The following is a 53,895-nucleotide window of genomic DNA, read 5'->3' on the forward strand; positions in this document are numbered from 1 at the left end:
GGTCTGAATGGTTTGCACATAAGACAGTAAGATTTCATAATCCATGGCTACATAATCCTTATCGGATCCCTTGAATGTGAAAGGCAAGAAGTAATAGGTGCGATTCATTTGCCTGGATTCCCATTCAAGTTTATCGAGCCACTCCTTCTTGATCGTAATCTGCTTTTCCCCTCTGGCACTTACAGTTCCACGTTCCTTGAACTCCGCCAGGGAGGCTGTCAGAGCTTCTTCTGTAATCATATCGCCCAATGCATGAGAAAGGGCCCCTGAGGCAATCTGTCTTCTGGCAGCATCCTTCGCTGTCTTGACTGCGTGATTGTACTTCTTCGTGCCCCGGTTCTCGAAGTCCATGCCTTGTTTGGTTTCCTTTGTGGGAATAGCTTTCGCCCGAAGACCCTGCCTTACCTTGGGTGCTTTGTACATACTGTAGTTAAAACACTTGAAGCAGGACTTTCCGACATTGGCGCATTCTTGCTCATAGACGCATTCCATCAGCTGCTCATACTCAGGAGGGCTTTGACTTTCTGGAACGTGGCCAGCTCTTCTTTTAATCGTTTGATTTCTATATTGGCATCAGCAAGCTTATTTTTAAGATCATGATTTTCTGATATCAAGTCAAGTTGTTGCATGCGAAAGTTCTGAATCGATTGTATAGCACAATCGAACTCATCTGCAGCCTCTTCCCTTTCTGGATATATGAAAGACACTTCAGGATTAGTAGTGATTACTTGAACTGGTAGATCCTGAAGAAAGTCATCAAAGTTTAATTCCTGCTGCACTCCAGTCGTGACCGGAACATCCTCAGAAAAATCCTGGTCTTTGATTTTATTCCATCTTTGTCTGATGGCATTAGGTTCCCGTGTCGTAAGATTCAATGCCTGAAAGTAATCAGCAACACGTTCATATCTTTCACTCATGGGAATATCATCCTCAAAAGTAGTAATAACGTCATACATTAACTTGTCCTCATAAGGACTCCAATTGGCTGCTTCTGCAGTTCTAGCCATAATGTAATGCCCTCCTATATAAAAAGGGAGCTCTGGTGCTCCCTAGTTCGTTACAACATTGCTTTCAATATTCAGCAATGAATTATTCGTGATTTTTGCATCAGCTTTTGCTTGAAGTGATTTTATGGTTGCCTCGAGGGAATAGTAATATTCATTAAACTGATCCTCTAATGCAAAAAGATCAACTGTAGGAAGCGGATAATGAACAGGAGCCGGGAAAGCTCTGGCGAACTGTATGCCTGCTGCTTTCCGTGCCTGTTCGTTTGAGCCTTTATACAGATCTTCCAATGTGTTCTTCAGCAATCGCTGAATGGCGTCTCGGTTCCTTCTGGCACGCCCAAAGTCATATAGTGCTTTAGTGTATGTTTCTTCTACACTTACATTAAAATGATGAAGTGCGGTTTTTTCAACAGGTGGGACCTTAAGGCGTTTGTTGATTGACTCATATTGATCAATCACCCTTTTCCATTCGACTGGATCTTCTTGGAGCAATCGTTCCAATACGTTCATGTGTGTACCTCCGTATAAGAACTAATTTACCGTATCTTGGTGAATATCTTCGAGTGTGGATTCGTACTTATCACATAATTCATTCATGGATTGAGAGCAAGCCTTCAACATTTGTATCACCATTTCCTGAGGTGAAACCTTTTGTTTCCGTGTGACTTCCTGAAACTTTTGCATAATGTCCAATCCGGCTTCTGAATCCTGATCGAAACCTCGGTCAGAATTCAGTGCAGTTTGGATATCTTTGATTAAGGTCTCAGATGAATCAGGAGAATATGGTGAATTGGAATAAATGTTTCTCAAACTTGACAGCCCCTTTTAGTGTTGTTCTGGTTCTAAATCTCGAACGATATAGGCTGTTGTTCCATCATCTAAAGACTGGCTGGAAATAATGCGTTCCTGATCAAAAGGAGCACCTCTTCTGATTTCCATTTCTAATCGATCTATTTGCTCATACAGCAATTCCTTATCTCTCTTCAGCTTATCAATCGTGCGGTCTTTTGCTTCAAGTATTGTCTCGAAACGCTTTGCACTAGTGCTTAATTCCTGAATCATCGTAAAGATATCTCCCACTTGCTTATCGGGATCTGGAATGCCATAATACACAATCTCGTTAGGCTCTGCTTTTTCCATAGATGAAATAACACCTATAATGCCTTGCTTCCTCAGTTTTCTAACAGCTCTATGTACGGTGGCTTCACTCAAGTCCAATTCAGCACCTATATCTGCCATGGATTTCTTAAGTGAACCTCCATCTGTCTGACATTGTTGCTTTATATACTCGTACACAGAAACTTCGCCTTTACTCAGCATCTCTATAATAGTTTTCTCTGTCATCATTCCTGATACATCTCCCTTAAATTGCTACATCTCTTCGTTAGTATACAACAAAACATACCGAAAACATAATACCTAAAATGCGAAAATTATGAGAAAATTTTTACACACCTGTGGAAGGTACTATATTAATATACCCGATTGTAGCGTAATGAAACTTAATGCATTACATTTTTAAGGAAATTAAGGGAAAAATCTTTTAAATTCGTGGAATTTTAACAAATTGCTAGGATTTTTTGCTTATGCCTAGATGATTATAACTGAGCAATTTTGTATGTGTCAACGACAATCCTTCAATTTTGTTACAAATATTTAATTTTGTAACATATTTGACTTATTGTGTTTCTTCTGTAGCCGCTCCATTCGCTGTTTCTCCTTCTTACGCTCCACTGCCTCCAGATCAACGACACCTATACCACGTATTTTTGCAATTTCCAAAACTTCCTCTACTGTGTATATACGATAATTATTTTTGGAATTTCTTCGGGCTGGGGGGATCAATTGATTCTCCTCCCAATACATGATGGTGTCACGGTGCACACCTAGCATTAATGCTGCCTGATTCATTGTGTATTCTTGTTTATATTCTTTCATTGTTACGAACTCCCTTTACTGTTTGCTCTCCACATGCTGCTTCGCTCGTAACAAATGCTGGCAAAACTCCTGAAAGTAATTCTGGTCTGTCATGGCAATGAGCGTACGATAAGTCGTGATCATATCGTATTTGCCCATTAAGACGGATGTAAAGCCGGCTCTGTTGATGGACTGGTCAAAATGTTTGCCGACATCGTATCCTAATGCAACTATGATCGACGGCTGAACGCAGAGCAGTTCAGACAGAAGATGGTGCTGGCAACGTTCAGGGGAGGCCGATGATTCACATTTAACCAGGGATGTGAAATAGATATCGTTTAAATCATATTTCGCCCAGGCCAGTGAGTCAGCCAGCAGCTTTCCTTCTTTTGTTGTAAAGTCGATGTCACTCGGAACTTCTCCTATGACCATGACAGATGCATTGAAATTACTGAGCTCCAGTGGCTTTTTGAATGAGTTTTGGTCGCAAGCAAAGCAATTGTGGATGCTTGTCTTGATATAGAATGGCGTTACATCCTTGTACATGGTATCCGCAATGAAAATCTGGTCGTAGAATCCTGGCTCCAGCTTTTCCTTTGGCTTGTCCATGTCCGATGTATCAAAGGGCAGTTCTTTTTCCGTTACTGACATTTCGACTCCTCCTTGCATTGATGGAGGGCTTAAAGCCCTCCCCTGTAGGTTACACTAGCACTTCTTCCGCTGAAGTGTCTTCTTCAAGATGCCCGTCCTGTGCGTGGTCCTCTTCCACGAACTGAGCATCTTTTGGGATTCTTCCTTGTACAATCTCATTGGTGTAATGGAACAAAGCAGGACTCTGCTTCAAGACACCTTCAACCGTGTCTTTACCCATCCACTTTAATGCATTACCAGCACCATCCGTTAAAGGATTCTTAGAATCTTCACCGTAGTAATAGTACGCTCCGGCTCTCTTGATGATGTCCATATCCATGGCGACATTCATAATGTCTTTCACTACATCAATACCGGTATCATAATAGTAATCAAATTCACTTTTGGTAAACGGGCGGCTTACTTTATTTTTGATTACTTTGATGTTGATGGTTTGCCCAATCGTCACATCGGATTTCGTGATCATGCTGCGTCTGATTTCCATACGGACAGAACTGTAGAACTTCAGCGCTCGGCCTCCTGGAGTGGTTTCCGGGTTGCCGTACATGACTCCGACTTTCTCACGAATCTGGTTAATCATGATGAACAGTACATTGTTCTGATGGCATAAAGTAGCCATCTTCGGCAGGTTCTGTGAGTTCAGACGAGCCTGCAGGCCAATGTTTTGATCTTCCGCATTGCCTTCGATGACCTTTTTTGGCACGAAGGACGGCAAACTATCTCCCACAATCAGTCCAACCTGACCGGAAAGGATAGCTGTCTCTATTAAGTTATATGCCTCCTCACCGTGAGTCGGCTGAGAAATCAGCATGCCGGTTTCTTCTGAGATATCACATCCCAAAAACTCCGCATGTGTTGGATCCAATGCGTGTTCTGCATCGACAAACAACACTTTCTTTCCATAAAAAATATGTGGAATGATCTTTGAGTTCTTCTGGAACTCCGCAATAATCCTTAGACATACGGTAGTCTTACCGCTGGATTCAGGTCCATAGATTTCAACTAATCTTCCCCATGGAAGTCCGCCAATTCCTAGTGCATAATCAAGTGAAGGAATGCCTGTTGAGACAGGCTGCACCTTTGCGGTATTATCCCCATCAAAAGCGAAGATCGAGCCTTCGCCCATTCGCTTATTGATCATGTTGATAAAATCCGTATTGGACACTTGGCCTTCCACTGTCTGCTGTTTATCAACTTTCTTCTTTTGTGCCATCTAAATCACTCCACCCTTTGTAAGTCTCAATAAATACGTCAATTGCATCTTTGGCTGCTTTGATATCACGCAAGGGCTGCAGGATAGCCTCCGTATCATGACGGACTTCCATATCTGTTTCTCTGACAGCCTTGGTCATTTGGGCACCACGGTTATTCAGAGATTTAGACATCCACTGCGCCATGAGAACCAGCATGTGATCCGGAATCTCATCTTCCTTTTTCATGATATCACTGACGGCTTCCAAGGTATCGTCAATCATTCTTGCTTTAGCTGTCTTCTGGGGCATCCCACGGTCATGATAGTAATCATAGATTCCGAAGATGAAACGCCCCAGGGAGTCAGCCGGTGAAGCTTTCTTTCTTGCCATCAGTTCCATTCCTCCTCTGGAATGAACCCGCCACACTCAGAACAGCTATACCCTTCATAACCAGGTGCGCTGCTTCTTGCAAACAAAGCGCCACAGCAAGAAGATACATAACACCAGTGAGTTTTTTTCTTTTTCTTAGAAAAAATAGATAACAACTTCATTTATATCCTCCAATCGATCATCAAAGCCTCTGTATCAATAAAAGAGGAAAAGGGGAAGATCCCCTCTTCGGTGTTATTGAGCTCCAGGGAATCCTCCATTAGGCGCTCCAACGGGTGCTCCGACTGGCGCTCCGTATCCGCCGCCTGGAGGGTTTGGAGGAAATCCGCCCTGTGGTGCTCCTTGTGGAGGAGCTGGTGGGAATCCACCTTGTGGTGCTCCCTGTGGCGCTCCTTGTGGTGCCTGCTGGAACTGCTGCTGCTGTTGTTGTGGTGGAGCTTGATATTGGCCTTGTGGCTGCTGATAGTTATTCGGCTGCTGGAACTGTCCTTGTGGCGGTTGAGACTGTTGGCTTTGTCCACCCTGTCCATTTCCACCTTGTCCTTGTCCTCCGTCTAACCCAATAATTTCAGTTGCCTTGATGGTTGGATAATACGTGTACGTGCCATCGTTTTGCTTTTGCTGGCGAAGTTCAGGAACTCCAGTAATAAGAACTTTACGTCCTTTTGAAACGTGGTTTACTAAGAAATTGTGCTTGCTATCTGCACCTTCATTTCCCCACACTTCCACAAACCAGAAATCTGTTCCTGCTTTTTCACTTCTGTGGTTAACCGCTACCTTAGTAGAAGCTACCTTGGAGTTTCCAATCATCTTGGATTCAGGTTCTTTAGTTGTGCGGCCTACGATTGTGATTTGTGCAAGGTTGTCATAACCAGAGTTGCGGTTCTGACCGTTCCCGCCTTGACCTTGAGGCTGGCCGCCTTGATTATTGTATCCGCCTTGTGGCTGGTAGCCACCTTGATTGTATTGTTGATTATAAGGATTATTCATACCCATTGTCATGTTCCTCCTAAAGGTTTTTTGGATTTTTTATTTTCACTGACATGCCCTGGGAAGGGCTGGTTTTTCTTATACTTTCAGCAAGTAATGTATTTCACGATCATGCTGTTCAATGGCATGTATACGAGCAATTACAATGCTATCATCACTCATTTGGATCTGAAGCAGTTCTCCTACTTCAATATCACGATTAGATGGATACATAAAGTCCTGACGGGTTCCGTCGGGCAAGATTAATACATTTCTCAACGGTATCACCTATTTTGTAGTGTCCTTCAATCCAAAAGCGAAGACAGATGCATCTTTCTTGACCTTCCGCTTCTCCGTGTGAGTCACAAAGTTCACGTACCCTTCCACAAACACCATGTTGCCCGGCTGGAACTGCTCTGAATAAGCAGAGACCAACGTTTCTGGAGCAAACACATGAACGGTTCCCAAGACATCATCCATCATAGCAATGTACATCGGATGTTCGTCACTGACAGGTGGGACCAGGTGTGTGATTCGGCCGCCTACGGTGACTTCTTGTTCTTGAACTGTCTTGGTTCCCAGTTCAATAGAGAAATGCGTCACATGTTCTTTAATGTGGTTCAGATCCTGCTTCTTTGTCTCATTAAGCTCCATTCTCATCCGGCCCCTTCCGTTTCATTTTCATATATTCTATATGAAGTTCGGACACCAAGGCCTGGACTTCATGAGGATAAATGACGCCTTTGCGTATCAGAAGGTTCATGAGTGCATTCACCAGAAGGTAGGAGGTTTGCACCTCTTTGTCATACGTGAGCTTTTCGGGAGTGCCTGTCGGATCAATTGGATCTTTGAAGGGTGTGGGGTTCGACTCCGATTCAGATTCTTTTTTGCTTGGCCCAGTGAACATTTGATCACTAAAGTCAAATAGCTCATCGCTTTCGCCAATTGCCATGGGGGATCATCTCCTATTCTTTACCTAATATCTTGACTGCTACCATAGAGTCTCCCATGGAAAGGGAAGCTTTGGGCACATAGTAGTCAATATCATATCCTTTGATGGCGGATCCTGTATCGTCTGCTCGACGTTTCTCGATCTTGCCATCCGGCCACTTGATCAGCACCCAGGTGCCGAGCGGGATTACATTGGGATCCACTGCAATACTGACGCCTGCCGTTGTCTGGCGTCCGCTGGCTGTGATGCCATATCCTTTGTCTCCAGGACGCTTGCCTGTTGACTGATAGTTGTTATCGTAGTAGGTTAAGCGGAAGTTCTTCCACTCCCCTGCCTCTGATTCACCACGGGAAATTACCTGGGGCTGTTTAGTCTTTTTTTCAAGTTCAGCCACTTTGTTTCTGAAAGCGTCGATCTGACCGTCTTTCTTTTTAACTTCCGCTTGGAGGGTGTCAGTCTCCTTATTTAGTCTCTCGATTTCCAAACGAGATTGCTCTAATAGTCCTGATGACTTCTCCGCTTCATCCGTTAAGACTGCCACTTTGTCAGACAGCTGGATGGTAGTGTCACGAAGTTCTTCATTTTCTACAAGCACATCTGTGTACTTTGCGTTCAACTCAATATGAGACTGTTTAAAGTCCTCTGCAACTGAATTAAAATGAAGAGTTAGAGCAATGGAAGTTACGCTTGCTGCCCCTAACACCAAATTTGAAATGCTGGGTTTACGTGTAATCTTCATATGCTTTTACTCCTTTTGGTCTTCCCCTGTACCACTTTCTCCCCAAGTTTACCACTTAACTTAGGGAAATGCAAGGCATTACATGAAATAAAAAAGGCACTCTATTGAAGTGCTTCTTCTATCGCTTCGAAGTGTTGATGATCAATACAGTAAATAATAAAAGCCAACATGGCCTCTGCTACAGTGTCTGAATCATGTTCGCCTTTGGTTGATAACATGACTTCCCGGCACTTGGCGTCAAAATGGTGTCGTGTGATGCCACAATGTTTCTCGATGTAAGTTGCCATATCAGGGGTAGCCAATATTTTATTTTCTTTCCATAGTCTATATACATAAGACACCTGATAAGATCGTGAAGATCCCAGGTATACAGAAACTAGCTCCATTCGACTTGGACTTCTCCTAAGTCAGCCATGCTGATCTCTCCTGTTGATTTCTCGAATGTTATCGTTTTTCGGTGATAGGTGTGATCTACAAAGTCCATCTTATAAGTGGAGCTATCCTCTTGATCCGGATACCATGAAAATTCATCAATCTGGTCTTGAGTATATAGTTTAGCTAAATATGTGACAAGCTTCTTTTGATATGAAGTAATTGTAAGCATTTAGACCGCCTCCTTGAGTTGGGATGGAGTAATTTCAATGTAAGATAAATTGAGCCAGTCTTCCTTTCCTGGTTCACGGAAAGAAGCATAGGCAATTAACTCATCATCATCTATGTTCATGCGATATTCCGTTCCTTCCTGATCTTCCAGGTACGTGAAACTCATATCTGTCTGATATTCTTTGGCTTCCACGTCAAAGCCTTTCTTTAGCAGCTGCTCAAAGAACGTCATGATAACCTCTCCCCTCTGTATCCTATTACACGGTACTCAGCATGCAGCACTCCGTCACGCATAAGACCATATACATATTCACCAGGAACAAGAGGCTGCGTTAAGTCGAACTCCTCAACCAGGATCTCATTTCCTGCAGCATCCCGCCCTGTGATTTTTCTCCAATCTGAAGGCATGTTTTCAACACGTTTGGTTTCAATGATTTGAACAATTTTTTCTACCATTGGAATACTCCTTTCCAAGCCAGGCAAATAGAGGGGTTTTCAGTTAAACGGTCCAAGGTCGCTTTCAGGTGCAATAGTTTCCTTTCACTTGTTTGATACCTAAAACCTGCCTTGTACATAGCACGCAGTTCTGGCACGCTGTGAACTTGGTTCACCAAAGTGGCTGGCTTGTAAGTCTCAATAAACATCAATGTGATGTCTTTCATTCCTTCGATGGTGCCGCTGCACAAGGAAACACTGCAATGATTTCCCTTTTTAATCACAAAATCCATGCTTGCGGATGGATGTCTATATGAGATAACTCTGGCATCTTTCTCGCCAAAGTTATCCGAACGCTCTTCTGTAATTGTAACGTCTTTCATCATTAACCTCCTATATGACAAGAACTAGCTTTTCTGCGCTCCGGGTGATAGCAGTATAGAGCCACCGGTGATGTTCCTCACGGTTTAAGACTTCAGAGATAACCACGACATTATTCCACTGCGAACCCTGACTCTTGTGCGCCGTTATGCAATAGCCATAGTCAAATTCACTGTAAATGCCGTACTCATGAGGCAACAGCTTATATTCATTGTCTGTGAAATGGTCATTCACCAAATACAAATTATGAAACTTCTTCTCCGTAAAATCCGGCCGAAAGGCAATCTTCAATGCTTTTCGTTTGATATCATAATTATCCTGAATGTCATATTTTATATAATCGACATAGCCTGTCATGCCATTGACTAAATTAATATCTTCGATGTTCTTTCCCCAATCATTGCGTGTGCAAATCAACTTATCTCCTTTTTGAGGCAGAATGTTGGTGTAGCCGAGGTATTGACGAACATCCTGGTTCAATCCCTGGCGTGTTTTGTTCTTGCCGCAAATGATCTGGTCTGCTGTTGTATAGCAATGCTGCTTGACTTGGTGCCATTGCATTTGGTCAATGACCAGCACTTCTCTGTTGGACCCGTACCACCCATAAGGAATGGGCTGTCTGGTTCGTGCCAGCATGGATAAGTGGATGATCGGATTCCCCTCTGCCTGACGATGAATCTCTGTCAGTGTGTAATCAGGGTTGTTGAACATTTTAAGGAAATCTTCATTCCCTTTTTGATTGACCGGCGGGAGCTGGCCTGTGTCACCAATGAAAAGGATCTTTACGCCAAATGACTTCAGATCCTGCATGACCTGGCCATCCACCATGGAGCACTCATCGATAACAATCAGTTTTAAGTGCTCCAATTCGTGTTTTTGCCGAAGGATGAAAGTAGGTCCTCCCTTGGTGGCTTCATCGAGCTTGTAAATCAGACGGTGAATCGTCTTTACTTTAAACTTTCCATTCGCTTTCTGTGTTAAGACCAATGCTGCCTTGCCAGTATAACAGGCAAATTCGACTTTACTCTTTCTAACACCCAATATATCGATAGCATGATGCACAATGGTAGACTTACCTGTTCCGGCAAAGCCAGCCAGGAAGAACGTCTGGTTGGAACTATTCGTGTACCATTCTTTAATGGCATCAACGGCACCTTCCTGCATGGGAGTTAATGTAATATCTGTTGCTGCGGTTGTCATGTTATTTCCTCCTTCATATCACCTGCCTAATGCCCTGGCAAGGGCGGGGGTTTTTATATAAATTTATGGATGTCAATAAGATCGGATAAATCAGATAGACGACTGTCCATCCCATCCTGGACCAGTTTTTCAAGCTCTTCCCAAGTCAGCCGAGCTTCCTTCATTAGAGCTTTCCTTATTTCCTTTCTGATCAGCTCCTGTGTCTTAAGGGGCAGCTGGGAAACAAATAACGTTTTTTTCATTTGAGCCCTCCTTACTCAGATTTAATGATAGAGCGGATCTCTCGCAGCTGATTAAGATTGAGCTTCATGAGAGAGTGCTCAATCTCACGTCGCAGCTGCTTCTTCTCTTCTAGGATCTTTACCTTGTCCCAATATGCATTTTCAGACAAGTATGCTAGATAGACTTCTCCGAAGGAATTATCATGCCGAAGGGTTCTGAGATCGAATCTTCTTTCAAAATCGAATCCCTTTTCAACAGCGTAGAAGCTCTTAGTATTGACTTTGGTCACTTCATATTCGCTCAAATTAGGTTGGGAGCTTCCAGTCCATCCGCCAGTGAAGCTGACATATACTGTTTGGCCAACAGTGATTGTTGGTCTTTTTGATTTGCCTTTCATGAGTCATCTCCTACACGTACGACTTCTTCTCCGCTTTCGCACTTCGGACAGGAACTGGAGCCCTCATCGGTCTTCTTGCTGACAGCGAAGTCTACCTCACACAGGCCACAATAATACAGATTCCAATCTGTCATCAAATCACCTCATTTTCTGTAATTATCTGAATGTGCGGTTATTAAATGATATCAATATCCTTTAAGTATTTAATAAAACTGTTAATTCCTTTGCCTCTTGTATCTGTGTTCGGATCAAACCATTTTTCCGATGTAGCCCAGAAATTAGCTCTATCAACCTGTAATTGGCCATTCACTAATTCCCTAAATACAATGCCTCGTTCAGAAAACACCTTTTTGGCAAGTTCTATCTTTTCAATGTTTTTAGGATTCATTTTTCTTCTCTCCCTTACCAAGCAATTTATGTAGCTCCATAGGATTACCATCCCATAAAGAGCAAGCTGTATTTATCCCAATCCGTTGATTTGTAAAGTCTCACTAATTCAAATATGGAATACTCGTACTTCCATGAGGTAGTAATTGCGGGTTTAGATTCATCCAAATTGATAGCCATGACCGTGTTGAAACCATTCTTCCATTCACTGTACATGCTTTTTAGATGCTGCTCGTACATCTTCTCTTTTGTACGTTCATCGAAATCCTCTTCTAAACGTTCTGAATCTGTACGTAATAACATGCCTTCATACATGTTAATGATTAACCCTTTTTGATGTTCGATTGCATTAAGGACAGCTTCCTTTCCTACAATGAAAGGCTCATACTCCTCATATCTTTCCGACAATTCCTTGTCAGCAAAAAGTGGCTTTCCATTTTGTTGAATCTCACTAGCATTTTCATAATACTTGCCGAATCCGAAAAATTCCTCACCGATTTTATACAATGGCACATAAGGCTCATCGTCGTCCGGATCCAATAAGCCAATTTCTATGCCCCATTTGTAGAATTCATCCTTTGTGAGGTGGTGGATATTATCTAAGAGCTCATTTTCGACCTTATAAAAATAATGTCTATAGCCCATATATTCTCCTCCTTTGTGTGTTGCATTACATGATCGTACTATTCATTACTTATCGTCTGAAAAAATCTCATTATTGTCTAAGGTAATGCTGATTTCAGATTTATTTACAGTGAGATTGACATTGCTCCAACCACCGTTTGTATCTCTAAAAACAAATACTTTTCGTCCATCTTTTTCTTTGTCAACTCTTTTGAGTAAGTCATCAAGATTCATCTTTATTCTCCTTTCTTTACTGAACTACATATGTCAAGAGTTCAGCAAATGTAAAATTCACCGGCAAGCAATTCATCAAATGTTAATACATCATTCGTTGAGAAGGCTTTCGCAGCAAAGAATGGATTGGCAATGGCAGTCAGAAGGTCAGAGATTTCTTCCGGAAGGTCCAGATCTTCCTTCTGAATAAAACGATGATGATCTGCAAGTACGACTTTTAATTTCTTGCCGTCCTTGTAAGCATCTAAGAACTCAGATAGAGTTACTTTCTTCTCTGTGCTTACTAAGCGGAATTTAGACTTTAAGAGTTCTTCAGTTAAAATAAGGCTTTCCCCTGTACGCTCGTTCACTAAAGAGCCAGCTTTCTTAACGACTGTCGTTCCATATAGTCCGTTATCTGTAGATACCTTTGCTTTAGTGCCTTCCGGAATGTTAATTCCTAATAATTCTAATACGTTATATGATTTAGTAACTGTTGTCATGGTTGATTCTCTCCCTATTTGTCAGTTTGATTTCACTAAAATGCCCTGGCAAGGGCGGGTGCTTAATAACTTGGAACTCTCTTCATCAATTCAATTTCTGAATAGAGCTTCCCTTTCTTGAAGTAAAGATCACGCAGCTGATCGTTTTCTTCTTTTTGACGGCCTTCGATAGCTGCGATGTCTTCCTTTACCTGCTGGAATTGCTTCTCCAGGTATTCTACCTGACTAAGTGCTGCTTTTGTTACTGGTGCTTCCATCTTAAAGTGCTCCTCCTTGTTCATTGAACCAACGCAGGAAGCCTTCAGGCGTGTTGCCATACTTAGCTCCTGCATTAATGTACGCAATCATGGAAGAGCTAACTTCCTCTATCTTCTCCTGTGGCATACCGCTTTCTTTAACAGCGATGTCAACCGCAATGTCCAGGAGATCATCAATCGGCTTTTTCATGGTTGTCTCCTTTGATGTAATACTTTGCATCTGCCATTTGTTCGAAAGGTATATCTCTCAATTGAGAAAGCGCATCATGCTTTTTGCTTATAAGTTGAGCAGCATACACAACACCTTCTTCATCTTCAAAGCACAGCAGCACATCATTGTCACCTTTGAAAGCATTGACTGCAGCTGCTAACGACACCTCAAGGTTGTATTCCGGGTTTCTTTTTATCATAACCATTCCTCCAATCCTCTTAGCCTTACTTCCCTTCTGAGAAGCATATAAATCCTATTTTTATCCCACAGAGCAAAATACTGAGTCATTGCAAAATTACCCTTGTGCTTCTTCCCTTTTTTGGTGCTCCAGGGAGCTAAGCCATAAAGAATATGATCATCCCCGTTTGATTCATCATACCAGCTTGCAAGAGCAGAGTTGCTTCGATGCATGAGTCTGATCGTATTCACAAGGTGTCCATTATCCATATCTCTTGGATAAATACATTGCCCTTCCTGGGTGATCCAGAAATCATTCTTATGACGATTCGCTGGCATGAGGTATTCTGGGAATGGCAGGGGGTCTTTTCTTCCGATATACCGTACAAATAAATATTCCGAAATTAACTCCACATTCTCTCAGCTCCTTACTGAGGAAGGATGGTTCGTACTATGTTGATTATCTGATCTTCTGAAAGCTCGCTGCCTGCTGTGGCTTGTCTGCCTCCTCCGCCAAAGTAGCGGGCAAACTTGCCTACATCGATATCTTCCCTAATCGTACGATAGCTGACTTTACGTGATTTCATGTTAATGATGGCAATCAAGTCCAAGCTAGGATGCATTTTGTGTAGTTCATTTCCGACTTCACTAATATGCTGCTCACCAAATACCACACCTACCTGGTATTTGCCAACGCAGAATGACATTAAATTGTCGGACATCTCACCAATATAGGCATCTACTTGTTCATCCAAGATATCAAGGATCATGCGATCATCTTGAGATAAAAAGAAGCTATCATGTGCATCAAGACAATTCATTACCTTAGTAATCCAACGATCACGACCTAAGAAGTAAAACAGGTTATTATATCGATTAGGCTCTTCGTCGTTTAAAATTTTCTTCCAATCGTATGTGTCATACTCCCTGACTCGTTCAGCATACTCAGATAGGCCGGCAACTTCTGTTTCATACATGAAAGCATCCATTAAACCTTCTTCATAGAGGTATTCAAAGAGCATCGTGGTGCCAGATGTTCCACGGCCGTCATTATGCTTTTGAGAAACATAACCAAAGGAGTATTCATTCAGCCATTCCACATCATGATGATCTAACAAGACAACTGGAAGACCTTCTGTATGAATATGTTCTAATTTTCGTGCGACTTCTTCATTAACCGAGATATCTGTAATAAAAACATCGCCATATTCTTCCAATGAACCTTCAAGAAAAGAGTTGACTTTCTCATTAACATCATGATAATCACAGTATGTAACTTCTACCCTTTTCTTGCCGAATACTTTGAACGCCACAATAGCACAGCTGACACCATCGAAATCCGTATGCGTGAACAGTTTAATTTTATTATTCATTTCCATCATCCTCCTAATGTAATGCATTTCAATTGTAATGCCTTCCCCAGGTTTAAGCAATCATTTTTTATTTAAACGTAATCTTTCCACCTGTGATATCTATCTCACTGTCCTTGCCTTTGTAGAAGAGCTTTTCCCCTTTTTTGACAATATACGCTTCATAAGTGGTCATCGTGTTTCCATTTGGAAGTTCAATGATGACCACTCGTCCCAGGGGTTCCTTTGGCTCGCTGGCGGGCGTATGTTTTGGAACTCCAAGATAATATATGCTGCCGGCCAAGAGAAGGAGCAGAAACGGCATCAGGATTTTTCTAAATAGGCTTACTCGCTTGTGTTGTTTTCTCATGCGGGTGCCTCCTTTATTTCTTTAACTTGCTACTGATACACCTATATAAATAATGCCTGCTGCAAGTGCCATACCTAAAAGAAACAAGATTATTACTATAAAATCAAGAAAGTCTAGCTTCATATATAATCAATCCTTTTTTTGTTTGTTTATTACTTCTTGTAGTAACAATCAAGGCAAACAGCAAAGCCATTGTCGTCAGTTTCGCTTTCACCAATGACGATATCACAAATTTTACAAATGATTGTGTATGTTTCTTTTTCCATTTCTGCCGCTCCCTTTGTGTCGGTTTTTGTTCGTATAGTTCAGTAATTCGTTTCTGGAATATCGTTCATTTCTTCCTCGATATTTTCCAATTGTTCGTCTGTTAAATATCTTGTTGCAATCTCTTTGAATTGCACTAAATCAGCGTGTTCGTGAATCATTTTTTCATACAAGTTAGCCACATATTTCAATTCGTCTATTGAAAGAGTTTCAGAAAACTGGTACTTTCCCAATTGTTTTTCCTCCTTCGCTATATATGTCTACTAGACACGTTCGTGCTTTTCACCAGTGATCTTCTCTAATTCATCATAAGCAAATTCCTTATGTGACTTGTGTAGTCTCCTTGCAGACCAAAGATTAAGACTAACGAGTTCTTTGTTCATAACTTCCAGTTCACATATATAACAGCTACGCTTCAGTACTCCATGCACTTCGCATACTTCACCTTTTTTCAAAGTAATCACCTCATAATTAGATTTCCAATACACATGCCACGGCAGTGGCCAAAAAAAGAAGCCGAAGGCTATCAACCAACGGCTATGGTAAGGATAATAGTTCAACGTCAACACTAGGATGCCAAGGAGAATTGCCCTTTTCAATTCTTAGGCGTTTCCATTCATTAATCTTATTATATTTTCTTTCAAGATACGGACCTTTGTTGTAATACATCCAGTCAATGATTGCGGTGATATGATTAAACTTTGTAAATCGCAATTTAAATAAACTGCCCTCAGCTTCAATTTTACCTGTGATATATAAATATTTGTACAAAATTTCATTGATTTCAGTCATAAGTCTATAACTTCCTAGAAAAGATAGTTCTTGCTGTAGATCTCCATTTTGAAACCAATATGAAAAGCAACCATCGCCATCAAATTCTCCTCTCACAAAATCAGAAAGGAAATCATCAGGAACTCCTGAGGGTAATTGTTCTTTTCCTGACTTATTAGGATAGACACCCAAGGATATCAAATCTTCTACAATCTTTCTTGAATTAAGTGAAAGGCATGCGTTAGAGAAAAACTTACCATTAAGCATAGTTTGACCATACTTTATCTTTGCAGTATTGCAAATTTCATTCGAAAAGTTAGTCAAATGTGGACCATCAATAGAAGAAAGCAAGAAACGCAACCTATAAGTTGATCGCTCCTTGCCTTTAGATACTTCTATCCCGCCATCAGCCACAATAAACCCAAGCCAGTATGCTTTGTCTGGAGTATCTATAGATTCAAAGTATGAATAATCATAATTATGTTTTCGATATATCCTTGTTTCAATGCCGAATTTTTGCATATATTTTGTAATAGTATCACTATTACAATGAGCAGTTTCAGCCATTTTTCTTACAGTTAGCTTATTTATATGATGCTGTTCAAATAACCACTCTTTATCAAGATATGCTCTTTTTAAACCTAATTTTTGTATCCTTTTCATTACAGTATGTCTATTGACACCCAAACAAGAAGCTATTTCACTCTGCTTCTTGTTTTCAAAGCAATACATTTGAGTTAGGAGATCTTCATCAATTTTACAAGCTGGTGGCATTAGCTCATCCCCTATCTTCAAGCAAATTGTGTTGTTTTCATATTCTGTTCACGTTTCTTCATCATTCGCTCAACAGCTAACTTAGCGACATTTTGTCCCCTTACCTTTGTTGCAGCATCAGTGCTACCAGAAAGAATTTCGTCTGCAAGATCGGATTTACGTTCAATGGTTGCAAGTAAATGTTCTTCAAATGAATCCGACATCGCATAGTAATATATAGAAATATTAGGGAATGGGTTGCCTGTCCGGTCAATCCGTCCATTTCTTTGTTCGATATCTGTCCAAGTCCAAGGCAAATCATAATGAATCATGTAGTTTGCTACTTGGAGATTGAGACCAACACTACCAGCTTTTGTGCTTATTATCACCCTTGTGTGAGGATCTTCTCTAAATCTTTGGACAACAGACTCTTTCTCACGGTCAGATATCTGGCCAGTGTATAAAACAGCGTGATCTACATGATCATAGATAATACGTGCCATACGTTCGTATTCAGTGAAGATAACAATCTTAGAATTAGGTTCATCATTCATGACCTGCTTCACAAAGTCCTTCAGCGCTTCCATTTTTGGAGACTTCTTAATCTCCTTCTCAGTCAGTCCAAGCTCCGTGATGATTTGCTTAGACATATTGGAAGCTTCCGGATGGGCTAAGAGCTCGGGGGTATCACAGTTTTCAATTAAGAAAGTCTGCAGTCCCTGGATGATACCATCATAATATTCTTTCAGCTGCTCTCCACTTAGAAGCTGGCCATTGATCACTTTGGAACCACTAAGCTTGCGGGAATCATCCTTAATCTCTTCCATCTTCATCATGAGATGGTCTTGGATTTTCTCCTGTGCATCTGTCATTTCTAAGAAGATGTGAGAATGTGCCACTTTCGGCAGCTGCTGTTGAATTTCTGGCATTTCCTTCGTGCGTCGAATGAAATGTGGAGAAATTCGGTAGTACAGCTCGCCCAGATTCTGAGCACCAGTGATGCCATAACGTGGATGATACTTACAATACCTTTCCCGGAAGATCTCCCAGGAGCCTAAGATATTAGGGTCCACAAAGTTAAAGAGACTCCATACTTCCTCTGCTTTCGATTGCACTGGGGTTGCTGTCGCAATGTAGCGATAAGGAATATGACTTAGATCATAGCAAGCAGCTGCATTCTGTGAAGGAGTGATGCCTAAGTAAGGATCACGTACACCGGACTTGATCTTCTGTGCTTCATCCAGTGCTACCACATCAAACTTGATCTTTTTGATTTCCTTCATATATTGAGCACTTCGAAGAGTCTCATAGTTCACCACTAGATAGCGCACATCGTTTCTGGAAGCAAACCCTTTAATAAGTTTCTTCCTTCTGGATGGAGCTCCATACACCGCAATAGCGGACTCACCAGCAAACTTCTCGATCTCTCTGGCCCATTGCCTTTTCAATGAATTCAATGTGACGATTAAGACACGTCGTGCCTTTCCTCTGTTCATCAGAATTTGGCAGGCTCCGATGATCTGGGGGGTCTTCCCTAAACCAACTCCATCGAAGATAGCTGCTCTTCCCCTATCAGCAAGATAGTGAGCACCGACTTTCTGATACGGATATGGCTTGGTGATCCATGTTTTAAAATCGTCATCATCTTCCCATGAAAGGTGTTTCAAGACAAGTTCGTCTTCTACCTCACATTTCTTGACTATCTCACGCAATGGCTGATTCCATATGATCTGGTTATCGAATTGGCGAAGCAAGTCTCCGATTGACTCTTTGCCAAACATCCACTCACCTGTCATTTGATTGAAGGAGCGGCCATTGATATTGCGAATCTTTTCTAATGTATAGTCAAATGTCTCTGCTGTATCAAGAATTCTAACATATAAATTTCCATACTGTTCACGAACCTGGATCATATAATCACTCCTTTCTAATCAAATCTGTGGAGTTACGAATGATTATACTTTATTATACTATATTTTACAGTCAATTATCAATGAAATGCTTGAAAATGCTTGGATTTTCTTGAGTTTTTGAGGGTATTTAGAGGGATTAATTTGGGGGGTATTCATTTTTCAAAAAAGAGAGGCACAACGGCCTCCCTTTTATTTCACAGTGTCATATATTATTTATTTATATTATTTATTTCCGTTTCCTTTGCCGTTGCCATTTCCATTGTTAGAAATGATTCCAGCTTCTTTAAGTTCAGAAGTGACCTTGTTGTCTACAGCTTTGTCTAATTCAGCTTCAATGGCATCCACTTTCTTATCAACTTCATTGTTGATCTTAGTGTTGGCATCATTGATGACTTCATTAGATAGGTTTGTCACTTGCTGCTTCAGCTGTTCTTTGTGAGCAGCTACACTGTCATTGCCCTCTTTGACTTTGCTGTTGTATTTAGAAAGGATCTCTCTCGCAATACGATCAGCTTCTGAATCAATGTGAGCAGACAATTCTGCCTCAGCATTTCCTTTTACAACTTTAGTGGCAGCATTTTCAGCAACTTGCGTGTTAACACCAAAAAGTGTTTGTTTGAATTTATTTAAGAAGCCAGCTTCAGCCGCAAATGCTCCTGCTCCGGATCCTACAAGTAAAGCTCCTGCTAATGCGAATGAAGTAACGAATTTCTTGTTAGATTTTTTAGTAGTTGTTTTTGTCATGGTAATTTTCCCCTCTCGGATATCAATAGTTTTTTTGTTGGTCCAGTGACATGTGAAATGAATATATTAAGTAATAACGAACATTACATCTTAATCAACTCCTTAAAGAAAAGACTGCTTCACAAAAGGAAGCAGTCATAAGTGAATTAGTTCATTCCCCAAGGAAGATCATCTGGGGAGATACCAGCTGGTAAATTCCCTTGTGGTGTTGGATTGCCAGCTGGTGCTGGTTGCTGCTGTTGTTCAGGAGCCGGCTGTTGAGACTGAGCAGGCGGAACCATTCCATTAGCAGGTGAAGGATTCGGATTACCGATTCCATTCAATGAGAATGCCGGTACAAAGTTCGACGGCTGTTGCTGTGGCTGCGCAGGAGCACTAGGGTTTGAATATTGAGCAACCGGCAAGCCTTGAGCAAGAGCCATTTCGAATGCCTTTTCCATAAGAGCCTGTTCATAAATGTAAGCCAATGCTTTGAATTCATTTGTGATGACCTGGATGTATTCAGGTGCAGCTGCATTCGTATCAATAGCAAAGGTGCCATCATGATTAATCGCATACTGACCATTATTCACAGCCAGTTTAGCTCTGAGCGTAGCAGGCTGATTCTGTTGCTGATAGACACGATAGAATCTGCCTTTACGTGGAGCAAAGCTGGCATTGAATTCTTTAAATGTATCTGTATTGCGATCCCATCTTTCATTATCTGTTCCCACTACATAGTAAGAGCCATCTCCTGAATTAGATGGAGTCACTGTGAATTTAATTGACATCATATGAAATGGTGATGCTTCATCTGTAATGGTTGTTACCACGGAAACAGAATTTTGCTGAGATGTGACAGTTAGTCGCAAAGCAGGTGTTGGTTCATAAATCGCACGCTTGCGGTTCTCAGCCAATTGTTCAACATTATTGCCTTGAAGGAAATAATAGTTGGCTGTCAGAATCAAATTATGAAGTTCCGAGAACCTTGCGATATGAAGCTCTGAGAATGTTTCGGAACCATCATATAAACGTGTGCCATTATCTTGAGCAACCGGATTGTATTGAACAAACCATCCTGATGTAAAAGATTGACCTACGTCAGTGACCAGGATAGGATATCTGGTTTTGTTGGATTTCGTAACAGGTGGTTTAACCTCCACTTTAATAGAAGAAGCAATAACAGATTTAATGGAATTTAGAATATTAGACATGTGAATGTCCCCTTTCGATTATAGTTATGATGTGGTGATGTCCCTTTCACCCAAATGCCCTGGCAAGGGCTTAACAAGTTAAGATACTTGTGAACACATTCCGAATCACTTGTTCACAGAAACTTATGAAAAAAATCCCGCACTGCCAGTAACAAGAACAGTAGCGGGATCATATATAACTGACCGGATAATATACAAAGAACAAATAGGATTACACAGAGATTGTAGGTCACAGTGTGACCACTGCTTTGAGCATAACACGCTCAATAATGTGTTTTTCGTCTTCAAGCATGACCACTTGTGACATTTTGAAGATAGCAAGATCCGTGTTGCCAACAATGATATCACGCTCGATTTCCTTGTTGATAGAATCGATAGCATTAGTGATGAGGATGTAGCGCATGTCTGGAGAGTGACCACTAAGTGAATCACGAACTTCCTCACGAGAATACGATTGTTTGATTAGATTGATTGTTGTCATAATAAATGACCTCCTAAATTAGTGTAAATGTTTCAACTAAATGCCCTGGTAAGGGCATATATATCAACACCTGAGTGCGATAAACCACAATAGTAATAAATAGATAATAGATTAAGTAAAAGTAAATAATATAATATATTTTCAATGAAAATATAAAATATATCCTATAATTTAGTGTAATAGAGAATTTTTAGGCACCCGAAGGTGCCCATACACTAAACTAAGGAGCGGACAGGTAATCAGGCTGCCCGGACCGCTACCAAACCCGAAGGTTGCGAATGGGCTTCGAAGCGGATAAGTGCCTGATTCGGAACATCCGAACAGTTCATGATATGTATTTCACCTACATGCCCTGGCAAGGGCCAGGCAGGTCAGAATCCTCCGAAAAGGGCAAAACTTGCAATTGTGACAGCACAAGAAAAGGCGATACCTCCAATGATATCGCCAGCTGTATAATGATGATTCATATGTCTATTTTCCTTTCGCAACGGGAATGTAAATCGTCTGACCAGCACGCAATTCTGCACCGCTGCTCATATTGTTTTTATCTAGCGCAAGAGCCACGAAGTCCCTGGCATCCCAGCCATAAGGTGTATAGTCATTCATGTCTTGAACTAGATTGATGATCGTGTCTTTATCTTGAACCTGATACTCTACATACTGGATCTCATAAGGAGCGAACACGCTTACTTTTAACATCCAGAAGACTAAGAGACCGGTAACAAAGCCAGCGATCAAGAATGAGATGTTGTCCCACTTTAATTTTGTGCGACGAACACTCATGGAAGAATCATGCTTTTCCAGTACCATTGACATATTCGTCAACTCCTTTCACCAACATGCCCTGGCAAGGGCTGGCCTTACGCCATAGCTACTTCATAGAACGTATCTTTCTTGCCTTTCAGCAGATTTTGAGCTGAATTATGAATGGCCACCAAACGATTCGGATGATCCGAATTCTCTTGATTCTGCAAGATGACACGATAAGCCAGGACTCGATTGCGATCCGTGAGGATATCATGAATCTGCTTCCAGAGATCTAGATGCTGTGGTGGCTCGTTCTTGGTAGTAAGCCAGTTATTCTTGTACCAGTTGTACATGTTCTTATTGATGCCAGTGCTAACCTGATAAACAGACGTATAAATGTTCACGAATACAGGCATCTCTTTCTTGAGCTGAAGAAGCCCATTCAAAACAGCAAGCAATGACATCCTGGTTGGAGTAGTGTTCTTTGCATATCCTCCAATGGTCTTGGTATAGTGTTGGCCATTGATGACACAATGAAGATGCGAACACCAGCCGCCATTGTTTTCTTGATCTGTGGTTCCGGAGATCCAGAGATTCACCATCATCTTGTCAAACTTTGATTTAGACATGAACTCAGCTCCTTATATACGAATATCAATCGTCGAGCCACGCACAGGAAGCATCCGTGGAGATGTGTACCAGTTGTATATCTTGATGCCTCGAATGTCGCATACTCTTTCGATTATGTTTAATAGTGCATCCGCACGTTTTTCCTGCCCTTGCTGCAGCATGACTCGTGCATTGAACAGCAATTTAAGTAGGTCTTCTGTTAAAGGCACATTGGACAAGTGTTCAATTCGTTTGTATGTGCTCATTCTCTCAACTCCAGGCATATGAAAATTTAGGCTGAAAAATAAAAATGCCACGCAGCTGGCACTCAGTTTCAATCTGAGATACCAATTGCGTGGCAGTGTAGTCTCTATCTTGTAAGTACGCTACATCAGCATCCACTAACTTGGCCCGAAGATCATCAGGCAAATCAGTCTGCTGAAGGCAATATATGCGATCATCTAACTCCATGTGATATCACTCCTAAAGGATTCATTTCACGTAAATGCCCTGGTAAGGGCAAGGAAGCCGAAGGCTCCCTCTTTTATTTGTTTAAGCGTGGATCCCCTGGTGGGACAAACTCCACTGGCTTATAATAAGAAAATTGATCAGGTCCATGTACATCAAACAAATGATAGCGGCCGGCATAATCAACAAACAATGCTTTTGTGCTGTCATAAGTGACATCAGCAACCTCTGTATATCGCTTATCTTGTGGGATGGAATACACACTAGAGAGTTCTGAATAAGAATAATGCTTCTTCTCTTCTTGAACTTCACTCTGAAGCTCCTCTTTACGGTGCATTTCATTCATCTCGGTATCCATCTTGATAATTAACTCACGAACATCACTAACCCACTCTTCAAAGGTTTTGCCAGCTACTTCAAGAGTGGCTGCAACCAGCTGGGAATTGCGGAAATGTTCTTGTGTCGCAGGATTATCCCAATGCTCCACACCATAAGCTGTTGACACATAGGCAAGCAATGCACCGTAAGGTTCAGCTCCTTTTGTGGCACATTCATAGCAGTAGGCAAATGAAATAGGTCCACAAGATGAAGCAAACACACCATGCATCTCATTTTCCTCACAGACATCGCACAAATGCATCGTCAATTCTGGAACTGGCTCGTCAGAGCCTGCTTGTACAGGCATAGCAACCCCCTGCTCTTCAGGTGGTGATGGTAAGATTTCTGCCTCTGGTTTAGATTCATCCCAGAACAATTCATCAAATGCGCCATCAGGTACACTCTTTGCCATTTCATAGCTTTCATATTTACTCATGATTATCACTACTCCTTAGTTATAATTTCATCAAAATGCCACGGTAGTGGCCGAAAAGCCGAAGGTTTTATGGATCTATACCCAAAAATGATGTCACTAATAGATATAAAAATGCCATCACGAATGAAAAGTGACTTCACCGGTAGCCCTTCCGAAACCATCACAAGTGACAGATGATATCATTCATGGAGGTTCTGAGAGCTTCACAAGTGAAATGTGACTTCATTAGTGGATATAATTCTATGATCACTTGTGAGGTATGAAATCACTAATAGATATTAAGATGATATCATACGTGATTAATGAACAGTGCAATAATGTATAAAAGGATGCACAATGTATATCACTAATGGATTAATAACTATAAAGAATGCATATGTAATTTCACTAGTGATGAAAGAAAAGTTGAGGAAAAACAAATAAAATTATATGATAGAGGAAAACACATATCACTTGTGGAAGATGAATACACAAGTGATGAAGGAGGGAGACGTGTAGTGGAGATATATGTAGACAAGGATTGGTGGCAAATTACCGAATTCTCAGTGGAAGTCTCCAGGGTAATGAAGGAGAAATTCAATGATGACACCTTTAGTGTTCACTACAATACAGTAGATAAATGGTTCAAAGCACTTGAAGACCATGGGATTCATTATGTGACACGTAAAAATGGAGAGAAAGTGTACACAACGCTAGATTTACATATTGCTTGTTTCATAGCTGAAGCCAGGAGAGATGGGAACTACCGGCTTGAAGTAATCTATAAGAATGTTCCGAGAAACTTAGAAGTTCGTGAGTTTCCAGAAGATAGCTTCAAAGGCAGGGCGATGTTCATCGATGAAGAGGGGCAGCCGATCACTAGGGAACAAATGAAAGCAGTGATGAAAGATGAAATCATGAGTGAAGTAGGGGAGGCTCTGATTGAAAAGCTTTCAAACATAGAATTGGAAATGAATAAGAAGATGGCTGACCAGCTGCAGGAAGCTGTGAAGAAGATGCTGCCACCACCAGTGAGCAAGGAAGAGGAGAGAGCGAAGCGAATGGATGATACCATTACACGCATGCGAATTGAAATGCAATTGGAAGAGATGGCCATCAAAGAATGGGAGATGCTGCCGGAAGGGGAGCGAACCAAGAAAGCAGGATTATTTAGAAGAGAAGAGGATCTATTAAAGAGGGACAAGTTCATCCGTGCATATAAAAAGGATAACTTGAATAAAGTATTAGAAGAAGCTTACACCATAGAGTAAACAGCAGAGCACCCAATCAACGGGTGCTCATTTTGTTTTGATACAATACAAGACTGTGATCATACCACTGATTCAACTTACTCATTAAGAATCGTCTCCGTTCACGATTATCAACACCGATGAACCTGGTCAGAACCATGTCTAAATAATCTTGTCTGCATTCATTGAAATATAAGAATTCATCCTGTTCCACCCATGTCACCTCAGTGATAGTATACATCATTTGAAGTCTACTAGCTCGTGCCAGCCGATGGAACAGCAGAGATAATACTTTATTGAATCTTCTCTTTGAATCATAATCACATCACCAGAAGACATAGAACGAGACGCATAATTCACGGGGTGATTGACATTGAATTGCTCAAAGAGTAGGTCACAAAGTTCAAGATCTTCCAGGGTACTATAAGGAAGATCAGCAGTATATACTGGAACATAATGAATTCGTTTCACCTGGGACTTATTATTAAATATGATGTTATTTGCATGCCATAAGGAGGCGGGCATTTGAAAGATGGTGTATTTCATTAGTGATATCACTCCTATAATAAAAATAGAGAACCCGAAGGCCCTCTTAATAAGTCAATACGTGATTCCACACAGCATTATCCGGCAAGCGGTCAAGCCATTCAGAATCAATCTTGCCTTGTTGCCATAAATCATTGCACATGACTTCTTTACCTGCATGAGGACCAGAAGTAAACTTGATATAGTGATTACGGCCGCCGCTGCCTTTCAACAGGTGCTTGCCTTCTCCAAGTACATAGTGATATCCACCGATACGAGCCACCATTTCATTGTCTTCCGTCATATCACCATTTTGTAGCCATATATGTTTTTCACTCCAGAAATCATTCATCCTAATCATCCTTCCAGATATAGTTTCACAAGAACGCCCTGGTAAGGGCAGGCCGAGACTAAAAGGGGAGACACTCGCAATCTGCATATAATTCATTGCAACTCGAACAAGTGTCAGAGATATCAATCGTGAACAGGTCATCTGCTAACTGAATCCAATCTTCCATATATAACATCCTTTCAAAGGAGAGTTTATTTCATCTAAACGCCACGGTAGTGGCAGGGTATATCTGGAAATAAAGTGTTCGCTTATCATTAAGAAGATACGAACACTTTGTGACAACTTTGTGAACGTTTTTGAACAAGGTAGAATTTCCCCACCTTTTGCCGGTATATAATGATAGTGAGCACACATTGAAAGCATCCCCAGTGAGAGCATTCATTGTCAGATAACGTTCACAATATTGGAAGTTCCTGTAAGTGAAAAAATAAGCCTGATACAAAACAGCGTCTACCTAGACCACTGGTCGCATCCACTTGACGAGCGGATAGCGAAGAAGACTAGCGTGGACGGTAGCACACCTCCTCGATAGGCAACCTAAGTGAAAGGTCTTAGTGTTGGGAGACTGCTACCACCTCGGGGAAGTCTGCCCTTTTCTAAAGGACCATCCTAACGGCAAACTCTCTCTAAAACCTTTCTATTCATTAGGGGAATATTAGGGGAGATAGGATACATACAACATGATAGATGCCGAAGGTGATAGAATCTTTCTTAATAGGCTTACATGATAAGCATCCTTCTTCTGCAGAATCCATGACCCACTGTGGCGTGGCAGGAAAGAGGGAGTGGCCCGCAGGAGAAACGACCGTACACGGTAGCCGTAGGCTCAACAGAATATGAAAACAAACAAAACAAGTGATCCATCATCATCCATCCTTTCATCATTAGTAATTGACACCAGCCCAGGCATGAGAGAATAATCCCTCATGCCCGTTAGCTGCCAACTAATAATGATTACATACGAGTTACTTTAACAAGGTTGAATGTGATGGACTTGCCTTTTACTTGAATATCTTTCACTTGTGCAAGGAAAGCATTAGAAGCAGTGAAACGTGTAATGTATTCAGGGAATACAGAAGCTACACGTTGTTTCTTCACGTACACATGATGCATCATATTGCCATCTTGATCTTGTTCAACTTTAACAGCGATATGATTGCTCCAGTTTTGAATCATAGATGCAATATTCAAACCGTCAAAGCCAGGAGTGAACAATCCGATATTAACTTTGTTAACTTCAAGATCATCAAATACTTTAACCTTTGGCGCCACAACTAAAGAATTTGTATTATTGGATGCAACACGGAAAGCCGCTAATAATTGATGCTTCGCAGCAGTCCAAGGGAAGCTTAAGCCACGAGCTGGGTTGTTAACATCTGCTCCACGGTTAGAAGGAGAGACAGTGTAAACCAATTGATAAGCTACTAGACCGATTTGAGCTGGATCATATTCATTAGAAAGCTCCATCAACTCAGCTTGCGCTTTATCAACAGCAAAAGTCAAAGCATCATTTAACATACGCTTTAATTCCATTTCTTTCTTTTCTTTCGCAGTCTCATTTTCAAATGAAACATACTCCATAGCAGATAGATCAGCATTGTGCTTTTCATATGCAGCTTTAAGTGCAAAGTTATAGTTATTCTTCACACGCTTAACAGATGATAGTAAACCATACTTCTCAATATCGCTTGCAGGCAATTCAATATTAGAAGAAAGGAAGCTTAATTGATTATTGCCAGCAACATCTGCACGCATAGCCTTCACTTCACCAACTAATACTTCTTCTTCCCATTTAACAATGTGCTGATGAACAAGGGAAAGAACAGAGTTAGTCTGCTGTACAGAGAATCCATTGACTGTCTTGCCTTTACGGTAAGCCATCCAATCTGGAGTAAACCATAGTTGTTTACCAGTCTTCTGATCAGTGTAAGACACTTCAACAGGAGGATTCTCGATGAAAGAAAGCTCTTCTTTTAATGCTTCTTCATAGGCACCACCATGCTTGGCACGGTCAATTTCCCATGACTGAACCCAAGCAAGAAGATCAATCATTTCTTCCAGTTGATTAGTACGATTCAGAATTTGCTTTGCAGCTGCTTCATTGCCAGCCTTATAGAAATCCATGAACTTATAGTTCAATACACGCACAGCATCTGCAATCTTTGTAGCAAAATCAGTAAGCTCGCCAATACGGTTAGGCTTAAGAGTCTCAGCCACATACTCAAGAGAAGTATGATACATGTTCAATTCAAACTGACGATCATATTGCTCTTTAGTGAATTTGAACGTATACTTAGACATGTCCGCTGTACCAGGGAATGGGCAACCGTCGCCAAACGTGAAAGACCCATCCTTGTTTTCAACATAGTGGATATCTAAGAATGCTGGAGCTGCTTTGCAAGCACGTTCAACTGCTTCAATCAGCTCTGGTTGTGTCATAACCATAGATGTATCACCATCGAAATCCAAACAGGGCATTGTTTTCACAACGCATGTGCAAAGCACACTCCCTGTCCCGACTATATCTTCATCTCACATATACGATATATGAGAGCCTCGCACTTCCACTAAAAGAATTTCACTTCTAGTGTACTCTACTCGCTTATTCACCAAGTCGTCTTTCATACCTGGCTATGCTTTCGATAGTCTGTGAACCTTCCAACAAGAGTTGGCTTGGCATAGAGATTAGCATGGATAATTGTCATAGATAATCATCTAAAATATTTGATATATCACGATATAAATTATGAATACGACGTTCATCAACATCAAAGAATGAAATACGAAGCAAGTTAATATTATTAAACTCGCAATAATCATCCTTTAATTTGTCATTAGCCTGGATCCTCTTAAATTTAGCAATATTCTCTTCTTTATTCTTGCTATGTCTAAGTGGCCTAAAGTGTTGTTCACCATCGTATTCAATTAAGCAATGCAGCATATCATTTCTAAATACAGCAAAATCAAAGGGGAGATAATGTACATCACCCTTTAGATCATCGAATGTATATTGGCGCTGGTATGAAATATGATTCTTTTTGAGATAGTATTCAATAGCCTTTTCTCCATGACTCATTTTACAGTCAGGGCACCATTTGCCCTTAAGTAGATTATGAGGAGCCATAGAAAAGAAATGACCTTTATCACAGAACATATCTATATGAACATTGGCTTTATAATAATCAGAAACCATTATGCCATTGTTCAAATCTTCAATGATATGCCTATATTTCTCTTTGAAATCACCATAACGACCAGCGCAAAAAGGACACCAATCACCACGACTAAACAACTTATCAGCTGTCATCTCGAAGATGTGTCCATTAGTACATTTGATAGAGTATTTATGCTTTGCATTGACATAAGATTCAGACAAAAGAAAACCATCTTTTGAAAGAACAAAGTCTTTTAATCGTTGATATAAGACTGTTTTATCCATTATTCGCTTTGCCATAAAATCACCTCAAAAGTAATTTATATGACAATTATCTTTAGCTTCCCCTATTAGCATAATCATTAATGAGTCATTTCCTACTCAATACTAAACGCTGATTACACACCATGTAAATACATGTTCACGAGGTATCCCTGATTTTACAAGTCAGGGCTGCATGTCACCATGCAGGGAGCCAATATTACTTAGCTCCACCTTGAGCAATCGCATTAAAATCATGACAGCTCAAGATCACCATTCCATCAAAGCATCCTTTAGCAGCAGCTTCAACATAATTCTGTGGAGCAACCGCTTTAACCACACGAGATTGACCTTTAGTCATCTGAGGATTACGAGCAAGTGCAAGCGGGCCAGTGTAGATAGAAGTGCTATCTTTATCTACCATGAACACAGTACCAGCCTTTAATCCTTTGTCTGGATTCACGTAAAGCTTCCCATCTTTACGGATTTCATGCTTAGTACCACGAGACTTGTACGCTTCAAGAATGGCATAAGGATCCATTACTAAGAAACGATAGTTAGCTTCTACAGGAATAGCGCCAGCCTTCCATTGCTTGATTAGTTCTTGAAGTAATACCAATGCTTTCTCCTTTAAGTAAATGTCATTGTATGACTGCGGAGAATAGTGCAAGAATGTAGTCAATGTCGAAACAAGAGTAGATTCTAAAGCCTCTTCTTGTTCCTCAACTGATAAATCCTCCATCATCATTAGCTTTTCAAGACCAAGATATTGCTTGATAAGTTCAGGATCTTTAAGCATATCCTTCACACGATCAAGGTGCGGCTGCACAAGTTTGATCATAGTCTCAGCAGATAGCTTCATACCATGTACAAACTGATAAGGAAGATTCACATATAGTTTCTTGTATTTAGAAGGTGTGCCGAAAAGAGCAACACGATATTGTAAGGTTAAGCTATCAAGAATCTCTTCTAATGTATCAGGAGATGACTTGAAAGCAGACATAGGTATCACAATATCTTCAGAGAAGTATTTGCCAAGATTATAAACGTGAACACCATCCCCTTTGATAGCACCATTGAATAGACGTCCAATGCCATTCTGTGTCGGACGACCTGATTCCTGGTTGATCATCTTATGAACACGAGTATTCATAAAGAACTCTCCATCACCAGCAACCTGAGTGACATGATGATCAGCAGCGTCAAAGATACAGCCTTTCTTAGTCTCTTTGCCAAATGCTTTAAACATTCCTTGCTTCACAACAGAGTAAGTGTCCTCAACAACACGAACAGTTACATTTCCACCGCTGATCGTGATATCACCATTCTCATGTCTAGTGACATCCGTACCGAAGCGGATGAAGTTGAACTTAACAGAGTTAGATAATGTTAATCCAAAACGTTTCATGGCTTTAACATAATCAATCTTGTAGATAGTTTTGCCTTCTTCATCGACACCAGCAACCTTGGCGAAACCAAATGGATTCATGCCAACAGCATTCAATGCATCAACTGGATGTACGATATGTGAAGCTGTACCAACAACTTGAACTTGTCTTTCTTGAGAAGGGGAGCGGAAAGCATAAAGAACAGTACGTTCCACACCTTCATGGTCAATATACTTCATACCTTGCTTGATGATAGCTTGCTTTTTCTCAAGATCGCCTTCAGCATCACCATTCAAGTCAATGAAGAACACATGAGGTAACACATATGCATATACTTCACGAGTGACAATCTGTCCATCGATCATCTTCTTAGTTGTTACCATCTGTGGTGTAGCATCATTGAAAGGTGCAAGCATTTCAAATGCATAAGAACCTGACACTTCTTTGTAACCAGAGATCTTATCTTCACCTACAAGACCGAAGTCAGAGTAATTACGTTTTGATACAAGGTCATCACCAATAGTCTCAAGATCTGCTTGTGCAACAATCACACGGATATTCTTAATACGACGAAGCTTCTTAGGGAGCGGGTAAGTCTCAAGGAATTTCTTGAATACGTGAACACGATTCTTAGCAACACCAGCAAGCTCAACAGGATTCTCAATAATCTCCACTACATTCTTACCAGAAACAACCGCTTCGATTACAAGATCAGTTGTCTTAGGACCGATACCAGGGAAAGTGAAAAGCTTTTCGATTACTTGAGATACAGATTGGATTGGGTTGATTACGTTGATTGATTTAGACATGTGAAATGTCCTCCTTAGTTTATATTAGTTTAGTTTGATATAGTGGCAGCATAGGTTTAACGTCATCACATACCATTCGGACAGACCAGTGACAGAAGATTCAGACATTTATAGATACTATTGAAGTGCAGAGATACGACGAGACAACTCTTTCTTGTTAACACCTTTCACTTGCATAAGGTGAGAAAGAGCATCGACCATGACAGCAGAGCCTACCTTATCAGCAGCATAGCGATCAGCTTCCAGTTCAATATCCTGGACACGACCGGTGGCGGAGATAAGGGAACGTTTGATAGAGTTCATGTGATTCATAGAATCCAAATGACCAAGAACCACATGACCTTCTTCATGAGCAAGGATCGCTTGCTGAACATGATCAGGGAATGATAAGAAGTGCTCATCAATCACTATCTTCTTACTGCCATCAGTGAAGACCATAGCTGCAGCAATCTTTACGCCCATACTCTTCATGACACCAGTGTCACGCATTACAGGATATCCGTGAAGAACTTCCATCTCTTGCTTAGATAAACGACGATTACTCACTACAACCTGAACTGTCTTAACAGCCACCAATGCGCCATACGTTAGCAAACCAAATTTAACAAACTTATTCATGATATATTCCTCCAATGTAATTAAAATAAGACCTCACACTAAGTGGGCCGGCCAAAAGAAAAAGAAACCTACAGAAACGGTTACTATATAAATGAATAGAAAGAGAGACTACTTCTTAATACAGATAGCATATAGACGAAGCATTAGATAATAGAGAACCATAAGCAATAACTTACCTACTTCCTCTGCTATCTGAACATGACCCCTTAACACCTTCATCTAAGAACACCTCCATTACGCATATATAACAAACAGTAATTAATCACTTGTGCTGCCATATACAGAAAGCCATCATAGATCCCTATAGAAGAAGAGACTAACTCCTCATACTTCTTCATGATAGGCTTCAACTGAGACTGTACATGTTCATCACATTCTTGAACTACCTTAAACAGTAGAGAGAAAGCTTCATCCAAAACAGTCTCCTTTCTTGAACTAAGATACTCACCGATATTCCCAACAACACATTCAAGAGCGGCATCTACACCAACAGCACGCTTACGTTTAAAGATTCCTAACATCATAATCATCCTTTCGTTTTTTAATTAACACCTTATCTACTAATCACCCTAAGAAGAAAGGGACAAAATACAAGACAGCGGCTCCCAATACAGTAAGGGATCCTATCTTAGCCAGGAACACTAGATCTTCAACAGACTCCACATCAAGAGCCTTCCATAGTGTAGTGAATACCGTCTTACGAATTCCTTTTTCGATAGCGAATAACTTTGTCATGATTAAATTCCTCCAATAGTTTAGTGTATTTGCATATTCGACAGGCTCACACACGCACCCTTACACCTGGGGAAAACCCCAAATTGATACCACTGATTATGTGGAAATGTACGTGCCGGTGCCCCCTCTGGCTGTCCTGTGGCACGCACAGCAACCTTTGCAAGATTACCAAGGGTTTTACTGTACGAGACAGGAGCGGTCCAGAGAGGGGTGACGGTGAGCGTCAGGAGATGCCCTCCACAAGAAGGGGCCATATATAGGTGGGTGTATAGATGACCTCCTCTGGTGAAGGGCCCTCATAGAGAGCCTCTGAGTATTAGTGATTAGCACTATAGACTAGTAGTGTATTGATGCCTCCCATGATAAGGGAGACGATAGCGTATTTCTGATTACCTTCGCTGTCATACCCGGCAGGCATGCTGTAGATGTGTCCTTTCTGCGGGCAGTGGCCTAAGTATTCACCTGTAGATTTCACGATTTCGATTGTCATTTTCTATTCCTCCTAGTGGATTATTCGTGTTTATAGTAAGTTGACTCTATATGGACCCCTATCGGGGAAGACGCTGCCACTGTCACAAGCGAACAATGGAGCGGGTGAGTCTATTAATGTACGGATATAGACATCCTTCCTTTCAACGTCCTCCTGATACGTGGGTTGTCCACTAACCCCATCCAGGGCAGTATCAGTAGCGTGTAAAGATGAGCGGGTGTAAGAGATCCCTCCGTGCCACACCCACTACGGGACACGGAATCGTGCAAGGTTGTCATATCACCCCCTGATGCATACTGCCATCAGCATAGGGGTCTATATAAGGGAGTCCTATACACCTGCCGTTATCACAGGGGTGCTATATAGAAGCCCTTATATACAAAGCCCTCACCGGAGCGGGTTAGGCTACGATGATAGCGTAAGGAAGGATAGCACCGTATACAGTGGCATACAGTCCTACATAGGCTGCCACGAATAGGACAGCAGGCATAACCGCTACAGTAGCTACCGCTACACCCATGTCAGATAACATGGCTTTATAAGAAAGGGATTGCTCCTTCTTCTTCGTCATCGCATGAGCGGCTGCTATGATAAGGGCTGCTACCGCAGCACCCACTGCTAACGCAGTACCACATGATGCCGTGAATAGACCACCCACTACAGCAGATGTGGATCCTACAGCAATGGCTGCCTTCTGATGAGCAAGGGATGACACCTGACGCTTCATCCACTTGTATAGCTTGCTTTCCTTAACAGATGTAACAGTTGCCTTGATCGTTGATAATAGACCTTTCTTTTCCATAGTAGATTCCTCCTTAGTAATGTTAGATGTAATAGCTGCTACCGCAGCGCCTGCAGATGCAAGGGTGTTGTTAACAGTGGACTTGATAGTGCCCCATGCTGTGTTAGTACGGCTATCGCCCTGTTCCGTGATAGGGGTCGCTTTCTTATGCTGCGTGCACAACTTCTCACCTGCAGATGTTCCTACTGCACAACGGTGTACTGTTCCTTTCTTGTACTCACAGCGTGTTTGTCCTTCGAATGCTGGCTTGAACTTTGTCATGATCGTTCTCCTTTCATGCCGTGGCCTCCCAATTGGTGAGGGCTTACTGCGGCTACCGCCACTCGAGCGCCATACCCTGCTCGAGGGGGTGGGGCACCGAACGCCGTATAGGGCATCCAATACAATACCACGTACCCCTCGCAAAATTTTTTTATAAAAATTCGCCTATATAGGAAAAACTTAGGGAAAGTGCGGGCATGCTGAGAATAAGTAAAAAAAGAAAGAGGAGATGTACATGGAGAACAGGAAGCTCAGTGAAATTCCAATACCTGAAAGATTGAAAGGGAAATTGAAAGTGGAATATAGGGAGAGGGATCCCGAGTTTCATTACAACTTCTGGATGAAATTAGTCAGGGAACTGGAGCACGAAAGAAACTTCGTTAACACGTGGGTTCCTGAGGAGAAACTCCCAGATGAGATCTCTATGGTCCTGATTAGATCGATGGATTACTATAGAGAGAAAATTGAGCTGTACAAGAGGTATGCCCTTGAAAAAGGGGAAAAAAGAAAAGATGGAGAGCACTCGTGAAAGGGTGCTTTTTTATTTTTGTGCAAAATCTCTTCAATAAGTAATTTCCCCATGTTATACTATATCATGAAAGGCATTACAAAAAGGAGTGAGAGTTGTGGAAAACAAGTTTGCTGAAAAGATGCTGAAGATGGTCACGGATGATTTGGATGCAGTCCATGCAGAGATGAAGGAGCTGGACCGCTTGTACATCAACAAACAGAAACAGGTACGGCAACTCCAAAAGGCGAGAGCTGAACTAGAAGTGATGATGTCAACAGGGGAGACTCTCACAGTCTAGTATTTAGAAATGAATAGGGAGAGATGAGAAGATGAGCAAGCTAAACATAGAAAGAGTGATCAGAGCATTTAGTGCTATGCACATTTGTGGAATAAAACCGGATTCAAAAGATGTTCCGATGATTCATATACTCGAAGGCATTACAGACACACATCGACTGATATCAGAGAAAAACGATAATGTGAAAGCACTGGAAAAGAAATTGAGAGAAAAAGAGGAAGAAGCCGCTCGGTTAGCAGAAACCATGACAGGTTTCGAAGAAGTTCTGAATAAAGTCTACTCAGAGCAGGTAATCGAGGAATTCCTTACACGTATTGAAAAAGAAGAAGAGAGGCTGGACCGTCAATTTCAAGAAGATAGAAATAGAAGAAAAGAGACAGGAATATGACGGCGAACAAGCCATTCCCTTCTTATCCAAAGGCGCTAGACATTTGGGGGATCATCAAAGAGGTAGTCGGCTATGATGACAGTGACAATTGCATTTCAGATGTTAGTCTGTATTTAGAAATGGACATGACCGGATCATTCGTCATCGTGCATGGAGATGGCCGTAGACATCCCAAGGTTGATGGAATCAAACTGACTATTGAAGAAACGATAGAAATGTATAGAAAGATCGATGACCTGGTGGAGATTCCAAAAGCATTGTTGGCCTTACATGCGTGGATCAATCCTAACACAATGGTGGAATTCGATATCAAGATGGTCCCGATACTTAAGGAACAACCTTAGTAGAACATAGGGAGATACCTTACGAAAAAAATCTGGCGAGCGGGCTTCGCCTAATTGTTAGTGGACGCTTTGCCGCCGGCGGGCGTTTTTCTTGAAAGGAGAAAGAGATGAATGATTTAGAGAGACGGGTGCGCAGCATGGGAAGGAAACACTTCATGAAGTTTCGGAATACCAGTGCTGGCGTGACCGCTTACTTATTTGATGGTGTGACCAAGATCATCTTTGAGAACTGGCAGGAAGCAGAGAAGCATCTGCTTGAAAAGGAGGATGGAAAATGGAAAAGCCACCAGCAGGCGTAACACCGAAGTTTATAGTCCAGGAGGATCGTCTTGATAATCTGGATGCTGCCATCAGGAGATACCTGGAAGCACGCTGTGTAATCCCAGAGGAATGGGTCGAGGAAAGAAATGAGATCATTGAGGATTTAAGAAAGAGGACGTAACCCCATGGAACTGATTGATTATTATTTAGACCAAGTAGTGAAGGTGCATGGCGTGTACGTTCTTCAAGTAGATGAAGATATCACTGATGAAGAGAAGCACATGATCTGGGAACATTGGCAAGCGAGCAACATGCAGCAGCGATTGTTCATCATGCCTACCTCCTTCAGCTTTTCATTCATTGAACGCTATAGTCTTTACATTGCTTTGATGCTAGTAAGAGCAGGCAAGAGGATCTCAAGAGACAAATGGATCGGGGAAGCTTATCCAGAGGAGAAGCATAACCCATTTGTTACGGATACCATCACAAGAAAGTCCAAGGCGTCCTATCTGTATCTTAGCGAAGAAGGAGTCATGAGAAGGATGCCAGACCAGCACTCAGAGGCATTGTTTCATATGACGTTAGAGGATATGGAAGCAGAAGATTACGTCATGCTTCCGGATTAAGGAGAGAATCATGGAATTAGTAGCAGAGTATAGGCAGATAGATGAGCCGAGACGAGTGGAGCCGCTTCCTTATGAAACGGAGTGGGCAAGCTTTCATGAATCAAGAGAACGCACCATTAGCGTGTTTGCTGGCAGGGGAACAGGAAAAACGTATAACCTGGCGTTGAGAGCCGCACGATCAGAGCACGATTGCATTATCTTTGTGCAGCATAGTCATTCTATTAGAATGATGCTGGATTTGGTTGTAGAGCTGAGCCTTGAAGTAGTGGACGTTTCTACATCAAGACAAATGGCAAGAATTCAATACCCCAACGGAAGAAGAGTCTCAGTCGAAGCATTATCTCAGTTTACAAGCATTAGAGGCCGGAGGTTAAACGGGGAGTTAATGTTTGATGAATTTGATCATGTTCAATTTGAGTTCTTCATGACGAATGATCATGTTATTCCTTTTCTTCAGAGTGTTCGCCATATTGTATGCGTGGGGTCTCTTAAAGGATTTGAAGATTCACCAGGAAAGAGATGGTTCAAAGGCTCGGACACCAGGATCTTTGTAGATGCCAAGTCACAGCCGCCAACTCGAGGGCACATGAGATATGAGTACTTCCCGAGTGAGAAACGACTGGCACTTGAGAACCTGCCGCCGTTTAGTTACGAAATTTAAAGATAGTTCAAGAAATTTAAAGAAAACTATTGTAATGCATTTCATAATGTATTATATTATTAGTGGGTGGTTTATTTTTCCGATTTACAGTGTACATTCTTCCGAAATGTGCATCTCCTCGAAGCATTGATTGGTGCAGAAATGCACCCCTTTATATGGGCTTAGTTTAACGGTAGAACAGCGGTATCCAAAACCGCCAGTGTTGGTTCAACTCCAGCAGCCTGTGCCAATTTAGACGAGTTGAGATTAGTTTAGCCGAGATTGACCAGTAGCTCAGTCGGTAGAAGCATCGCACTGTTAATGCGAGGGTCGCAGGTTCGAGCCCTGCCTGGTCAGCCATATGTTCTTCTAGTGAATTGGTGTTACGCTCTGGATCGTCGTATGATGTCGCCAGAGAGGGGAGGTTCGATTCCTCAAGAGAACTTCTATTATGGGTTTGGTAAGCCCACCAACTGCCATGGTCAAAATGGCAGCTCCTTTCAGCAGAGGGGTTTGATCCTGTAATAAGGTTTTTCCCTCTGCAACCTTTGGTCCGAATAGCATATGGAGTTAATGCACATGCCTACCATGGAATGAGGTGCGAATCCTCATCGGACGAACTCGACGCTTATACTTAAACCCATTTATTTGTACGACACCTCCAACAAGGCAGGCACTCCCTGCCCTAAAGAACATGAGAGGGTTTTCACATCTCCTTACCTCTTGTGTTTTTTAGGGTGTGGGGTACACACTCAATCCCAATGATCAATACTTTCGCCAATTGAATGGGGGAAAGGCATCTTGCTCAGGCACAGCAAGGTGTCTTTTTTTATGGGAAAAATACTAGTTTTGTCGAATACTAGATTTCCTAATGTTTTTCATTGCAATGACTCTATCAATGTAGTAATATTATCCTTAGTTAGACAAACTATCCAAATGTATACATATGAGACATTTAAATTGGAGGAGAGTAAAAAATGGCGAAAGCAAAAACAGCAAAAGCAACCACGGTTTCAATGCCCCACTTAGTAGCAGTCGATATCGGGTTCGGACAATTAAAGTGGATGTCCAACAGCTTCCCTCAGGCGCAGGTAATTCCAAGTGCGGCCTTGGCAGGAGCAAAGGTGCCTACTAATAAGCTATTTGACTTTAACACTATCTCTCATGACAATCTAGTCGTCAGCACAGAGGAAGGAACATACTTCGTCGGAAAGAAAGCGTTGGATGTCCCAAGCAGCGGCAGCAAGAGAACACAAATACGGGATCGTGCCAGTGATCCAATCAGCCGGGTTCTATTCCATACAGGGATTGCTCTGGGTGTGCCTCATGAAAGCGGAGAGTATGATGTGGTGATCGTGACTGGACTTCCGAACGATGATTATGAGTTATCCATCCGAGACCATTTGGAATCATTTCTGAATAGATCATTCACCGTTTCATTTCACTTAAGCAGTGAAAGACAGATCACCAAGAAGATTAACGTGGTAGGAGTAGAGGTCATCCGTCAGCCGGAAGGCGCCGTTACTCATAATCAGTTTATCTTTGATCCGACAGACTTCTTAAAAGGATCAGTCAATGCCCGAAATATCCTGGGTGTCATCGACATTGGCCATTTCACTAGTGACTTCGCCTTGTTCCAGGAAGGGGTTATTGTAGAAGATTCCATGCTGAGTGGATCTGCAGTGGCCGTGACAGAAGTGTACAAGCGTTTAAAGAGAAAGCTCGTTGTTCACTTTGATGAGTTCGGCTATTCCTTCGAAGCGACAGACAAAGACCTGGACACGATCATTCGCACAGGGAAAGTCTTCTATGCCGGCAAGGACCATGATGTCTCCAAGCAAGTAGAGGAAGCATCCAGGGAAGTAGCCAAGACCGTCGCTAAAGCAGTCTTGGATGCATGGGGCAATGAAACCAACAGATTGGAAGCGATCATCCTGACAGGTGGCGGTGCCTATGTGTTTGCCGAATACCTAAAGGAAGAATTCGATGCCCGGAAGAAACAGGGATTCAACGTGATTGAAAACCCAGAGTTCAGCAATGTATTAGGCTTCTACATGTACGGATGCATTACACTGGTGGATAAGTTCCAGCCGGAAGAGATTCTTGCTACGTATGTGAATCATGTGTTTTTAGGTGATGGAAAATGACAATCGAAAAGATCCAAGCACGAATACGGGATGATGATGAAATCCTGAGAGAACACTTCTCGAGCATCAAAAAAAGTGATCATCCTTATGAAGTGAGAAGGCTTTTAGAGAAAGCGATACTTATTGAGCGAAAAGAGAAGGAAATACTCGAGGAAGTTCAAAAACAATCAGGGCAGGACTCTTAACAGGGTCCTGTCTTTTTTTATGCCTTCTGGCCGAGTTACAGTAATTTCCTGATACCTAGTAAAATAGAAGAAGGGAGATACCGCACCACCTCATCTAGCACCGACTGGTTTCTGGGGGATTGAGTTGGGTATCTCCCTATTTGTGTAGGAACGAAAGGGGAAAGAAAAAAGATGAGTACAGGACCAAAAACAGAAGCAGGATTGCAAGCTGTTTCTGTCAATGCGCAAGAACTTGATCACACTGCATGGACACAGAATCCGGCCGCTGTCCAGGCAATTGAGGTCGCTAAACGTCTACGGAATACCAAGCACGGCATGTATGCATCCGTTCCCATCATCTGCAAGGCAGAGGGATGCCCGTATGCAGACTCATGTGAACTTCAGCAAATGCAAATGGCACCTTACGGAGAAAAATGCCCAATGGAGATTGCAGCCATTGAAGATCTATTCAAAAGATACTGCAATGACATGAACATCAATCCAGAGGACCCACTGCAGCAAGTGGATGCCATCATGGTAAAGGAAGTCGTGGATATTGATATTTCCATGCTCCGATGCGATAAGAAGATGGCCATCAGTGCGGACTTTATCATCGACCAGGTAGTGAGTGTGGATGAAGAGGGGAATGCCATCAGCAGGCAGGAACTCCACCCGCTCACTGAATATAAAGAGAAGCTGCGTGCCCAGAAGTTCAAGACACTGAATCTCTTAAACTCGACACGTAAGGATAAAGAGGGATCCAAAACGACGGTTGTCTTCGATCCATCCGAACGAGCTGCTCAAATGCTTAAGATGCAGAAGGATATGATGAAGATCGAAGCAGATGAGGATGAGGCAGAGAAGGCCTATTACGAAAAGATGCAGCGCTTGAAGAACGGGTCAAACGACATCATTGATGTTGAACCGATTATGGAAGAGTAGGACGTGATCATGTGGTAGGACGATTCTTAGTTCCAGCTGCGATGAGGACTGGCTATAAGGCCGAACGTGCTTCCTTTTCACAGATGGGAGAACAGGTCAAAAAAGACAGGGACAACCTTAAAGGATGGGTAAAAGATAACTACGATCCAAGGCAGCCCTTATTTAAGAAAGACACAGAAGAAGGAAGAACCATCAATAATCTATATACAGGCTATAAGCTGGGCGGAAAAGGAAATCTGCTCGTGACTGGAAGTTTGCTAGGAGGGGGAACCATTTATGTAGCGAACCCCAATAACGTGAATCGAACAGTCCTGAACGGGCAGAATGCAAAGTTCCAGAGTGAGGAACAGGATATTGAATCCATGCAGTCCACTCGTGCAGATGGACAAGGGTATAAGGCAGCTATCGGTGCAGCTGCGTTAGAGAACCTTTCAGCATCAGGAGACCTGGTGTTTGCGATGCATAAGACCCGTCACAGCGGCCAGTTTTAATAAGGGGGAGCTGACATGGCCGGGACAGGAATAGAGCCAGTAAATGCACAAGGGAGAAGCGACAAGCTTCAGAAACAAAGCAAGACAGCCAAATACACTGGCAGAGCACTCAATTACGGATTCATTGGTGTGGATACGTATATGAGAGTGAAGGATGGAGAAGCCCTGCCCGTGGCAGCAGGAAAAGCGGTTCTAACAAACGCCGCCTTCTCGATGCTCCCGGGAGGCATCATTGGAGGGATGGCGGTTATGGGAGCCATGGCCGCTCCGGAAATCATGAACACCTTGAACCAGGCAGCAGGCAATCTAAATGCCAAGAAGCAGCAGTTCGGAGGAAACTTCCAGGAGTCGGAATCCCAGATGATGCTCATGCAACAGGGGATTGGGAAGATGCAGAATGCCAGGATGCAGGCCACTCGTTCCATGGCCAACCATGCCAGAGGAGCCCAGAAAGTCTATTAATAAAGGGGTGAGTACGTATGGCAGTCGCCGCTAACGAGCCCTATCGTAGAGTCTCTCAAGATAACGGAGTCTTTGATGGCGCTTTAATAGGTGCAGCCGTTGGAGCCGGAGGAGCAGGTGCTGGAATCTTCGGTGCCCGGTTAAGCTACAATGCGATTGATAGTAAAGCAGAATCGAAGACAACGGTGCTGGATGCCAAGATCGACAGAGCTACAAGTTCAAAAGAGAAACTATCTCAAAAAGGCGGTCGTGTATCTCCTGTTGATTCAGTCAAGCAATTTGCCGGTCAGAAGCAAATCAATGACATCAACGCTATTAGGCAATCAAAGTTAAGTCATCTTGATGAGAAAAACAATATGGCACGAAGCTATATCAACAACATTGAAGATGCTCATATCAGAAATCAGGCAGACACAGCCAGAAGAAGCTCTTTCGCCTCTGCCAGTGCTGATGTAAACGCACAATTTGACCAAAAGGTTAATGGCAGCAAAGGAAAGGCTTGGGTGGATGATGTGGAGGAAAAGCGTCAAAGAAACTTAAGCAAAAACATGAAGAAGAAACAAGATCGTTTGGATTCATTGCAAAGTGAACGAAATTCCTGGTCCGGTGAAGGCTTGCAAAAAAGAAAGAGCGCCCATGCATACAGCAAGATGGGTGGAGGCTGGAGAAAAGCCGGGATCATCGGAGCTACTGCCGTTGTTGGCGGAGGCGTCGGCATGATCGCAGATGGAATCCATAAATAGGAGGAATAAACATGTTAGCAAGTAATCAGCCATATCAGCGTGTAGATGATGGAGTTGGTGCAGGTTTTGTTGGTGGCGCCCTTGCTGGCGGAGCAGCTGCAGGAGCTGCACATAAGTGGGGAGCAAAGGGGCTAAGTGCTCTCAGTAATGTAAATAACAATACCGCACTTACAAGATCAATGGGCACCGATGGTGAATATGGTTCTAAATATAACAAGATAGCCCGTCAACACGAAGCGGCTGGCAATGGAATTCAAAAGGCGTCTTCTCTTCACAAAAAAGGATTCGCTGGTGGATGGAAAGGGAAAGCCGCTGCATACGGAGGTTCCGTTCTTGCAGGTGGATTGCTGGGTGCTGGGTTAGACGCCGCAAATGACTAAGGAGGGATTCTTATGGCAGTAGATAGCAATATGCCTTATAACCGTGTCAATGTCCAGGCGAATAATAATGACACAGTATGGAATGGGGCTGCCTGGGGTGCAGCTGCTGGTTTAGGAACTGCAGGTTTGGCATACGGGGCCACTATGCACGGTGCTCGGCACTTATCGGCACTTAATTACAAGGTAGCCGGAAATAAGACAGTTCGAGAGCAAATGAGAGCAGACAAACTCCAAACAAAAGGAAAACCATTCATGGGGTCTGCAGCTTTAGAGGGCATGCAAGAATACCGACTTGATAAGGCAGATGCCTTCAGTGGAAAAATGGGAAAGATTCAACAGTTTGGTGGATCTATGTTTGGAAGTAAAAAGAAAATGGCTGCATCAGCTGCAGTAGGCTTAATGGGCGGAATGCTTGCTGGTGCTGGCGTTGACCATGCGAAGTAGGTGGTTAAATGTTTTTGCAATCAAATAAAGCATTCACAAGAGTGATGAAGCACGCCCGGGATACAAACAGACGTGTGCCGGTGAAGCATTTATACAACAATGACATTAGGCCGCCTATCAGAGAATTAGAAGATGCAGGACTATTAAATGTCCATTTCGATAAACAAAACGGCTATTCTATTAATCTTTCAAAGCAGGGTTACAAAGAGGCCATTAGTATATTAGGATCGGCTTTCTCTGCTTAAGAAAGGAGAGTATTTATATGTTTGGTGGATTATTTAGAGGACTTCGCTCTAACAAGGCCATCAGCTCCGCACACCCTCCTTCCCTTCAAGTTCAAGAACAAATGAAGGCATTGCAGAGAATTCAGAAGCTGAATCAGCAGAATGCAAGAAAGATAGACAGCATGCCTGATTTTGACGCACGGAATCGAGAAATGTTAAGGAGACAGCAAGAAATGATGAGAAGATAAGCAGGTGAACTATGAGTACAAGCACATTAACAACACAGGAAATGGATACCATGGAGATGGAGCTCCGGGCTGACCCGATTAAGTGGGCATACTGGAAGCTCAAGGATCCAAAGGGGAATGCCTGGAAAGCCAGGTGGTATCAGAAGAAAATGATTCATGGCATTATGAACGGGGATCGAAGGATCGCAGCCCGTATGGGACGACGTGTAGGGAAAACAGAGACCATGGTTGTCTTCTGTTTATGGTATGCCTTTCATCATAAGAATTCCCGTCTCTTGATTGCAACACCATATGAACACCAGGTGCGTTTGATCTTCATGCGACTGGCTGAATTAGTGCGTGACTGTGATGAATTAAGAGAATCTGTGACCATGACGAAGAACCCATTCATCGCATCTTTCGGTAACGGATCTAAGATCATGGGATTCACAGCCGGCGCCAATGCAGGTTCCCAGGCGGGTGCCTCTGTCCGTGGTCAGCGTGCCGACTGGTTGTTTTTGGACGAAGTAGATTACATGAGCCGTGATGGTATTGATGCTGTTACAGCCATCGCCATGGAAGATCCGAACCGTATCGGGATATGGGTTAGTTCCACTCCGACCGGTAAACGAGATTTCTTCTACGATATCTGCACCAATTCCAATACAGGTTACAAAGCATATCATTTTCCTTCACACGTAAACCCGGACTTCGACGAGAAGTTAGAGGGTGAAATGAGAGCCACCATGACTGTTCAAGGTTACATTCATGAAGTAGAAGCAGAGTTCGGAGAAGAAACCATCGGGGTTTTCAGCAAAACGGCGGTAGAGCGAGCAAAAAGCCAATATCTTTATGCATATCGTGAACTAAACCTCTGGGAGAGGGAACAGTACAAGAAACAGGGCTACAACCTGGATGACATTATTAACTATCCAGAGTATACTGTAAGAAATCCTGCACCAGAAGCTCATCGCATTGTGGGAGTGGACTGGGATAAATACGCCGAGGCCACCCAGATCATTGTGACTGAGTTTGATGATATCCTCAAGAAGTTCCGTGTCGCCAAGCGATATGAGATTCCAAGGGGAGAGTTCACCTATGACTTTGCTGTGCAGAAATTAATTGAGATTAATAGCATCTGGAACCCGAAGTTCTTCTATATTGATGCCGGTCATGGTGAGTATCAGATCGAGATGCTCCGCAAACACGGCTTGGAGAATCCGGAAACAGGCATGCTGAATAAGGTCAAGAGGGTTCACTTCTCTGAGAAATTAGAGATTCGTGATCCAGGAACTCGTGAAGTGGACAAGAAGGACGTTAAGAACTTCATGATCAACCAGACGAGCATTCTTCTTGATCGTGATCAATTGGTCCTTTCTCCATTCGATGACATGGTGTGGAAGCAGATGATGGATTACCAGGTTGTGAGGATTTCACAAAACGGTAAACCGATCTACACATCAGAGAATGAGCACGCTTTGGATGCATTTATGCTTACGATTATGGGATTCACTATCGAATTCCCGAACATAACCAAGATTCTTGAAGAAATCCGGGTGGCCCGCAAAGTCGTGACCATTCAGAATCGAGTTCAAGAATCACTTCAAGAGAAGGTCTTTGGAGGACATCGAGATGTTTACAAACCTCTAAAGGACAAACCGGAGAAAGAGGCGAAGGATAATCCACACTGGCACTGGAACAAGGTGTCAGTCGGTTATAGCAAGAAGCAAGCTGCTGCCAGCCCTTGGGGCCGAGGCGGCGGAAAAGGAACCGGGTTCAGCAGGGGTAAGTTTTAATCTTCTGGAATGCCTGAAATAATGCGTTGTCCCTAGCGGAACTCCATTGGGAGATCGGCAATGGTGGAAAGGCACAAATACCCCCTGTATCCTTTTTTCTTTGGCTTGGCTCATCTTTCATCTCTTTCCCTTGCCCTCACGGACTTGTCCGTGGGGGTTACATACTGTTTAGGGGGTATTTCTATGTCAGGGGAGACATTTGAAACGCTATATGGAAGTAAAGGGATAGACACACCTTACGAAAGAGAAACGATTACCTATAAACCGGATATCACATACAGCAAGAAAGACCTTCGTGAGATCCTTCGACCGGAGACGATTAACTCACTGGAAAGATCGAGAACGTTCACGATCAGCCATAATCTCTCGGAATACGATGAGCTGATCCAGGAGATTGATCAGATGCTGCAGGACCTGGAGGCCCGAAACGATGCAGGCCTTATATCCAGACTGAAGGACCTGTTGTCCCAGAAAGCCTATAAGGAAATAATGGCGTTCGAGAGAGAAAACAGTGGGTACCAGCAAACAGGCGACTTTGAATTGTATTCGCTTTTATATCATATGAAGGAATCTGCCATCGTCCGAAGAGACTTCTTGGATGAACGGTTCCGCACTCAGTTTACGAATGAGACAGAGATCGAGAAGATCCAAGAAGCCGAAGAAGCATCCATACGGGAATGGGAGCAGATGGAGGCGCTAGTGACAGAAGGATATAAGGAACTGGCGATTCAGCATGACGAAGAGGATTTCTCCATTCAAGATGAATCCTTATCCACACATCCAGCAGAACTGTCTTATGAGTATTTAGAACAATTAGATAGGAACAAGCGGAGTAAGGAGCTGCTGCACACTTCACTGGCGGATACATCTTATGTGCACCGAAACCGCTACTTCATGTTCTTGGAGATCGTCGAGAAAGCGAGGGTCCTGGTTTACCATGCAAACAGTCTGATTGATATGAACCTGAAGGACTTTGTATTGAGCCTAAATGGCATGGCTGGCCTGTCTGCTCCAAAGTCGCACTTGATCTTGAACTTCCGGAAGGTAAAGGAGAAGCATGAAGGATTAAAGGGGCGCATGATGACCATTGAGGACGAGAAGGAATCCTTTGCATCCGAGAAGCAGTTCCTGTACCAGCAGCTGGAGATCAAAACAGTAGAGCCGATCAAGAACTGGATGTACCAGCAGGAGGAAGAATATAGCGGCGCATTGGATATGTTCTCTCAATATATGGTGGATTCCATGATAGAATCACGCAGCACATACGAGAAAACCATCGCTGATATGCTGAATTTCTACAAATCTGAAGCCGATTTTTATGACCAACAAATCTATTTTCTCAAGAATAAAGAGGAAATCCGCAAATTTTACAGGATTCTTGAGGATTTAGAAGAAGTGGAAGAGATTCATGGGGAATGGGTGGAAGAGTACCTGAAGGCCAACGGATACAGCGTTTAAGCGTGCGTGTAATGTATTACCATAATCATGTATAATAACGTTGAATTAGATTATTTCATGAATAATGAGCTTTAATCGTTGAAAAGGGGGTTACATTCTTGGCGAAGCTCTGGAATCAAATGATCAAGAATTTTACGCTCAAGAATGCTCCCTCTGGCGGCGGGTCAAGCGGTGGCGTCGGAGCGATCAATCGAGACCCAAAAGCTATACAGGTTAAGCGAGTCGGATATCAGTACGTAGAAGGCGGCGGCGGCCGGGATAGTTTTGAAGGGCCGCAAGCAGACTTTGACTTAATTGATACAGCCATCCAGAGAGATTCCTACATCATGCAGACCATGATGAAGTATAGTGAATTAATCTTCAAGAGCGGCTGGTATTTAGCAGGGAAGAATGAACAGGCGCTTGAGTATCTAAAGCTTCGGATGGAAATGATGGCCGTTGCCACGAACATTCCAACAGAAGAATTGTTCCAGGGGATAGCGGATGATATTGTCCGTTATGGAAACAGCTTCATCGTAAAGGCAAGAGCCAAAGGGGGAGTAGGACTTCCGCCAGGACTGGCAGCCCTTCCGATTCCTCCGGCAAAAGAACCTATTGCAGGGTACTTCCGATTGCCTGCAGCCTCCATGACAATCGCAAGAGACATCAATGGAACTGTCCTTAAGTATAGGCAGGAAATTGAAGGTGCGGACAAGCCAATTGACTTCAACCCTCATGATATTATCCATATCGCCGTAAACAGGCCTGTAGGCAGACCATTCGGCCTCCCATGGATAGCTCCTGTTCTTGAGGATGTTCGACTGCTGCGCAAAGTAGAAGAGAATGCAGCCTTGCTATTATATCGACATATCTTCCCGCTTTTAGCTTATACAGTAGGGATTGATAAGCCTGGATATGAGGCAACGGATGAAGAACTCTCCACTTTGCAAAATGTCATTGAGAACATGCCGACAGATGGAGCAATCGTACTTCCGGAAAGACATAAGATCGAAGCGGTACAGGTAGGCGGCATTGATGGCAAGCCATACTTGGATTACTTCGAACAGCGTGTGTTCACCGGACTGGGCATGAGCTCAGTGGATATGGGGCGTGGCGATACAGCCAACCGCAACACAGCCGATGCCATGGGCGGCATCAAAGCAGACCGAGTGAAAGGGTGGCAAAAAGCCCTTCAGACCCAAATTGATAAGTTTATGATTGATGAGATCCTTGTTGAAGGCGGATTTGATCCTCTTGCGAACCTGGAATTTGATATCAATTTCGTCTTTGAGGAGATTGAGCAGGAACGAAAGATCGCAAAAGAAAATCACGCCATGCTGAAATGGAACTCGAATCTGGCAACGTTTGAAGAAACTCGCACAGAGATGGGGTATGATCCGGCAGCAGACGAAGCTCGTCTTCAGTTCCAGATGATTGGAATGGCAGTGGCAGAACATGGTGCAGCAATGCAAGCTAAGACCGCAGCTGAAACCAGCAACAAAAATGCTCCAGAAAATCAGAGTGGGAAGAAGACGGCACCTAAAAAGAAAACGGAATCTGTTCAAGAATCCGTCTTCCAAGAACTGTTCGGAGAAACAACCAAGGCACTTCAAGAAACCCTCCTATCGGCTTATCAAACGTTGGAGAATGACACATTGGATACGGTCCTGTCTCATGTAGAGAAAAAGGCCTTTCCAGTGAAAGAGCCAAAGGAATGGCTGGCTTCCTTGCATTTTAGCAAGGATAAGATGCTCAGGTCTATTCAGCAAAGCACTCAGAACGCTCTGTCAGAGGGAATCACGAAAGCACGGGCGGATGTAGGCCGTGAGAATTATGCAGATGTAAGCAGACAAAAGGCGATGCGCATTGTAAAAGAATACGCAGAGGAATCCCTTGATAACCTGGAGTCCACTCTGAAGCAGACGCTCACAAGCAAACTGGAGACCTGTGAGAACAAAGAACAAGCAATTCTAGCCGTTAAAGGCATTTTTAAGGCTACCACTCATCGAATGTCCTTCATGAGCAAAACCTTCCTTGCAAAGTCTTATAACTTCGGATATGCACTGGCATGCAAGAAGTATGGAGAAGAGCATGTGAAACCGGTCTATGAAGGATCTTGCCCGACCTGTCAGGACAAGGCAAAAGAACATATCTCACTTCAACAATTTTCATCCTTGGATGAGGTTGCTATATTTTACCGGATTCCTCCATGGCATCCGAATTGTGATTGTCCATTAGAACACGTTAAGGGAGGTGAGAAATGAGATGAAGTATGCGTTAAATGAGCATAAGGCCAAGCAATTGATTACAGGAAGCTTAACGGAAAGTGTAGGGGTAGTAGGGAAGATCAAGCCGGAAACGGTTCAGCAATTGTCTGAATCCGCACAAGGCAAGAAAAACCGCAAGCTGATCGTACAGATGGAAGCCATCCATGTGGGACGCACAGCTAACTATACATTTTACACAGAGACAGGATTAAAAGAAGGATTAGAGTCATGGACTCACCCTTACAGCAAACCGGTCCTAACACACCACGATGCACATAGCGGAGAGCCGGTTGGGCGTATCCTGCGTGCAGAATTTGCAGAGTCAACCATGTCCGGGCGAAAAGGATTAATCTTCACTTGTGAGATCACCGACCCAGCAGCTGTTGAGAAAGTGCTTGATGGAAGATACCAAACGGTCTCCATTGGGGCGACAACAGACAAGGTGACTTGTAACATCTGCGGTACAGACCGTACGAAAGAATGGTGTGAGCATTGGCGAGGCGAAGAATACGAAGGACAAACTTGTCACTTTACCATTGGGACAACCTTTGGACGTGAAGTGTCTTACGTAAATGTACCAGCTGATGAAAATGCCGGAAACTTTTCTGTGACAGTAGAAGATGGCGACACTGAGGAATCAGCAATGCAGATCTTCCAAATAGCAGAAGGGTTAATGGAAAACGTTCAGATGCCAGGAGTCAACTTGTATGAGAGTGCAAGTGAAGACATCAAGAAACTGGTGGACGGATTGATAAATACAAATGAAGGGAGTGCTCAAAGCCAAATGAAATACCAACGTGATGCAGAAGGAAACCTGATCTTAGATGAGAGCGGGAATCCGATTCCAGTAAAAGAAACATCAGTTCAAGAAGGAGCCGGGACTCCAGCAGCCCCTACAGCTCCAACAACACCAGTTCAAGAATCTGAAATCCAGGTTCAATTGAATGAAGCAAACTCTACGATCACTAAATTAAAATCCGAGTTAAGTGAAGCACAAGCTGAACTGACTAAGCAAGTGATTGAGAAATCCAAAGTGGATACACAGTTAGCTGAAGCACAGGCAGATGTGACTCGATTAACTCAAGAGAATGCGGACCTTGTAGCGAAAGCACACAAGGCGCTGGCTGAGAAAGTTGTTGAGATGAAACTTGGCCTTCGCAAAGCAGACGTGGTGGGTGTTAAGCCGGAAGAAGCTGTAGCCGAACACTTGAAGCGCACAGAAGAGTCTTTGTTGGATGCAGTTAGAGATCTTCAAGCTGAAATGAGCAATACAAATGCACAGCGTGGAGCCGTTACAAATCCAGGTGCTGCAGGTGAAGACAACAACCCTAACAACCCTAAAGAGGGCGACGAGGAGAAAATGACAGTCGAAGAAGGACTAAGCATGTTCAAAGGCATGTTCGGTTCTAAAAAGAAGCGATAATCACAAAGGAGTGACACACAAATGGCATTATTCCAAGGAACTACTGGACCTTTACAGGATACTCCAGATCAAAAGTTCAGAACTAATACGAAGCTGCAAGCAGGTACACATGATTCACCAGGTGAGAAGTTTTTAGTTGACCCACGTCTTCCTCGTTTATTCCGTTATCATTTCGGTGGCGATGGCTGGGTGGTTATCCCTAAGGGCCGTGTAGTGGCACCAGCTACTGACGATGGCGATGGATTCCAAAATGGAACAATCATGGACTTTGACGGCAACGTACGCCGCCCAGTTCTAACACTTGCTAACGGCGGTGTGGATGTGACTGGCGAAATCAACCGTCAAACAGGCGAAGATTACACTCGTGCTGCGAACAAGCCAATCGGTGTAGCTTACGCTAACCTTTATGAAGAATTCGTTGATGGATTCAATGGCATGCAGCCAACAATCGAAAACGAAATCTATATTGAACTTCCGTACATCCCGAACAAAGCGGATGCAGAAGAAATTCAATGGGGTGCCTTCTACGACACAAACATTAACCGTCCAGTAAAAGCTGGTGACTTTGTAATGTCAGATGAAAACGGTTATGTGATCAAAGCAGATTTCGATCTTGTGCGTGAGCAAATCGAAGCAGCTGCAGATCTTGACGGAGTGAAAGCAGCTCTTAAAGAAGAGTCTCGCCTTCGTGAACAGGTAATCGGTCAGGTATGGGCTGTTGAAACAAACTTACCTCCTCAAGGGTGGTTGAAGTGGGTTGGATGGTCTGCTGAACAGACTTCAGAAGACATGTGGAGAACAGCTTCTGGTGCGACTCATGCAGATATCGGAGCTCAAGACGGATTCCCAGGATACCCTTACGAGCGTTCTTACCGCAATGTGGACAAGCGTGATGGCAAGTACTACCCACAAGGTATTCCAGGATTAACAAACGGTGCGAATATCGAAGTACCTTTCACTGATCAAGTAATCGGTCAAGTAATGCCTGGTCAATCTGGTCGCCACGATTTCTTCTTATTAAATACTCCTGCAGTAGAAGGTTCAGTAGAAATCTTTGTTGGTGGAGAAAAAGTAACGCCAAGCTACCTTGATGTAACTTCTGGTCGTGTAATCTTTGATGCCAAAGAAAATACAACAGGTACACCGCAAGACGTAACAGCAACTTACAAAGCAGTAGGACAGATTCCAGGAGTTCCAACAGGTTGGGATTTCAAAGGCAGCATCGGTGCTGTACGAATCTTATTACAGAAATAAGGAAGAGGGGGAAACAACACGATGAGAAACATTAGTGAAGCGCAATTAAGCCAGGAATCAGTAGCTGTGCTTAAACGCATGCAACGTCAATTAGATCTAGCAGAGGACTGGACAGACATTCCGAAATCGGAGTTAGTATCTGTATCAGAAGCTCTTTCCACACAGGATGCCAGCATCCTAATCCCTCGTGTCATCACTGGCATGATGAGAGAAGCTGCAGAGCCTTATTACATCGGTTCTGACCTTCTTCAAAAGGTTCGTCTAACAGAAGGACGTTCGATTGAATTCCCATCTATCGGAGCGATGAGAGCACACGATATCGGGGAAAGCCAATCATACCTAGAAGAAACTGTAGACTTCCAATTACACCGTACTCAGGAAGTCAAGGTCGGCAAATCGGGTATGGTCGTGCGAGTGACCGATGAGATGATAAACGACTCCCAGTGGGATGTTATCGGTATCCTAGTGCGTAAAGCAGGGGAAGCGATGGCTCGTCTGAAAGAAGAAAAAATCTTCACTCAGTTCTCTAAGCACGGACATATCGTATTCGATAACGATATCCGTCAAAAGTATCCTGAAGCTGGTACAACTGGTATGGACATCGAAGGCAACCTGAATAACACAATGTCTACTGAAGACATGATCGACTTATTCATTGCTGTAATGTCTAACGGATACAACCCAACTGATATCCTAATGCACCCGCTATCATGGTCTGTCTTCTTCAAGAATGACATCATGAACAGCCTTACACACGCAGCTCTTGGCGGTTCTCAAATCACGAACCTTCAAATCAGCCCGGATCAAGTTCAAGGTCGTCTGCCATTCGCAATCAACCTAAACTTCACTCCATTCGCACCATTCAACTTCGAAACGAAGAAGTTTGACATGTATGTTGTGGACAGAAAGAACATCGGTATCCTTTTAGAGAAAGATCCTCTAACAACTGAGCAGTTCGATGATCCAATGCGTGACATCCAGTCAATCAAAATCAAAGAGCGTTACGGTATCGGCGTTCTGAACGAAGGTAAAGCGGTAGCGACTGCTCGTAACCTTGCGTTTGAAAAGTCTTACCCAGCTCCAGATCGCATCAAAATCGTATCTTAATAGTTAAACCATAACCCTAAGAGGCGGGCGAAGTAGTTCGCTCGCCTTTATTATTAAGGAGGAAAACCCATGCCTACTTTGAAACTTGGATTGGCACCTGGAAAGAGCGGCTACTTTGACCCGCTAACAAACTTATATCTATCTCTTGATAAACCGATTGACACCGTTACGTATACGGATGCCAAACAGCTGGAAAAAATCACGCATGCCTTACTATCAACTGTTCCGGCACTTGTAAAGTATGAAGGAGACCTTCCGCAAGAATCAATTGATGCCTGGAAAGCGAAATACGATAAGATTTTCCGTGCACCTACGTTCAAGAATATCGTAGAAAATGGAAAAGTCATTGGCCAGGTTCCGGTTAAAGATGTTGTGAATTCTTCTGTTGGTGATGATGGACGTGCGATTGAAGGCAACCGTGCGTTTAATCGTACAGATAAAGTTGAAGCAGCAGCTGAACCAGTGGCAGCAGTTTCTGCAGGTGAAGCAGAGCAGGTAGAACTATTTGCATCTGAAGCATCTGAAGAACAAGTAGAAGCTAAAGAGGCTCCAAAGAAGAAGACGACTCGCAGCAAGAAACAAGACTAATTAGGGGAAGGCGGGACGGACGATGCCACTAGAGTCCTTATTTTCTGCGCAAGTCACACAGCCTTTTCTGCATGAGTCCTTTCCTATACAGCCTCATGAAGCCCATGATGACAGATTGTTTCGGCATATCGTCTTTCCAGAAGACTCTGATGACCTGACTCTGCGTGTTCGTGCCATTAACAGAAACCATGTTACAGAGGCAA

Annotated in this window: 82 protein-coding genes and 2 tRNA genes (2 of these 84 running past the window's edge); 29 read left to right on the forward strand and 55 right to left on the reverse strand. The window is 42.8% G+C overall.

The window, feature by feature from the left end:
• From AC6CHU_RS04865 to AC6CHU_RS05080, 44 genes are all read right to left on the reverse strand, one after another.
• Positions 1-423, reverse strand: the 5' portion of a protein-coding gene (locus tag AC6CHU_RS04865; RefSeq protein ID WP_498120406.1) for a hypothetical protein. The gene continues 45 nt to the left of window position 1, outside the view; only the first 423 of its 468 coding nucleotides appear in the window; its start codon is at positions 421-423; the stop codon falls past the left edge of the window.
• A 68-nt stretch (positions 424-491) separates the two neighbouring features.
• On the reverse strand, positions 492-1,007 hold the full coding sequence (locus AC6CHU_RS04870; RefSeq protein WP_498120408.1) for a hypothetical protein: 516 nt from the start codon (positions 1,005-1,007) through the stop codon (positions 492-494).
• A 42-nt stretch (positions 1,008-1,049) separates the two neighbouring features.
• Positions 1,050-1,517, reverse strand: coding sequence for a hypothetical protein (locus tag AC6CHU_RS04875; protein WP_498120410.1), 468 nt, complete (start codon positions 1,515-1,517; stop codon positions 1,050-1,052).
• 21 nt (positions 1,518-1,538) lie between these two features.
• Positions 1,539-1,817, reverse strand: a complete 279-nt coding sequence (locus AC6CHU_RS04880) for a hypothetical protein (RefSeq protein WP_498120412.1) — start codon at positions 1,815-1,817, stop codon at positions 1,539-1,541.
• Positions 1,818-1,832: 15 nt separating this feature from the next.
• Positions 1,833-2,354, reverse strand: coding sequence for a winged helix-turn-helix transcriptional regulator (locus tag AC6CHU_RS04885; RefSeq protein WP_498120414.1), 522 nt, complete (start codon positions 2,352-2,354; stop codon positions 1,833-1,835).
• A gap of 309 nt (positions 2,355-2,663) precedes the next feature.
• Positions 2,664-2,945 (reverse strand): MerR family transcriptional regulator, encoded by a 282-nt coding sequence (locus AC6CHU_RS04890; protein WP_498120416.1) that lies wholly within the window; start codon positions 2,943-2,945, stop codon positions 2,664-2,666.
• Between the two features lie 15 nt (positions 2,946-2,960).
• Positions 2,961-3,575, reverse strand: coding sequence for a uracil-DNA glycosylase family protein (locus tag AC6CHU_RS04895; protein WP_498120418.1), 615 nt, complete (start codon positions 3,573-3,575; stop codon positions 2,961-2,963).
• A gap of 49 nt (positions 3,576-3,624) precedes the next feature.
• Entirely contained in the window at positions 3,625-4,788 is a 1,164-nt protein-coding gene (gene recA, locus AC6CHU_RS04900) for a recombinase RecA (RefSeq protein ID WP_498120420.1), read from the reverse strand.
• Entirely contained in the window at positions 4,766-5,158 is a 393-nt protein-coding gene (locus tag AC6CHU_RS04905) for a hypothetical protein (RefSeq protein WP_498120422.1), read from the reverse strand. The genes recA and AC6CHU_RS04905 overlap by 23 nt, the downstream gene beginning before the upstream one ends.
• 234 nt (positions 5,159-5,392) lie before the next feature.
• Entirely contained in the window at positions 5,393-6,154 is a 762-nt protein-coding gene (locus AC6CHU_RS04910; protein ID WP_498120424.1) for a single-stranded DNA-binding protein, read from the reverse strand.
• Between the two features lie 72 nt (positions 6,155-6,226).
• Positions 6,227-6,406, reverse strand: a complete 180-nt coding sequence (locus AC6CHU_RS04915) for a hypothetical protein (RefSeq protein WP_498120426.1) — start codon at positions 6,404-6,406, stop codon at positions 6,227-6,229.
• A gap of 9 nt (positions 6,407-6,415) precedes the next feature.
• The gene (locus tag AC6CHU_RS04920) at positions 6,416-6,781 is read right to left on the reverse strand and encodes a hypothetical protein (RefSeq protein ID WP_498120428.1); all 366 of its coding nucleotides are present in this window, start codon (positions 6,779-6,781) and stop codon (positions 6,416-6,418) included.
• Positions 6,771-7,079 (reverse strand): hypothetical protein, encoded by a 309-nt coding sequence (locus tag AC6CHU_RS04925; protein WP_498120430.1) that lies wholly within the window; start codon positions 7,077-7,079, stop codon positions 6,771-6,773. Before AC6CHU_RS04925 ends, AC6CHU_RS04920 begins: the two co-directional genes overlap by 11 nt.
• A gap of 13 nt (positions 7,080-7,092) precedes the next feature.
• Positions 7,093-7,818 carry a 3D domain-containing protein gene (locus AC6CHU_RS04930; RefSeq protein WP_498120432.1) on the reverse strand — a complete coding sequence of 242 codons (726 nt, stop codon included), beginning with the start codon at positions 7,816-7,818 and terminating at the stop codon, positions 7,093-7,095.
• Between the two features lie 101 nt (positions 7,819-7,919).
• Positions 7,920-8,105, reverse strand: coding sequence for a hypothetical protein (locus tag AC6CHU_RS04935; protein WP_498120434.1), 186 nt, complete (start codon positions 8,103-8,105; stop codon positions 7,920-7,922).
• A gap of 89 nt (positions 8,106-8,194) precedes the next feature.
• On the reverse strand, positions 8,195-8,422 hold the full coding sequence (locus tag AC6CHU_RS04940) for a hypothetical protein (protein WP_498120436.1): 228 nt from the start codon (positions 8,420-8,422) through the stop codon (positions 8,195-8,197).
• On the reverse strand, positions 8,423-8,653 hold the full coding sequence (locus AC6CHU_RS04945) for a hypothetical protein (protein ID WP_498120438.1): 231 nt from the start codon (positions 8,651-8,653) through the stop codon (positions 8,423-8,425). It abuts the gene before it with no gap.
• On the reverse strand, positions 8,650-8,877 hold the full coding sequence (locus AC6CHU_RS04950; RefSeq protein ID WP_498120440.1) for a hypothetical protein: 228 nt from the start codon (positions 8,875-8,877) through the stop codon (positions 8,650-8,652). The genes AC6CHU_RS04945 and AC6CHU_RS04950 overlap by 4 nt, the downstream gene beginning before the upstream one ends.
• The gene (locus AC6CHU_RS04955; RefSeq protein ID WP_498120443.1) at positions 8,871-9,239 is read right to left on the reverse strand and encodes a hypothetical protein; all 369 of its coding nucleotides are present in this window, start codon (positions 9,237-9,239) and stop codon (positions 8,871-8,873) included. The genes AC6CHU_RS04950 and AC6CHU_RS04955 overlap by 7 nt, the downstream gene beginning before the upstream one ends.
• Positions 9,240-9,249: 10 nt before the next feature.
• Entirely contained in the window at positions 9,250-10,437 is a 1,188-nt protein-coding gene (locus tag AC6CHU_RS04960) for an ATP-dependent DNA helicase (RefSeq protein ID WP_498120445.1), read from the reverse strand.
• A 53-nt stretch (positions 10,438-10,490) separates the two neighbouring features.
• Complete coding sequence (locus AC6CHU_RS04965) at positions 10,491-10,679, reverse strand: hypothetical protein (protein WP_498120447.1); 189 nt, start codon at positions 10,677-10,679, stop codon at positions 10,491-10,493.
• An 11-nt stretch (positions 10,680-10,690) separates the two neighbouring features.
• A complete protein-coding gene (locus AC6CHU_RS04970; protein ID WP_498120449.1) occupies positions 10,691-11,056 on the reverse strand; it encodes a beta barrel domain-containing protein in 366 nt (121 codons plus the stop codon).
• Entirely contained in the window at positions 11,053-11,190 is a 138-nt protein-coding gene (locus AC6CHU_RS04975) for a hypothetical protein (RefSeq protein ID WP_498120451.1), read from the reverse strand. Before AC6CHU_RS04975 ends, AC6CHU_RS04970 begins: the two co-directional genes overlap by 4 nt.
• A 41-nt stretch (positions 11,191-11,231) precedes the next feature.
• Positions 11,232-11,444: a hypothetical protein gene (locus AC6CHU_RS04980; RefSeq protein WP_498120453.1), complete on the reverse strand. Its 213-nt coding sequence runs from the start codon at positions 11,442-11,444 to the stop codon at positions 11,232-11,234.
• Between the two features lie 44 nt (positions 11,445-11,488).
• Entirely contained in the window at positions 11,489-12,088 is a 600-nt protein-coding gene (locus AC6CHU_RS04985) for a hypothetical protein (protein WP_498120455.1), read from the reverse strand.
• Positions 12,089-12,133: 45 nt separating this feature from the next.
• Positions 12,134-12,301, reverse strand: coding sequence for a hypothetical protein (locus AC6CHU_RS04990; protein WP_498120457.1), 168 nt, complete (start codon positions 12,299-12,301; stop codon positions 12,134-12,136).
• Positions 12,302-12,342: 41 nt separating this feature from the next.
• Entirely contained in the window at positions 12,343-12,783 is a 441-nt protein-coding gene (locus tag AC6CHU_RS04995) for a hypothetical protein (protein ID WP_498120459.1), read from the reverse strand.
• A gap of 62 nt (positions 12,784-12,845) precedes the next feature.
• Positions 12,846-13,040 carry a hypothetical protein gene (locus AC6CHU_RS05000; RefSeq protein ID WP_498120461.1) on the reverse strand — a complete coding sequence of 65 codons (195 nt, stop codon included), beginning with the start codon at positions 13,038-13,040 and terminating at the stop codon, positions 12,846-12,848.
• Position 13,041: 1 nt separating this feature from the next.
• Positions 13,042-13,230, reverse strand: a complete 189-nt coding sequence (locus AC6CHU_RS05005; protein WP_498120463.1) for a hypothetical protein — start codon at positions 13,228-13,230, stop codon at positions 13,042-13,044.
• Positions 13,214-13,450 (reverse strand): hypothetical protein, encoded by a 237-nt coding sequence (locus AC6CHU_RS05010; RefSeq protein ID WP_498120465.1) that lies wholly within the window; start codon positions 13,448-13,450, stop codon positions 13,214-13,216. Before AC6CHU_RS05010 ends, AC6CHU_RS05005 begins: the two co-directional genes overlap by 17 nt.
• Complete coding sequence (locus AC6CHU_RS05015) at positions 13,447-13,767, reverse strand: hypothetical protein (protein WP_498120467.1); 321 nt, start codon at positions 13,765-13,767, stop codon at positions 13,447-13,449. Before AC6CHU_RS05015 ends, AC6CHU_RS05010 begins: the two co-directional genes overlap by 4 nt.
• Before the next feature lie 89 nt (positions 13,768-13,856).
• The gene (locus AC6CHU_RS05020; RefSeq protein WP_498120469.1) at positions 13,857-14,861 is read right to left on the reverse strand and encodes a DHH family phosphoesterase; all 1,005 of its coding nucleotides are present in this window, start codon (positions 14,859-14,861) and stop codon (positions 13,857-13,859) included.
• A 7-nt stretch (positions 14,862-14,868) separates the two neighbouring features.
• Positions 14,869-15,147, reverse strand: coding sequence for a hypothetical protein (locus AC6CHU_RS05025; RefSeq protein ID WP_498120471.1), 279 nt, complete (start codon positions 15,145-15,147; stop codon positions 14,869-14,871).
• 305 nt (positions 15,148-15,452) lie between these two features.
• Positions 15,453-15,644 carry a hypothetical protein gene (locus AC6CHU_RS05030; protein ID WP_498120473.1) on the reverse strand — a complete coding sequence of 64 codons (192 nt, stop codon included), beginning with the start codon at positions 15,642-15,644 and terminating at the stop codon, positions 15,453-15,455.
• Positions 15,645-15,948: 304 nt separating this feature from the next.
• Positions 15,949-16,956, reverse strand: coding sequence for a hypothetical protein (locus AC6CHU_RS05035; protein WP_498120475.1), 1,008 nt, complete (start codon positions 16,954-16,956; stop codon positions 15,949-15,951).
• A gap of 17 nt (positions 16,957-16,973) precedes the next feature.
• Complete coding sequence (locus tag AC6CHU_RS05040) at positions 16,974-18,848, reverse strand: DEAD/DEAH box helicase (RefSeq protein WP_498120476.1); 1,875 nt, start codon at positions 18,846-18,848, stop codon at positions 16,974-16,976.
• A gap of 222 nt (positions 18,849-19,070) precedes the next feature.
• Positions 19,071-19,592, reverse strand: coding sequence for a hypothetical protein (locus tag AC6CHU_RS05045; protein WP_498120477.1), 522 nt, complete (start codon positions 19,590-19,592; stop codon positions 19,071-19,073).
• A 146-nt stretch (positions 19,593-19,738) separates the two neighbouring features.
• Positions 19,739-20,785 carry a hypothetical protein gene (locus tag AC6CHU_RS05050; RefSeq protein WP_498120479.1) on the reverse strand — a complete coding sequence of 349 codons (1,047 nt, stop codon included), beginning with the start codon at positions 20,783-20,785 and terminating at the stop codon, positions 19,739-19,741.
• Positions 20,786-21,014: 229 nt separating this feature from the next.
• Positions 21,015-21,266, reverse strand: coding sequence for a hypothetical protein (locus AC6CHU_RS05055; protein WP_498120481.1), 252 nt, complete (start codon positions 21,264-21,266; stop codon positions 21,015-21,017).
• 471 nt (positions 21,267-21,737) lie between these two features.
• The gene (locus AC6CHU_RS05060; RefSeq protein WP_498120483.1) at positions 21,738-22,082 is read right to left on the reverse strand and encodes a hypothetical protein; all 345 of its coding nucleotides are present in this window, start codon (positions 22,080-22,082) and stop codon (positions 21,738-21,740) included.
• A 44-nt stretch (positions 22,083-22,126) separates the two neighbouring features.
• Positions 22,127-22,642 carry an RNase H family protein gene (locus AC6CHU_RS05065; protein WP_498120485.1) on the reverse strand — a complete coding sequence of 172 codons (516 nt, stop codon included), beginning with the start codon at positions 22,640-22,642 and terminating at the stop codon, positions 22,127-22,129.
• Positions 22,643-22,654: 12 nt separating this feature from the next.
• Positions 22,655-22,906 carry a hypothetical protein gene (locus tag AC6CHU_RS05070; RefSeq protein WP_498120487.1) on the reverse strand — a complete coding sequence of 84 codons (252 nt, stop codon included), beginning with the start codon at positions 22,904-22,906 and terminating at the stop codon, positions 22,655-22,657.
• Complete coding sequence (locus tag AC6CHU_RS05075; RefSeq protein ID WP_498120489.1) at positions 22,893-23,093, reverse strand: hypothetical protein; 201 nt, start codon at positions 23,091-23,093, stop codon at positions 22,893-22,895. Before AC6CHU_RS05075 ends, AC6CHU_RS05070 begins: the two co-directional genes overlap by 14 nt.
• Positions 23,094-23,166: 73 nt before the next feature.
• Entirely contained in the window at positions 23,167-23,904 is a 738-nt protein-coding gene (locus tag AC6CHU_RS05080; protein ID WP_498120491.1) for a hypothetical protein, read from the reverse strand.
• 497 nt (positions 23,905-24,401) lie between these two features.
• On the opposite strand from AC6CHU_RS05080, the gene AC6CHU_RS05085 reads away from it, so the two are divergent.
• Positions 24,402-25,154 carry a hypothetical protein gene (locus tag AC6CHU_RS05085; RefSeq protein WP_498120493.1) on the forward strand — a complete coding sequence of 251 codons (753 nt, stop codon included), beginning with the start codon at positions 24,402-24,404 and terminating at the stop codon, positions 25,152-25,154.
• Positions 25,155-25,170: 16 nt separating this feature from the next.
• On the opposite strand, the gene AC6CHU_RS05090 is transcribed toward AC6CHU_RS05085, so the two are convergent.
• From AC6CHU_RS05090 to AC6CHU_RS05140, 11 genes are all read right to left on the reverse strand, one after another.
• Positions 25,171-25,374, reverse strand: coding sequence for a hypothetical protein (locus AC6CHU_RS05090; protein WP_498120495.1), 204 nt, complete (start codon positions 25,372-25,374; stop codon positions 25,171-25,173).
• Positions 25,374-25,679 carry a YodL domain-containing protein gene (locus tag AC6CHU_RS05095; protein WP_498120497.1) on the reverse strand — a complete coding sequence of 102 codons (306 nt, stop codon included), beginning with the start codon at positions 25,677-25,679 and terminating at the stop codon, positions 25,374-25,376. The genes AC6CHU_RS05090 and AC6CHU_RS05095 overlap by 1 nt, the downstream gene beginning before the upstream one ends.
• Before the next feature lie 46 nt (positions 25,680-25,725).
• On the reverse strand, positions 25,726-26,010 hold the full coding sequence (locus tag AC6CHU_RS05100) for a hypothetical protein (protein WP_498120499.1): 285 nt from the start codon (positions 26,008-26,010) through the stop codon (positions 25,726-25,728).
• A 954-nt stretch (positions 26,011-26,964) separates the two neighbouring features.
• A complete protein-coding gene (locus tag AC6CHU_RS05105) occupies positions 26,965-28,311 on the reverse strand; it encodes a hypothetical protein (protein WP_498120501.1) in 1,347 nt (448 codons plus the stop codon).
• Positions 28,312-28,711: 400 nt separating this feature from the next.
• On the reverse strand, positions 28,712-29,464 hold the full coding sequence (locus tag AC6CHU_RS05110; RefSeq protein WP_498120504.1) for a hypothetical protein: 753 nt from the start codon (positions 29,462-29,464) through the stop codon (positions 28,712-28,714).
• Between the two features lie 181 nt (positions 29,465-29,645).
• On the reverse strand, positions 29,646-31,622 hold the full coding sequence (locus tag AC6CHU_RS05115; RefSeq protein WP_498120506.1) for an RNA dependent RNA polymerase: 1,977 nt from the start codon (positions 31,620-31,622) through the stop codon (positions 29,646-29,648).
• Positions 31,623-31,739: 117 nt separating this feature from the next.
• The gene (locus AC6CHU_RS05120; protein ID WP_498120508.1) at positions 31,740-32,240 is read right to left on the reverse strand and encodes a hypothetical protein; all 501 of its coding nucleotides are present in this window, start codon (positions 32,238-32,240) and stop codon (positions 31,740-31,742) included.
• A 215-nt stretch (positions 32,241-32,455) separates the two neighbouring features.
• Positions 32,456-32,761, reverse strand: a complete 306-nt coding sequence (locus AC6CHU_RS05125; RefSeq protein ID WP_498120510.1) for a hypothetical protein — start codon at positions 32,759-32,761, stop codon at positions 32,456-32,458.
• A 43-nt stretch (positions 32,762-32,804) separates the two neighbouring features.
• The gene (locus AC6CHU_RS05130; RefSeq protein ID WP_498120512.1) at positions 32,805-32,975 is read right to left on the reverse strand and encodes a hypothetical protein; all 171 of its coding nucleotides are present in this window, start codon (positions 32,973-32,975) and stop codon (positions 32,805-32,807) included.
• Between the two features lie 316 nt (positions 32,976-33,291).
• Positions 33,292-33,465, reverse strand: coding sequence for a hypothetical protein (locus tag AC6CHU_RS05135; protein ID WP_498120514.1), 174 nt, complete (start codon positions 33,463-33,465; stop codon positions 33,292-33,294).
• A 400-nt stretch (positions 33,466-33,865) separates the two neighbouring features.
• A complete protein-coding gene (locus AC6CHU_RS05140) occupies positions 33,866-34,528 on the reverse strand; it encodes a hypothetical protein (RefSeq protein ID WP_498120516.1) in 663 nt (220 codons plus the stop codon).
• 235 nt (positions 34,529-34,763) lie between these two features.
• Between AC6CHU_RS05140 and AC6CHU_RS05145 the strand changes: the two genes are divergently transcribed.
• The 28 genes from AC6CHU_RS05145 to AC6CHU_RS05280 form a co-directional block, all read left to right on the forward strand.
• Positions 34,764-35,057, forward strand: coding sequence for a hypothetical protein (locus AC6CHU_RS05145; RefSeq protein WP_498120518.1), 294 nt, complete (start codon positions 34,764-34,766; stop codon positions 35,055-35,057).
• A gap of 97 nt (positions 35,058-35,154) precedes the next feature.
• A complete protein-coding gene (locus AC6CHU_RS05150; RefSeq protein WP_498120520.1) occupies positions 35,155-35,337 on the forward strand; it encodes a hypothetical protein in 183 nt (60 codons plus the stop codon).
• Positions 35,338-35,368: 31 nt separating this feature from the next.
• Positions 35,369-35,725, forward strand: coding sequence for a hypothetical protein (locus AC6CHU_RS05155; RefSeq protein ID WP_498120522.1), 357 nt, complete (start codon positions 35,369-35,371; stop codon positions 35,723-35,725).
• Entirely contained in the window at positions 35,722-36,069 is a 348-nt protein-coding gene (locus AC6CHU_RS05160; protein WP_498120524.1) for a hypothetical protein, read from the forward strand. Before AC6CHU_RS05155 ends, AC6CHU_RS05160 begins: the two co-directional genes overlap by 4 nt.
• A gap of 107 nt (positions 36,070-36,176) precedes the next feature.
• On the forward strand, positions 36,177-36,368 hold the full coding sequence (locus AC6CHU_RS05165) for a hypothetical protein (protein WP_498120526.1): 192 nt from the start codon (positions 36,177-36,179) through the stop codon (positions 36,366-36,368).
• Positions 36,344-36,511, forward strand: coding sequence for a hypothetical protein (locus AC6CHU_RS05170; RefSeq protein ID WP_498120528.1), 168 nt, complete (start codon positions 36,344-36,346; stop codon positions 36,509-36,511). The genes AC6CHU_RS05165 and AC6CHU_RS05170 overlap by 25 nt, the downstream gene beginning before the upstream one ends.
• Before the next feature lie 4 nt (positions 36,512-36,515).
• Positions 36,516-36,956, forward strand: coding sequence for a hypothetical protein (locus AC6CHU_RS05175; RefSeq protein ID WP_498120530.1), 441 nt, complete (start codon positions 36,516-36,518; stop codon positions 36,954-36,956).
• Between the two features lie 10 nt (positions 36,957-36,966).
• The gene (locus AC6CHU_RS05180; RefSeq protein WP_498120532.1) at positions 36,967-37,617 is read left to right on the forward strand and encodes a hypothetical protein; all 651 of its coding nucleotides are present in this window, start codon (positions 36,967-36,969) and stop codon (positions 37,615-37,617) included.
• Positions 37,618-37,772: 155 nt separating this feature from the next.
• A tRNA-Trp gene (locus AC6CHU_RS05185) sits at positions 37,773-37,846 on the forward strand.
• Between the two features lie 33 nt (positions 37,847-37,879).
• A tRNA-Asn gene (locus AC6CHU_RS05190) sits at positions 37,880-37,956 on the forward strand.
• A 617-nt stretch (positions 37,957-38,573) separates the two neighbouring features.
• Positions 38,574-39,743 carry a ParM/StbA family protein gene (locus tag AC6CHU_RS05195; protein WP_498120534.1) on the forward strand — a complete coding sequence of 390 codons (1,170 nt, stop codon included), beginning with the start codon at positions 38,574-38,576 and terminating at the stop codon, positions 39,741-39,743.
• A complete protein-coding gene (locus AC6CHU_RS05200; RefSeq protein WP_498120536.1) occupies positions 39,740-39,928 on the forward strand; it encodes a hypothetical protein in 189 nt (62 codons plus the stop codon). Before AC6CHU_RS05195 ends, AC6CHU_RS05200 begins: the two co-directional genes overlap by 4 nt.
• Before the next feature lie 171 nt (positions 39,929-40,099).
• A complete protein-coding gene (locus AC6CHU_RS05205) occupies positions 40,100-40,849 on the forward strand; it encodes a hypothetical protein (RefSeq protein ID WP_498120538.1) in 750 nt (249 codons plus the stop codon).
• Between the two features lie 11 nt (positions 40,850-40,860).
• Entirely contained in the window at positions 40,861-41,340 is a 480-nt protein-coding gene (locus AC6CHU_RS05210) for a hypothetical protein (protein WP_498120540.1), read from the forward strand.
• 15 nt (positions 41,341-41,355) lie between these two features.
• Entirely contained in the window at positions 41,356-41,802 is a 447-nt protein-coding gene (locus AC6CHU_RS05215) for a hypothetical protein (protein WP_498120542.1), read from the forward strand.
• Positions 41,803-41,819: 17 nt separating this feature from the next.
• Positions 41,820-42,545 (forward strand): hypothetical protein, encoded by a 726-nt coding sequence (locus AC6CHU_RS05220; RefSeq protein WP_498120544.1) that lies wholly within the window; start codon positions 41,820-41,822, stop codon positions 42,543-42,545.
• Positions 42,546-42,556: 11 nt separating this feature from the next.
• Complete coding sequence (locus tag AC6CHU_RS05225) at positions 42,557-42,925, forward strand: hypothetical protein (protein ID WP_498120546.1); 369 nt, start codon at positions 42,557-42,559, stop codon at positions 42,923-42,925.
• 12 nt (positions 42,926-42,937) lie between these two features.
• The gene (locus AC6CHU_RS05230; protein WP_498120548.1) at positions 42,938-43,369 is read left to right on the forward strand and encodes a hypothetical protein; all 432 of its coding nucleotides are present in this window, start codon (positions 42,938-42,940) and stop codon (positions 43,367-43,369) included.
• Positions 43,370-43,377: 8 nt separating this feature from the next.
• Positions 43,378-43,614: a hypothetical protein gene (locus AC6CHU_RS05235; RefSeq protein ID WP_498120550.1), complete on the forward strand. Its 237-nt coding sequence runs from the start codon at positions 43,378-43,380 to the stop codon at positions 43,612-43,614.
• Between the two features lie 17 nt (positions 43,615-43,631).
• Complete coding sequence (locus AC6CHU_RS05240; protein WP_498120552.1) at positions 43,632-43,841, forward strand: hypothetical protein; 210 nt, start codon at positions 43,632-43,634, stop codon at positions 43,839-43,841.
• An 11-nt stretch (positions 43,842-43,852) separates the two neighbouring features.
• Positions 43,853-45,616, forward strand: coding sequence for a terminase large subunit domain-containing protein (locus AC6CHU_RS05245; RefSeq protein WP_498120554.1), 1,764 nt, complete (start codon positions 43,853-43,855; stop codon positions 45,614-45,616).
• Positions 45,617-45,799: 183 nt separating this feature from the next.
• Complete coding sequence (locus AC6CHU_RS05250; protein WP_498120556.1) at positions 45,800-47,074, forward strand: hypothetical protein; 1,275 nt, start codon at positions 45,800-45,802, stop codon at positions 47,072-47,074.
• 98 nt (positions 47,075-47,172) lie between these two features.
• A complete protein-coding gene (locus tag AC6CHU_RS05255; RefSeq protein WP_498120558.1) occupies positions 47,173-49,317 on the forward strand; it encodes a hypothetical protein in 2,145 nt (714 codons plus the stop codon).
• A gap of 1 nt (position 49,318) precedes the next feature.
• Complete coding sequence (locus AC6CHU_RS05260) at positions 49,319-50,743, forward strand: hypothetical protein (RefSeq protein WP_498120560.1); 1,425 nt, start codon at positions 49,319-49,321, stop codon at positions 50,741-50,743.
• Positions 50,744-50,764: 21 nt separating this feature from the next.
• Positions 50,765-51,997, forward strand: a complete 1,233-nt coding sequence (locus tag AC6CHU_RS05265; protein WP_498120562.1) for a hypothetical protein — start codon at positions 50,765-50,767, stop codon at positions 51,995-51,997.
• A gap of 21 nt (positions 51,998-52,018) precedes the next feature.
• Complete coding sequence (locus AC6CHU_RS05270) at positions 52,019-53,104, forward strand: phage major capsid protein (protein WP_498120563.1); 1,086 nt, start codon at positions 52,019-52,021, stop codon at positions 53,102-53,104.
• A 69-nt stretch (positions 53,105-53,173) separates the two neighbouring features.
• Positions 53,174-53,692 (forward strand): hypothetical protein, encoded by a 519-nt coding sequence (locus AC6CHU_RS05275; protein WP_498120564.1) that lies wholly within the window; start codon positions 53,174-53,176, stop codon positions 53,690-53,692.
• 22 nt (positions 53,693-53,714) lie between these two features.
• Positions 53,715-53,895, forward strand: partial view of a hypothetical protein gene (locus AC6CHU_RS05280; RefSeq protein WP_498120566.1) — the start only. The gene runs 1,865 nt beyond the window's last position; the window shows 181 of its 2,046 coding nt (coding positions 1-181); its start codon is at positions 53,715-53,717; the stop codon falls past the right edge of the window.

This window comes from Cytobacillus sp. GQ23 (assembly GCF_059758675.1).

Bases quoted from the DNA above. Each gene is read 5' to 3' on its own strand.
- AC6CHU_RS04870 (WP_498120408.1), bottom strand. From the start codon at position 1,007: ATGGCTAGAACTGCAGAAGCAGCCAATTGGAGTCCTTATGAGGACAAG.
- AC6CHU_RS04875 (WP_498120410.1), bottom strand. From the start codon at position 1,517: ATGAACGTATTGGAACGATTGCTCCAAGAAGATCCAGTCGAATGGAAA.
- AC6CHU_RS04885 (WP_498120414.1), bottom strand. From the start codon at position 2,354: ATGATGACAGAGAAAACTATTATAGAGATGCTGAGTAAAGGCGAAGTT.
- AC6CHU_RS04890 (WP_498120416.1), bottom strand. From the start codon at position 2,945: ATGAAAGAATATAAACAAGAATACACAATGAATCAGGCAGCATTAATG.
- AC6CHU_RS04895 (WP_498120418.1), bottom strand. From the start codon at position 3,575: ATGTCAGTAACGGAAAAAGAACTGCCCTTTGATACATCGGACATGGAC.
- recA (WP_498120420.1), bottom strand. From the start codon at position 4,788: ATGGCACAAAAGAAGAAAGTTGATAAACAGCAGACAGTGGAAGGCCAA.
- AC6CHU_RS04905 (WP_498120422.1), bottom strand. From the start codon at position 5,158: ATGGCAAGAAAGAAAGCTTCACCGGCTGACTCCCTGGGGCGTTTCATC.
- AC6CHU_RS04910 (WP_498120424.1), bottom strand. From the start codon at position 6,154: ATGGGTATGAATAATCCTTATAATCAACAATACAATCAAGGTGGCTAC.
- AC6CHU_RS04920 (WP_498120428.1), bottom strand. From the start codon at position 6,781: ATGGAGCTTAATGAGACAAAGAAGCAGGATCTGAACCACATTAAAGAA.
- AC6CHU_RS04925 (WP_498120430.1), bottom strand. From the start codon at position 7,079: ATGGCAATTGGCGAAAGCGATGAGCTATTTGACTTTAGTGATCAAATG.
- AC6CHU_RS04930 (WP_498120432.1), bottom strand. From the start codon at position 7,818: ATGAAGATTACACGTAAACCCAGCATTTCAAATTTGGTGTTAGGGGCA.
- AC6CHU_RS04935 (WP_498120434.1), bottom strand. From the start codon at position 8,105: ATGGCAACTTACATCGAGAAACATTGTGGCATCACACGACACCATTTT.
- AC6CHU_RS04940 (WP_498120436.1), bottom strand. From the start codon at position 8,422: ATGCTTACAATTACTTCATATCAAAAGAAGCTTGTCACATATTTAGCT.
- AC6CHU_RS04945 (WP_498120438.1), bottom strand. From the start codon at position 8,653: ATGACGTTCTTTGAGCAGCTGCTAAAGAAAGGCTTTGACGTGGAAGCC.
- AC6CHU_RS04950 (WP_498120440.1), bottom strand. From the start codon at position 8,877: ATGGTAGAAAAAATTGTTCAAATCATTGAAACCAAACGTGTTGAAAAC.
- AC6CHU_RS04955 (WP_498120443.1), bottom strand. From the start codon at position 9,239: ATGAAAGACGTTACAATTACAGAAGAGCGTTCGGATAACTTTGGCGAG.
- AC6CHU_RS04960 (WP_498120445.1), bottom strand. From the start codon at position 10,437: ATGACAACCGCAGCAACAGATATTACATTAACTCCCATGCAGGAAGGT.
- AC6CHU_RS04965 (WP_498120447.1), bottom strand. From the start codon at position 10,679: ATGAAAAAAACGTTATTTGTTTCCCAGCTGCCCCTTAAGACACAGGAG.
- AC6CHU_RS04970 (WP_498120449.1), bottom strand. From the start codon at position 11,056: ATGAAAGGCAAATCAAAAAGACCAACAATCACTGTTGGCCAAACAGTA.
- AC6CHU_RS04975 (WP_498120451.1), bottom strand. From the start codon at position 11,190: ATGACAGATTGGAATCTGTATTATTGTGGCCTGTGTGAGGTAGACTTC.
- AC6CHU_RS04980 (WP_498120453.1), bottom strand. From the start codon at position 11,444: ATGAATCCTAAAAACATTGAAAAGATAGAACTTGCCAAAAAGGTGTTT.
- AC6CHU_RS04985 (WP_498120455.1), bottom strand. From the start codon at position 12,088: ATGGGCTATAGACATTATTTTTATAAGGTCGAAAATGAGCTCTTAGAT.
- AC6CHU_RS04990 (WP_498120457.1), bottom strand. From the start codon at position 12,301: ATGAATCTTGATGACTTACTCAAAAGAGTTGACAAAGAAAAAGATGGA.
- AC6CHU_RS04995 (WP_498120459.1), bottom strand. From the start codon at position 12,783: ATGACAACAGTTACTAAATCATATAACGTATTAGAATTATTAGGAATT.
- AC6CHU_RS05000 (WP_498120461.1), bottom strand. From the start codon at position 13,040: ATGGAAGCACCAGTAACAAAAGCAGCACTTAGTCAGGTAGAATACCTG.
- AC6CHU_RS05005 (WP_498120463.1), bottom strand. From the start codon at position 13,230: ATGAAAAAGCCGATTGATGATCTCCTGGACATTGCGGTTGACATCGCT.
- AC6CHU_RS05010 (WP_498120465.1), bottom strand. From the start codon at position 13,450: ATGATAAAAAGAAACCCGGAATACAACCTTGAGGTGTCGTTAGCAGCT.
- AC6CHU_RS05015 (WP_498120467.1), bottom strand. From the start codon at position 13,767: ATGCCAGCGAATCGTCATAAGAATGATTTCTGGATCACCCAGGAAGGG.
- AC6CHU_RS05025 (WP_498120471.1), bottom strand. From the start codon at position 15,147: ATGAGAAAACAACACAAGCGAGTAAGCCTATTTAGAAAAATCCTGATG.
- AC6CHU_RS05035 (WP_498120475.1), bottom strand. From the start codon at position 16,956: ATGCCACCAGCTTGTAAAATTGATGAAGATCTCCTAACTCAAATGTAT.
- AC6CHU_RS05040 (WP_498120476.1), bottom strand. From the start codon at position 18,848: ATGATCCAGGTTCGTGAACAGTATGGAAATTTATATGTTAGAATTCTT.
- AC6CHU_RS05045 (WP_498120477.1), bottom strand. From the start codon at position 19,592: ATGACAAAAACAACTACTAAAAAATCTAACAAGAAATTCGTTACTTCA.
- AC6CHU_RS05050 (WP_498120479.1), bottom strand. From the start codon at position 20,785: ATGTCTAATATTCTAAATTCCATTAAATCTGTTATTGCTTCTTCTATT.
- AC6CHU_RS05055 (WP_498120481.1), bottom strand. From the start codon at position 21,266: ATGACAACAATCAATCTAATCAAACAATCGTATTCTCGTGAGGAAGTT.
- AC6CHU_RS05060 (WP_498120483.1), bottom strand. From the start codon at position 22,082: ATGTCAATGGTACTGGAAAAGCATGATTCTTCCATGAGTGTTCGTCGC.
- AC6CHU_RS05065 (WP_498120485.1), bottom strand. From the start codon at position 22,642: ATGTCTAAATCAAAGTTTGACAAGATGATGGTGAATCTCTGGATCTCC.
- AC6CHU_RS05070 (WP_498120487.1), bottom strand. From the start codon at position 22,906: ATGCCTGGAGTTGAGAGAATGAGCACATACAAACGAATTGAACACTTG.
- AC6CHU_RS05075 (WP_498120489.1), bottom strand. From the start codon at position 23,093: ATGGAGTTAGATGATCGCATATATTGCCTTCAGCAGACTGATTTGCCT.
- AC6CHU_RS05080 (WP_498120491.1), bottom strand. From the start codon at position 23,904: ATGAGTAAATATGAAAGCTATGAAATGGCAAAGAGTGTACCTGATGGC.
- AC6CHU_RS05090 (WP_498120495.1), bottom strand. From the start codon at position 25,374: ATGTATACTATCACTGAGGTGACATGGGTGGAACAGGATGAATTCTTA.
- AC6CHU_RS05095 (WP_498120497.1), bottom strand. From the start codon at position 25,679: ATGAAATACACCATCTTTCAAATGCCCGCCTCCTTATGGCATGCAAAT.
- AC6CHU_RS05100 (WP_498120499.1), bottom strand. From the start codon at position 26,010: ATGAATGATTTCTGGAGTGAAAAACATATATGGCTACAAAATGGTGAT.
- AC6CHU_RS05105 (WP_498120501.1), bottom strand. From the start codon at position 28,311: ATGTCTAAGTATACGTTCAAATTCACTAAAGAGCAATATGATCGTCAG.
- AC6CHU_RS05110 (WP_498120504.1), bottom strand. From the start codon at position 29,464: ATGGCAAAGCGAATAATGGATAAAACAGTCTTATATCAACGATTAAAA.
- AC6CHU_RS05115 (WP_498120506.1), bottom strand. From the start codon at position 31,622: ATGTCTAAATCAATCAACGTAATCAACCCAATCCAATCTGTATCTCAA.
- AC6CHU_RS05120 (WP_498120508.1), bottom strand. From the start codon at position 32,240: ATGAATAAGTTTGTTAAATTTGGTTTGCTAACGTATGGCGCATTGGTG.
- AC6CHU_RS05125 (WP_498120510.1), bottom strand. From the start codon at position 32,761: ATGTTAGGAATCTTTAAACGTAAGCGTGCTGTTGGTGTAGATGCCGCT.
- AC6CHU_RS05130 (WP_498120512.1), bottom strand. From the start codon at position 32,975: ATGACAAAGTTATTCGCTATCGAAAAAGGAATTCGTAAGACGGTATTC.
- AC6CHU_RS05135 (WP_498120514.1), bottom strand. From the start codon at position 33,465: ATGACAATCGAAATCGTGAAATCTACAGGTGAATACTTAGGCCACTGC.
- AC6CHU_RS05140 (WP_498120516.1), bottom strand. From the start codon at position 34,528: ATGACAAAGTTCAAGCCAGCATTCGAAGGACAAACACGCTGTGAGTAC.
- AC6CHU_RS05145 (WP_498120518.1), top strand. From the start codon at position 34,764: ATGGAGAACAGGAAGCTCAGTGAAATTCCAATACCTGAAAGATTGAAA.
- AC6CHU_RS05155 (WP_498120522.1), top strand. From the start codon at position 35,369: ATGAGCAAGCTAAACATAGAAAGAGTGATCAGAGCATTTAGTGCTATG.
- AC6CHU_RS05160 (WP_498120524.1), top strand. From the start codon at position 35,722: ATGACGGCGAACAAGCCATTCCCTTCTTATCCAAAGGCGCTAGACATT.
- AC6CHU_RS05165 (WP_498120526.1), top strand. From the start codon at position 36,177: ATGAATGATTTAGAGAGACGGGTGCGCAGCATGGGAAGGAAACACTTC.
- AC6CHU_RS05170 (WP_498120528.1), top strand. From the start codon at position 36,344: ATGGAAAAGCCACCAGCAGGCGTAACACCGAAGTTTATAGTCCAGGAG.
- AC6CHU_RS05175 (WP_498120530.1), top strand. From the start codon at position 36,516: ATGGAACTGATTGATTATTATTTAGACCAAGTAGTGAAGGTGCATGGC.
- AC6CHU_RS05180 (WP_498120532.1), top strand. From the start codon at position 36,967: ATGGAATTAGTAGCAGAGTATAGGCAGATAGATGAGCCGAGACGAGTG.
- AC6CHU_RS05195 (WP_498120534.1), top strand. From the start codon at position 38,574: ATGGCGAAAGCAAAAACAGCAAAAGCAACCACGGTTTCAATGCCCCAC.
- AC6CHU_RS05200 (WP_498120536.1), top strand. From the start codon at position 39,740: ATGACAATCGAAAAGATCCAAGCACGAATACGGGATGATGATGAAATC.
- AC6CHU_RS05205 (WP_498120538.1), top strand. From the start codon at position 40,100: ATGAGTACAGGACCAAAAACAGAAGCAGGATTGCAAGCTGTTTCTGTC.
- AC6CHU_RS05215 (WP_498120542.1), top strand. From the start codon at position 41,356: ATGGCCGGGACAGGAATAGAGCCAGTAAATGCACAAGGGAGAAGCGAC.
- AC6CHU_RS05220 (WP_498120544.1), top strand. From the start codon at position 41,820: ATGGCAGTCGCCGCTAACGAGCCCTATCGTAGAGTCTCTCAAGATAAC.
- AC6CHU_RS05225 (WP_498120546.1), top strand. From the start codon at position 42,557: ATGTTAGCAAGTAATCAGCCATATCAGCGTGTAGATGATGGAGTTGGT.
- AC6CHU_RS05230 (WP_498120548.1), top strand. From the start codon at position 42,938: ATGGCAGTAGATAGCAATATGCCTTATAACCGTGTCAATGTCCAGGCG.
- AC6CHU_RS05235 (WP_498120550.1), top strand. From the start codon at position 43,378: ATGTTTTTGCAATCAAATAAAGCATTCACAAGAGTGATGAAGCACGCC.
- AC6CHU_RS05240 (WP_498120552.1), top strand. From the start codon at position 43,632: ATGTTTGGTGGATTATTTAGAGGACTTCGCTCTAACAAGGCCATCAGC.
- AC6CHU_RS05245 (WP_498120554.1), top strand. From the start codon at position 43,853: ATGAGTACAAGCACATTAACAACACAGGAAATGGATACCATGGAGATG.
- AC6CHU_RS05250 (WP_498120556.1), top strand. From the start codon at position 45,800: ATGTCAGGGGAGACATTTGAAACGCTATATGGAAGTAAAGGGATAGAC.
- AC6CHU_RS05260 (WP_498120560.1), top strand. From the start codon at position 49,319: ATGAAGTATGCGTTAAATGAGCATAAGGCCAAGCAATTGATTACAGGA.
- AC6CHU_RS05265 (WP_498120562.1), top strand. From the start codon at position 50,765: ATGGCATTATTCCAAGGAACTACTGGACCTTTACAGGATACTCCAGAT.
- AC6CHU_RS05270 (WP_498120563.1), top strand. From the start codon at position 52,019: ATGAGAAACATTAGTGAAGCGCAATTAAGCCAGGAATCAGTAGCTGTG.
- AC6CHU_RS05275 (WP_498120564.1), top strand. From the start codon at position 53,174: ATGCCTACTTTGAAACTTGGATTGGCACCTGGAAAGAGCGGCTACTTT.